This window comes from Segeticoccus sp. (assembly GCF_035708005.1).
The window spans coordinates 1-54280 of the sequence record NZ_DASSTI010000103.1 but is presented as its reverse complement, the minus strand read 5'-3'; the positions used below and the strand labels follow the sequence as shown (position 1 = coordinate 54280).

Sequence of the window (54280 nt, the reverse complement as noted above, 5' to 3'; positions counted from 1 at the left end):
GAGAGCTCGAGCAGGGGCAGCCCGGTCACGGCCGCCAGACCGATGATCGGGGCGCCCAGCGCGCCGAAGGAGACCGGGGCGTTGTTGGCCAGGGCTGCCACGCGGATGGCGGCGAGGTCACCGACCCCGAGCCCGATGAGGATGGGGGCGACAACGGCCCACGGGTAGCCGAAACCGACCAGGCCCTCCATCAGGGCGCCGAACGACCACGCCATGAGGAGGGTCTGCACGCGGATGTCGGCCGTGGCCTGGTGGATCAACCAGCCCTTGAAGTCGTCGAAGGCACCGGTGACGACCAGCGTGTTGTAGATGATCACGCCCCAGAAGACGATCCAGTCGACCGACCACACACCGGTGGCCGCGCCCAGGCCGTAGGCCGTGAGCGCGTGGTCCCAGGGCTCCTTCCAGACGAAGATGCCGAGCAGCACGGTGACGACCGAGCCGATGATCACGGCCCGCCACGCCGACATGCGCAGCCCAGCCAGCAGGATGAGCAGGACGGCGACCGGCACCAGCGCGAGCAGCGTCACGCCGGCGAGGGTGCCGATCGGGTCCAGTGGCTGATGGAACACGTGCGCTCCTACCCGGCCGGGCGGCGGACAGCGGGAACGTCCCGGCCTGCCGGGAAAGGCTGATCACGAATGCCTGTATGTCGGACGCTGCCTTCCGCTGCAAGATTCTGCTCGGGACCCGAACCGTTCGCAACAGATGCACCCCCGCCCCGGTGCAGAGGCCGGTCGTGGTCGACGGCAGGATGGGACGAGTGAGCGCGTCGAGGAATCGGTCCGGCAGGCGCCTCCTCGGGCTGTCGTGGGCGCACCTGCTCAACGACGGCGCCGCCAACTACCTTCCGGGCGTGCTCCCCGCGGTGCTCGTCGCGCTGCACCTGCCGGTCAGCACGGCCGGTGCCCTCATCGCCGCCCTCACGATGGGTCAGGCGCTGCAACCGGTGACCGGGTGGCTCGCCGACCGGCTCGGCGGCCGCAGCCTGGTCGTCGGGGGGCTGCTGCTCAGCTCGCTCGGCGGCGCCCTGCTCGGCTTCGCCGGGTCCACCTGGCTGCTCGTGCTGCTGCTGCTCCTGATCGGTGTGGGCAACGCCTGCTTCCACCCCCAGGCCCTCGCCGGCGTGCGCACGATCGTCGAGGGGCGGCAAGGACTGGTCACCTCCGCGTTCCTCGTCGGCGGCGAGCTCGGTCGTGGCCTGTGGCCCACGGTGGCCAGCCTCGTGGTGAGCGGCCCCGGGTTGCGGTGGCTCTGGCTGGTGGGCCTGCCCGGGCTGCTCACCGTCCCGGTGTTGTGGCGAGTCGCTCCCAACCTGGAGCCGCGGCCACGGACGGGACAGCGGATCCGGTGGGCACGGCATACCCGTCCGATGGTGGTGCTGGTGGGCTACCAGTGCGTGCGGGCGTTCACGATCTACGTACTTGTGACCTTCATCCCGATCCTGTGGCACCTGGGCGGCGGGTCGCTCGTCCAAGGGGCCTCCATCATCTCGACCATGGTGACCGTCGGCGTCGTCGGCAACCTCTGGGGTGGGCACCTGACCGACCGGTTCGGCCGGCTCCCCATGCTCGTCACCTCCGGGGTCGCCAGCGCCGTGCTGATCGTGCCGGTGATCCTGCTGGGCGGCGTGTGGGTCTGGGTGTTCGCCGCGGTGCTGGGGGTCGCGCTGTTCCTCACGGCCTCGACCACCATCCTCATCGGTCAGGACACCTTCCCGGAGAACCGGTCGATGGGCTCGGGCATCGCGCTGGGCCTGGCCAACGGCGTGGGAGCGTTCCTCGTGCTGCTCGTCGGGCTCTGGGTGGGCAACGACAACATCACCGTCGTCTTCTGGGCAGTGGCGGCGCTGACGCTGGCATCCGCTCTGCTGGCGCTCGCCCTCCCGGTGTCCTTGCGCGGCCACACACACCCGTCCGGCCGGGCAGCGGCGACTCAGGCCGACGACTCCGCCGCGGACTGACCGCCCGCGTCGGGCCCTCCCTGCGGTCCGGAGTGCTCCGGGGACCTCTGTCCGGAGTCCGCGGAGTCCCCGGACCCCTCGGGCGCGTCCTGCCCGGGGCCACCGCCGCCGGAGTCCTCCCCGGAGTCCCCGGAGTCCTCGGCGCCCTCCTCGTGGTGGTCACCGTCGGGCTGCAGGAGCTTGGACTGCGACAGCAGGATGGTGCCGGCGCCGATGAGGACCGCACCCGCGACGGCTGCGTAGACGAAGATGCCCTGCCGGGTCTGCTCGTTGAAGACGACGAGGCCGTAGGCGACGGACACCAGGGGGTTGGTCAGTGTGAAGCCCGGTTGCGAGGCCACGAGGTTGCCGGCGGCGAGCGCGTTCTGCAGCAGGAAGAACGACGTGGGGGCGATGATGCCGACCCCGTAGGTCTGCCACGTCAGGAAGATGCTGCCGCCGTGCGAGACCGAGGCGCCGACACCGGCGATGAGGGAGGAGTTCAGGCCGAAGATCCCGCCGGTCGCGACCCCGAGGAAGGCCGCCCGGTGCTCGTCCTTGCCACGGTAGCCGAGCACGACCAGCGTCCCGACCCCGAGCAGCGTGGCGGCGATGGCGATCGCCCAGGTCAACGGGTCCACCTTGTACGCGGACCCGCCGTGCGGGGCCAGGTTGCCCACGAAGGCACCCAGCCCGACGGAGGCCATGGCGATGGCGGTCCAGTCCCGCTTGCTGACCGGGAGGTGGAAGGTGATGGCCGCGAGCACCAAGGTGAACGGCAGCTCGGCGACGAGCAGCGGCTGGACCATCGCGATCTGCGAGATCGAGATGGACACCGCGTGCAGCAGGAAGCCGGTGATCATCGTGAGGATCCCGAACACCCAGACCTTCCGGTGCACCAGGTCCCAGAACATGCGCAGCGAGAACTGCGCGTCGGTCGCCTCCTTCTTGCTCGCCTTCCGCTGCAGGACCGAGGCGGAGGCGTTGCAGAAGGCCGCCAGCAGCATCAGGCCGACGCCGAGCACCGGTTCTCCTTGCCTGTGGGATCCGTCACCGGCTCCTCCTTCGCATGGGTGACACTCGGTCGGCCAAGGACGGACCCCTCCTACCCCGTCGGCGCGGCCGTCACGCGCGACGGCGGGCGCGGGCGTCACGCGCGGCGGCCGTGCCGGGTGCGGTCGGGTGGCCCGGTCTCGGGGATGGCGTGCGGGCGGCGGTGCCGGGTGCGGTCGGGTGGCCCGGTCTCGGGGATGGTGTGCGGGCACACGGAGGCCGCCGGGCACCACGGTGCCCGGCGGCCTCAGCGGGAACGGCGACTCGTCAGCTCGCGAGCCGTCCGACGGAACGGCTCCGCACACGCCGGCCCCTGCTCGCCGTGCTGGTCCGTGGACGGCTGCCGCGCCGCACCACGGTGAGCGTGAGCACGACCGCGGCCACCGCGACGAGGGACAGGAGGGCCAACCCGATGCCGTAGGACCCGGTCCGGCCGTAGAGGAAGCCCATCACCAGTGGGGGCAGGAAGCCGCCGAGCCCACCGGCGGCCCCGACGACGCCGGTCACCGCCCCGACGCTGCCGCGGGGGGTGCGCTGCGCGACGAGGGCGAAGGTGGCTCCGCTGCCGACGCCGAGCGCAGCCGCCATCGCGAGGAAGGCCAGCGTGCCCACCGGCATGAGCGGCGGCGTGAAGGCCTGCGCAGCCGCAGCGACGGCGGTGACCCCGAGGGCGGACGCCAGCACCGGCACGGGGGCCAGACGGTCCGACAGCCAGCCGCCGATCGGCCGCAGCAGCACGGCGAGGAGCACGAAGCCGGCCATGCGGTTGGCGGCGTCCGCGGGAGTGAGGGCGTAGGCGGTCTTGAGGTAGGCCGGCAGGTAGACCGAGAAGGCCACGTAGCCACCGAAGGCGACGGCGTAGAGCGCTGCGGCCTGCCAGGTGATGCTGAGCCGCGCGGTGGCGGCGAGGCGCCGGGACAGCGGCTCGGTGGGCACCACCCGGCTCGGGCTGTCGCGCAGCACGAGCCACGAGACGGCGGCGTAGGCGGCCAGCGCCACGGCGGTCACCAGGAACGGAGTGGTCTGGCCCAGCCCGTCGACGAGCTTGACCGTGGTCAGCGCACTGATCGCGGTGCCGCCCATGCCCGCACCGAAGACGCCGATGGCGAGGCCGCGGCGCTCCGGCGGGAACCACGCATTGACGAACGGCACGCCCACGGCGAAGGCGGTGCCGCCGATGCCGAGGAAGAAGCCGCCGACGAGCAGGCTCGTCAGCGAGCCCTGGCCGGCATACCCGAGGAAGAGGACGGGGACGAGCGTGGCGAGGGAGACCAGCGGGAACATCACCCGGCCGCCGAACCGGTCGGTGAGCGCGCCGACGGGGATGCGGCCGAGCGAGCCGACGACCACCGGGACCGCCACGAGGAGGGCGACCTGGGAGGGGGACAGGGACAGCAGCTGCTGGAAGCGCGGTCCCAGCGGGCTGAGCAGGGCCCACGCCCAGAAGTTGAGGGCAAAGCCGGCGAGCGCGAGCGCAAGCATGAGGCCCGGGTGACCGGTACCGCGCGGTGGCGCGGCCGGGGGCTGCGGGCGGGTGTCGTTCGAGGTGGTCATCGGGTCACTTTCGTGGGCGGTGGACCGGGTTGCGGTCCGGTCAGGTGGGGACAGTTCGAGTGTCCGGGGAGAGGCGGCCCGGCAACAGGGACCTTGGGCCCCCTTCCCCCGAGCAGGGAGCGGGTGTGCGCCGGCGCCACCGACGGGGCGGCGGCGGGTGCCCGTGGGCTAGCTCGTGGCCTCGCCGGTCCGGTGGGCGGCGTCGGCGTGCTCCCGGTTGCGGACGACGGCCACCGGGCAGTGCGCCTGCTGCAGTGCCCGCAGGCTGACCGAGCCGAGCAGCAGCCCGCGGAAGCCGCCGCGCCCGCGGCTGCCCACCACGAGCAGCTCCGCGGCCGCGGACTCGGTGACGAGCGCCTCGACCGGCTGGGCACGCACCACCCGGTGGTGCACCGCCACCTGCGGGTACTTCTCGGCGTAGCCGGCGACCGACTCGGCCACCATGCGCCGCTGCTCCTCGACGTAGGCGGCCTGCTGGTCCTCCAGCGAGTCCAGCCGGTGCGGGTGGCCGGACAGGTCGGCCCACCAGGCGTGCATCGCCACCAGGTCGGTGCCGCGTTCGGCGGCCTGGGCGAACGCGTACTCCACTGCGGCGCTCGAGATGGCCGTGCCGTCGACGGCGACGACGATGCGCCGGTGCTCGCGCTCCGGGCGGTGGTCCTCCCGGACCACGACGACGGGGCAGTGGGCGTGCGCGACGACCTGCATCGACACCGAGCCGAGCAGCACCCCGCGCAGGGTCCCGTGCCCGCGTGCGCCGAGGACGATCGTGTCGGCGCGCTCCGAGAGCGTGATCAGGGTCGGCGCGGCGTTGTCGCTGTTGGACTCGCCGGTCACCTCCAGCTCCGGGGCGAGCGCCTTCGCCCGTGCGACCCGGTCTCGGAGCAGCTCGTCCGGGAGGTCACTGGCCAGCTCGGCGGGGGCGACGGCACCGGCGGCGTACCACCAGTTGTCCAGCCCTCGCGCGTGCACGAGGTGCAGGGGCAGCCGGCGGCGACGGGCGTCCTCGACGGCCCAGTCCAGTGCGGCGTCGCTCGAGGGTGAGCCGTCGACGCCGACGACGATTCCGTGGGCTCCGTGGTTCATGGTGCCTCCTTGGTTCCGCGGGGGTGGTCAACTCCACCATCGGTCCGTACGCTGCTGCGGAACAGGGCCCAAGGTCCCTCTGACGCCGCCTCGCAGGTGCGCGCCGCAGGGCGCGACGCGCCGGGAAGAACCCGAGTGCCGGCATACCGCGGCGCCGATAGCCTGAGAACGTGCCCACCACATCCGTCCCACCAGCACCGACCACGGCAGGTCCTCCCCGACGGGTGCTCACCGTCTCGGCCGACATGGGCGGTGGACACGAGGCCACCGCGGCGGCGCTGGAGGAGGCGGTCTGCACGATCTGGCCCGGCACCGAGACCAAGCGCCTCGACACCCTCGACGTGATGGGTCCGGGCATCGGTCCGTGGTTCCGGCGGATCTATGTCAGCAACGTCGAGGACACCCCGTGGCTGTACGAGCTGTTCTACTCCTCGTTGTGGCGCCACCGCTGGTTCACGCGGGCGTCCAAGCGGTTCACCGGGAGCTGGTGCGGGCGGCGCCTGAAGGACGAGATCGACCGGTTCGCACCGGATCTCATCCTGTCCACCTACCCCCTGGGTAGCTCGGGGCTGGCTTGGCTGCGAAGACACCGCGGGCTGCGCGTCCCGACCGCGGCCTACGTCTCGGACTTCTCCCCGCACCCCTTCTGGGTGTATGCCGACCTCGACAGCAACGTGCTCATGCACGAGGTCGCCGTGCCGGTCGCCCTCGCCGGTGAGCCGGGTGCCCGGGTGCAGGTCTGTGCCCCGCCGGTCGTGGGGCGCTTCCACCCGGGGGAGAAGCAGCAGGCGCGGGCCGAGCTCGGGCTGCCCACCGACCGCTTCACCGTGCTCGTGTCGTGTGGCGCCTACGCCTTCGGCGACACCGACGCCACCGTGCGGGCCCTGCTGCGCGCAGCACCCGAGGTACAGGTCGTCGCGGCCTGCGGACGCAACGAGCAGACCAAGCGGCGGCTGGAGGCGTTGGGGGAACCGGCCGAGCGGCTGCTGGCCATGGGGTGGACCGACCAGATGCCGCGCTACGTGCAGGCGGCCGACCTGGTGTTGTCCAACGCCGGGGGAGCGACCGCGCTCGAAGCCCTGGCGACCGGCCGGCCGCTGCTGATGTCGCAGCCGATCGCCGCCCACGGCAAGGCGAATGCCGATCTCATGGTCGTCGCCGGCCTCGCCGAGCTGTGCACGACCACCGAGGCGCTCGAGAACTACGTGCGGGCGGCCGTGCGGGACGCGACGGTCCTGGACCGGCTGACCGAGCGGGCGCAGGCGCACCGGGACGGGCACGACCTGGCGACCGGTCTGCAGACCCTCACCGCTCGCGACCGTGACGGGGGCCGGTGGCGGGTGCGGCCCCAGGACGCGTTCTTCTCCTACGTCGAACGCGGAGCCGCGCTGCAGGAGATCGGCGCGACGCTGGAGCTCGACGAGGTGGCGCCCGGGCAGGAGCTGAGCCGGGACGCGCTGCGCCGGGCCATCGCCGACAGCGTGATCAGCCTGTCCCCGCTGCGGCAGCGGGTGGTCAGCCGGGGCCGGCTGTGGTGGCGGCCCAGCGACGTCGACCTGGACGAGCACGTGACCGTGGAGGAGGTCGCCGGCGGGGCGGGCGCCGTGCAGGAGGCGGTCGACCGCTTCTGGTCGACCCCGATGCGGCGGGACCGGCCCGCGTGGCAGGCCCACCTCGTGCGCAGCGACGGGTCGACGCGCAGCATGCTGGCGCTGCGGATGCACCACGTCTACGGCGACGGGATCTCCGCCCTCGGGCTGTTCGACCGCGTGCTGACGCCCGAGCCCGGTGACCCACTGCGGGAGCGGGCGCCCTCGGTGGACAGCGCCCCGTCCGGGCCGGTCGAGCACGCCAAGCGGGTCGGGCTTCAGGCGGCGCTCACGGTGCGCGGCCTGGCGAGCCTGGCCACGCGCGGCCGCCCACCCTCCCACGCCCTCAACCGACCGGTCGGCGGTTCCGGCCGGCGGACGGTGATGGTCGGCGTGCCACGCACCGAGCTGCGCGCGCTGGGGCGCGCCCACCGGGCGCACACCCACGAGGTCGTGCTGTCGCTGGTCGCGGACAGCCTCGGGCGGGTGCTGGCGCAGGCCGACCTGCTCACCCCGGGGGAGCCGCTGCGGGTCATGCTCCCGATCGCGATGCGCCCGCCGCGGATGGACCGGATCTTCGGCAACTGGACCGGGTCGGTGGCCATCGACCTGCCCACCGCTCCGATGTCCTTCAGCGAGCGGGTCGGTCAGGTGCGCGCGGAGGTCCGCCGCCGCGTCGTCCGCGGTGAGCCGCAGGGCGCCGAGGCCGTGATGCGGATGGCCGGGCACCTGCCTGCGTCGGTGCACCGCTGGTTTGCCCAGACGGTCTACAACCGGCGCTTCTTCAACAGCATCGTGTCCTACATGCCGGCTGCGCGGGGTCCCCGCTGGTGCGCGGGAGCGCGCTGCCGGGCGCTCTACCCCGTCCTGCCGCTCGCCCACGACGTGCCGCTCACGGTCGGCGTGATCCTGCACGACGAGACCGCCGGGATCGGCATCCTCATGTCCGACGAGGTGCCGCTCACCCACGAGCAGGTCCGGGCGGCCGTGCTCGAGGCCGTGCGCGACGCCCGTGCCGAGGCGGGCGTGGACGACGGCGCCGACTCCGGGGACTCCGCGCCCGGCTCCGACCGCTCCGAGCGCTCCGACCGCGCCCCGAACGGCGGGACATGAGCGCGCTCACGTGGCTGGTCGCCGTGCCGGCCGCCATCGGCGCCGCCGCCTCGTTCGGCGGAGCCGGTTTCCTGCAGCACCAGGCGGCGCGCTCGGCTCCGGAGAGCGGGCCGCTGCAGCCCACCCTGCTGGTGCAGCTCGTGCAAATCCCCAGGTTCCGCTACAGCGTCGTGCTCAGCGCCCTCGGCTTCGTGCTCCAGGTGTTGGCCCTGCGCTTCGCGCCGCTCCCGGTCGTGCAGCCGCTGCTGGTGACGGGCGTGCTGTTCTACCTGTTGTTCGCGCGGCTCACCATGCGCAAGAAGCTCGACCGGCTCATCGTGCTGGCCGCGGTGCTGGCGCTGCTCGGGCTGTCCGCCTTCCTGCTCGTCGCCCGCCCCCGGTCCGGGCACGAGCACATCGGCCCCTGGGACGCGGTCTGGCTCGGGATCGCCCTCGTGGCGGCCGTCGCGGTCTGCCTGTCGATCTCCAAGGGCCTGCCCGACGAGTGGAGCGTCGTGCCGATCGCCATCGCGACGGCGTGCTGCTACGGCGCGACCGCCGGTCTGGTGCGCAGCCTGCTCATCTCGGGTGAGCTGCACGAGTTCTTCCTGCAGTGGCAGCTCTACGCGATCATCGTCGTGGCCCCGGCCGGCTTCCTGCTCAACCAGCATGCGTTCCAGGAGGGGGCCTTCGGCTCGGTCGCGGTCGCGACCATCAATGTCGGCGACCCGATCGTGTCGATCCTCATCGGTCTGCTCTGGCTCGGCGACTCCCTGAGCCCGGGGCTGTGGCGGACCTTCGGCGAGGTGGTCGCCCTCGTGGCCATGGCCGGGGGCGTCAGCATCCTGGCGAACCGCGCCCAGACCGTCGCCGACGAGCTGCGCCGGGAGCCGGGGGCCTCGCTGGAGCAGGCGACGTGACCGCCGCGGCACCGGCCGCCGCCGCGGCACCGGCCGCCGCCGCGGCAGCCGGCCCGCGCGCCGAGGGCGTGGTGCCGTGACGTCGCTGCGCGGTGCGCACGTGCTGGTGACCGGCGCCTCCTCCGGGATCGGGGCCGCGCTGGCCACCTCGCTGCACGCGAGCGGGTCGCGCCTCACGCTGCTCGGCCGGGACGAGGCGCGGCTGGCCAAGGTGTGCGCCGGCACCGGGGGCGAGCCGTTGGTCGTCGACCTCGCCGACGCCGGTCAGCGGGCGGAGCTGGCCGCGCGGTTCCGCTCGCGTCCCCCGGACGTCGTCGTGCACAACGCGGGGATCGGCCTCGCCGGTGAGCTCGGCTGCCAGTCCGCGCAGGACGTCGACCGGGTGCTCGAGCTGAACCTGCGCGTGCCGGTCCAGCTGACGCGGGAGTGGTTGCCCGCCATGGTGGCGCGCGGCTCGGGTCACCTGGTCTTCGTCGCCTCGATCGCCGGTGCCCTCGGCGTCGCGGAGGAGGCCGCGTATGCCGCGAGCAAGGGCGGGCTGCTCACGTTCGCCAAGAGCCTGCGCGACGAGCTGGCGCCGAGCGGGATCCGCGTGACCACGGTGCTACCGGGTGTCGTGGCCACGCCCTTCTTCACCCGCCGCGGCAGCAGCTATGACCGCCGCTTCCCTCGACCCCTGCCGGCCGCCCGGCTCGCGGCCGCCACCGTGGCCGCCGTCGAGCACGACCGGACCGAGGTCGTCCGGCCCCGCTGGCTGCGGCTGCCGATCGCGGTGCGTGCAACGGCTCCCGGGCTCTACGCCGCGCTGGCCGACCGGTTCGGCTGACCCGGTCGGCCAGGCGAGGGGTCAGCTGCGCAGGGCGCGCAGCGACTCCTTGAGCGAGCCCATCGTCGCGAGGGTGGCCGTCGGCTCGTAGCCGCAGTGCGCCATGCAGTTGTCGCACCGTGGGTCGCGTCCGCGGCCGTACTTGTCCCAGTCGGTGGTGTCGAGCAGCTCCTGGTAGGTCTTGGCGTAGCCGTCACCCATCAGGTAGCACGGCTTCTGCCAGCCGAACAGCGAGTAGCTCGGGATGCCCCACGCGGTGCAGGGGAAGTCGACCTTGCCCTCGAGGAAGTCGAGGAACAGCGGGCTGTGGTTGAGCCGCCAGCGCTTGCGGTTGCCGTTCGCGAACGTCTTGCGGAACAGCTCGCGGGTCTCCGTGACGCCCAGGAAGTGGTCCTGGTCGGGCGCCTTCTCGTAGGCGTAGGCCGGGGAGACCATCATCTGGTCCACCTTGACCTCGTCGTTGAGGAAGTCGAGCACGTCGATCACGGTCTGCGGGCTGTCGGTGTTGAACACCGTGGTGTTCGTCGTGACCCGGAAGCCGCGGTCCTTGAGCCACCGGATGGCCTCGACCGCCTCGTCGAAGACGCCCTCCTGGCACACCGAGGCGTCGTGCCGCTCCTTGAGTCCGTCGAGGTGGATCGTGAACGCGAAGTACGGGGACGGCTTGAAGTCGAAGCGGTCCCACCACTTGCGCACCAGCATGGCGTTGGTGCACAGGTAGACGAACTTCTTGCGGGCCACGAGCTCGTTGACCATCTTGTCGATGTCGGGGTGCATCAACGGCTCCCCGCCGGCGATGGAGACCATCGGCGCGCCGCACTCCTCGATCGCCCCGACGGCCTGGTCGACCGGCATCCGGCGCCGCAGCTCGTCGGCCGGGTGCTGGATCTTCCCGCAGCCAGCACAGGCGAGGTTGCACGCGAACAGCGGCTCGAGCTCCACCAGGAGCGGGAACTTCTCCCGCTTCTTCATCTTCTGCTTCGCGAGATAGGCAGCCATTCGAACACCTTGGCGAATGGGCATGTTCATCTCTTCCGCACCTCCTTGGGCAGGGTGAAGTGGACGTTCTCTTCGGTGACGTCGCGGGACACGACGTCGAGCGGGCCGAGGCCGCCGAGAGCGGCGACCACCTCGTCGACCAGTGCGGTCGGTGCGGAGGCGCCGGCGGTCAGTCCGATCGTATGGGCATCGACGAGCCAGTTCAGGTCGATGTCGCCCGCCTCGTCGATGAGGTGGGCGGGGGTGCCGAGCCGCTGCGCGGTCTCGACGAGTCGGCGGGAGTTGGACGAGTTGGCCGAGCCGACGACCAGGACGACGTCGGAGTCGGTGGCCACGGCCTGCAGCGCCTGCTGGCGGTTGGTCGTGGCGTAGCAGATGTCCTCCGACGCCGGACCGCGCAGGCCGGGGAACCGCCGCCGGAGCACGTCGACGATCCCGTCGACCTCGTCGGCGGCCAACGTGGTCTGGACCAGGTAGGACACCCGGCCGGGATCGGGCACCGTCACCGTGGCGGCCTGCTCCCGGTCCTCGACCAGGACGGTATGTCCGGGCCGCTCACCCATCGTGCCCTCGGTCTCCTCGTGACCGGCATGGCCGATGAACAGCACGGTGTCGCCCGCATCGGCGAACCGCCGCACCTCGGCATGAACCTTGCTCACCAGGGGACAGGTGGCGTCGATGACGTCCAGGCCGTGGGAGTTCGCCTCGGAGCGCACGGCGGGAGAGACGCCGTGCGCGGAGAAGATCACCGGGAGACCCTGTGGCACCTGGTCGAGCTCGTCGACGAAGACGGCGCCGCGGGACTCCAGGTCCCGCACCACGTGGGCGTTGTGCACGATCTGCTTGCGCACGTAGACCGGAGCACCGTGCTGCTCGAGGGTGCGCTCGACCACGTCGACGGCCCGGACGACCCCGGCACAGAAGGACCGCGGACCCGCCAGCAGCACCTGCCGCGGTGCCAGGGCGCGGCCCCAGTCCGCCAGCGGACCGCCCACCTCGCGCAGGCGGCGCACGGCGCTGGTGAGCCGGGGGACCGTCGCCGGTCGCAGGAGCGGGGCGGAGGCGTCGTCAGCGATGACGCGGACGACCGCCGCGGCAGTGGGCCGGGCCGAGCTGAGGAGCCACGCCGACTCCATGTCGACGCAGCGCACGCCGTCGGCGGCGAGATCGGCGCGCTCCCGGTCACTGACCACGTGGTCGGTGCTGAGCACCGGTCCGGTGTGCACCCGCAGACCGGACCGGGCGAGCTGGCCGGCCAGCAGCGGGGCGCTCGGGCAGGGGACCGGTGCACCGGCCCCGCGGACCTCGGTCGCGACCACGACGTCGCCGCTGCGGACCTGCGGGTCCACCCCACCGGCGATGCCGACCACCGCCAGCGCACTGGCCCCACGCAGCGTCGGGTCGGCGCCGGCGAGGCCGGCACGCCGGCGGCCCACGCCGATCCGCCTGATGCGGCCGTGCGGCAACCCGCGCGCCACCGACCGGGCCTCCGGACGGGACGGTGCGCAGACGGTGAAGGGGATGGTCATCGGCGGCTCCGCAGGCAGCGCGCGAGGGCGCTGATGGGGAACACCATCCGGTAGAGGTGGTAGTTGATGTAGAAATCGCCGGGGAAGCCGGTCCCGGTGAAGTACGGCTCGTCCCAGCCGCCGTCCGGCTCCTGGTTGCGCACGAGCCAGTCGACCCCACGCCGTGCGGCCGCACCGTCGGCCTGACCGGCCGCTTCGAGCGCGATGAGGGCCCACGCCGTCTGGGAGGGCATCGACTCGCCGCGCCCGGCCCACGACGCGTCCTCATAGGAGCGCAGGTCCTCACCCCACCCCCCGTCGGCGTTCTGGCGGCTCTCCAGCCACTGCACGGCGCGCCGGATGGGGGCACTGTCGGGAGAGTGCCCGGTGAGCACCAGCGCCGGCACCGCGGCGCCGGTGCCGTAGACGTAGTTGGCGCCCCAGCGGCCGTACCAGGATCCGTCGGCCTGCTGGTGGTCCAGGAGCCACTGCACCCCGCGCCGGGCGGCGGTGCCGTCCCCCCGTCCCTCCCGGGCGAGCATCTCCACGACGTGGCCCGTGACATCCGAGCTCGGCGGGTCGATCACCGCCCCGAAGTCGCAGAACGGGATCTGGTAGGCGAGCTCGTCGGTGTTGTCCACGTCGAAGGCCGCCCAGCCGCCGTCGGAGCACTGCATTCCCTCGACCCAGGCGATGCCGCGCTGCGAGGCGGCCGCGGCGCGCGGGGTGTCGGGGGTGCGGTGCAACGCCATGACGATCTCGGCGGTGTCGTCGATGTCGGGATAGTTGTCGTTGTCGAACTCGAACGCCCAGCCGCCGGCCGGCAGCGTGGGCCGCCGGACCGCCCAGTCACCTCGGACGCGGATCTCTTCGTCGCACAACCACTCCCCGGCCTTCGCCAGCGCCGGGTGGTCGCGGTCGACGCCGGCGTCGCCGAGCGCGATGAGCGCCAGCGCGGTGTCCCACACCGGGGACTGACAGGCCTCGATGCGCCGGATGGGCCCCTCGGGTGTGTCCTCCCGGATGGTGAACCGCTCCCAGCCCTGGAGGCCCTGGGCGATCACCGGGTGGTCCAGCGCGTAGCCGAGCTCGTGCAGGGCCATGAGGGAGTAGACCCACGGCGGCTGGATGCCGCCCCAGCCACCGTCGGCCTCCTGGCGAGCGATGATCCACTCGGCGCAACGACCGATCGCCTGCTGGCGCAATGGCTTCCGCGGCAGCTTTTCGTAGCGCTGCAGCACCCGGTCGAGGGCGTGGAACGCCTTCCCGGCCCGGGTGAGCGTGCGGCCCTGCGGGCGAACCGGGGTGCGCGGGTCGGCATACAGCTCACCGAGGCGCACGGGGATCGGGCGACGGGAGCGCAGCGCGGACAGGATCGTGAGCGGCACGATCGTCTGGCGCGCCCAGCAGGAGAAGTTGTAGACGTTCAGCGGAGCCGACTTGGGCAGGAAGATCATCTCCGGCGGGAGGGCCGGCACCTCTGCCCAGTCCCACAACCCGAACAGCGACAACCAGATCCGCGTGAACACGCGGGTCTGCTCGAGCCCGCCGAGGTCGAGGACGACCTCACGGGCCGCCTTGAGGTGTGGTTCGTCGGCACCGTCCCCGGCGAGCTTGAGCGCGAGGTAGGCCTCGACGGTGGTGGACAGGTCCGGCGGTCCGCCGTAGAAGGTGGCCCAGGAGCCGTCACTGCGCTGCTGGCTGCGGATCCACCGCGCGGACTGCTCGGTCTGCTCGGCGGTCCGCACGCCGAGGAACTCCCGCATCAACAGGTCCTCGGCGTCCATGGTGACGTTGGTGGCGAGTTCGGCGTGCCACCAGCCGCCCTCGTGCTGCATGGACAGTAGTCGCTCGACACCCCGCTGCAGGGCCTCCTGCCCTGCGGCGTGGTCGGTGTCGAGAGGCGACCCCCCGTGCGTCATGGTCATCCTGGAACGTCCTCCGTCGGTCTCAGTCGTGCCGCGATGTGCGGCGGTGGTCTCGTGCGTGGTCGTCAGTGGTCCCGCGTGGCGAGCTGGTCGGTGAGGTCCCGAAGGCGGTCGTGCACCTCTTCGGGCAGGGCGAGACCGTCCAGCGCCGCCAGCGCGGCGGCCCGCTCGTCGTCGGCGGTGCGCTCGGCGAAGTCCCGTCCACCGGCGTGCTCCACGAGCGTCGCCGCCTCGCGCAGGAGTGGTTCGTCCAGTGGCTCGCGCCGGAAGTACAGCTCGCCCAACCGGCGCCCCGCGTCCGTCTCGGAGGCGAGGGCCGCCACGACGGGCAGCGACTTCTTGCGGGCGCGCAGGTCGGACAGCACCGGCTTGCCCGTGCGCTCCGGCCTTCCCCAGATGCCGAGCAGGTCGTCCACGGCTTGGAAGGCGGCACCGAGGTGGTCGCCGAATTCGGCCAGCCCCACCGCCATCGACGCGGGAGCGTCGACCAGCACGGCGCCCAGCGAGGCGGAGCAGGCCAGCAGCGCGCCGGTCTTGTCGCGCTCCATCGCGAGGCACTCCTTGGGAGTGACGTCGCGGCGCTCCTCGAACGCCAGGTCGGCTGTCTGCCCGGCAATCAGGCGCCGTGTCGCGGCGGACAGGCAGCGAACGGCCCACGCCGCGGTCCGGCTGGGTGACTCGGCCAGCACCTCGCAGGCCAGGGACAGCATCGCGTCACCGGCGAGGATCGCTGACGCGCTGCCATAGACCGACCAGGCCGTCGGCTGGTGCCGCCGCTCGGTGTCGCCGTCCATGATGTCGTCGTGCAGCAGCGAGAAGTTGTGCACGAGCTCGCAGGCGACCGCGGCGGGGATGCCGTCCCGTGCCGGCGCGCCGGCTGCCTGGGCGGACAGGAGCGCGAGCATTGCACGGATCTGCTTGCCCCCGGCGGAATCCGGGGTGCTCGTGTCGATGCCGGCGGCATCCCAGAACCCGAGGTGGTAGCCGCACACCTTGCGGTCGTCGGCGTCCAGCCGGTCCAGTGCGCGCCGGACGCCCTCACGGGCCAGGCCGCGCGCCTCATCGAGGCTGTCGGTCATCGGCGCTCTCATCTGGGGTCCTCGCAGAGTTGTTCGGGGGAGCGGAGCGGAGGAGGAGAACTCTGTGGGGTTCTCATGCCGTCACCTCCTGAAGGGGTGGCTGGGAGCGTGGGGAGTCAGCCGTGCGCGGTCGGGACGGACGACCGGGTATGCCGTGTGGTCCCGTCGCGCTCGTCTGCGTCGCCGACCGCGAAACTCTAGTGCCCAGCAGGACATCCGTCGCGGCGAGCCCGCTGCGGACCGCGCCCTCCATCGTGTCGGGGTAGCCGGTAGCGGTCCAGGCGCCGGCGAGGACGAGCCCGTCCAGAGCGGTTCGGGCCGGCGGCCGCAGCCGGGCCGTGCCCGCCACCTGGTGGAAGGTCGCTGCCGGCTCGCGGGTGACGAAGGCGTCGAGGACCCGGGCCGCGCGCAGCGCGGGCAGCAGCTCCGCGAGCGCCGAGACCTGTTGCGCCTGAATCCGTTCGCTCGGCCACGAGGCAACCTCACCAGCAGACGACACGGAGGTGATGAGGTACTGCCCGTCGGTGACGCCCGCTTGCAGCGAACGGTCGAAGACCCACTGCACGGGGGAGTCCGGCGCGGCGGCGAACGATCCGAACAGGTGCTCGCCGGCGGCGACGTCGAGGACGCGGCGGTCGACCCGCAGGTGCAGGTTGAGGATCGGCGAGGCGCCCAGACCCGTCCACGACCCGCTGTCACAGCCCGCGGCGTCCGGCACGATCCGGGCCGCCTGCGGGTGCGGGACGGCGAGGACGACGCCGTCGACGGGCACCTGCTCGGGTCGGCGGTCTGCTCCGGAGCGCACGGCCACGGTGAACCCCTCAGGGGTCGGCGCGACGGCAGAAACTTTGCTGCGCAAGTGGATCGAGACACCGAGTCGTTCCATCGTGCGCTGTGCCGCGTCATCGTGCAGCCGTGACAGCGGGGCCACCGGGATGCCGATGTCGCCGGCGTCGACGGCCGAGAGCAGCCCCTGCTGGAAGACGGTTGCGGCCAGCGCGAGGGAGGCCTCGTCGGGGCCGGTGTTCAGGGCGGCCACCGTCACCAGCCCCCACAGCCGCCGGAGCGTCTGCTCGTCCTGTCCGTGTCGACGCAGCCAGTGGCCGAAGGTCTGCTCGTCGGTCGCAGGGTCGCTCGGGTCCAGCCGCCCGAGGGCCGCGGCGGCGACCGAGGCGCGTAGCCGCTGCCGGGGTGAGAGTCCGGCATACCCGGTCAGGGCGGGCAGCAGGTGCAGGGGAGCGGGGCCGAGCCGGCCGCGCCGCAGCCGAGTTCGCACTCCGCCAGGCAAGAGGACCGGGATGTCCATGCGCGGCTGGAGGGGAGCCAGGTCGGCCACCCCGAGCCGTGCCAGCAGCCCGCGGTAGGCGGTGTAGCAGCGGAGCAGGACGTGCTGACCGGTGTCGGCGTGCAGGCCGTCCCGGTGGAACGAGGAGGCGACGCCACCGAGCCGCGGCCGCCCCTCGAAGAGGGTCACCCGGCAGCCGGCGTCGGCCAGGCGGATCGCTGCGCTGATGCCGGCGAGGCCGCCGCCGACCACGGCGACGTGCCGGGCAGGGGCGCCTCGATCAGGTGACCTCCCGGGTGTCGGTGCGTGGGTACGGCCGCTCATGCAGCCCTCCGCAGCAGCGCCTTCGCCGCCACGGCTGCCTTCGCCCGCGGCGACAGCGACAGCCGGGCGGAGCGGATCGGTTCGGGGTCCTCAGCGATCTGGGCGAGCAGCCGCCGGTAGATGCCGGCCATGGCCGCGGTGCAGGCCGCGCTGCGTCGGTCCAGCAGGGGCAGCAGCTGCAGCCCCTCGGCGTACCAGCGCTCGGCGCGGTCGGCCTCGAACCGGACGAGCGCCGTGAAGCGCTCGGGTGGGTCCTGCAGGACCGCGTCGGGCCCGACGTCCAGCGTGCAGCCGAACCGGTCGAGGTCCTCCTGCGGCAGGTAGACCCGACCGACGAGCCGGTCCTCGCGCAGGTCGCGCAAGATGTTCGTCAGCTGCAGGGCGAGGCCCAGCGTGTTGGCCAGCGGCTGGGCCTGCACGCGCCGCGGCGGGTTGTAGACGCCCAAGGAGATCCGGCCGATCGAGCCCGCGACGCACCGGCAGTAGAACACCGTCTCCTCGAAGGTCTGGTAGTGCCGGCCCTCGACGTCGGCCTCGCAGCCGTCGATGAGCTCGCCGAACGCAGGCAACGGGATCGGCAGCCGCTGGGCGGCGTCGCACAGCGCCACGAGCACCGGGTCGGAGGTCGCGGTGTCGAGGTGGTCCAGGTCGTGCCGGGTCTGCTCGAGCAGGCGGCGCTTGGCGCCCCGGTCGAGGTCACCGTCACCGATGTCGTCGATGCGCCGGGCCAAGGCGTAGACCGCTGACAGGGCACGCCGTTTCACCGGTGGCAGGAGGCGTATGCCGTAGGAGAAGTTGCGGGCCTCGGCGCGGGTGATCTGCTCGCACCGGGCGTAGGCCTGCTCCAGGCTCAGCGAGCTCATCCGGGCCACCTCACCGTCGCGGTGAGCCACGCCCTGGCGATGTGGCTCTTGCGCGGCTTGGGCACCCGGGTCAGGGGGTCGTAGCCGCAGCGTCGCAGCTCCGCGGCGGCCGCTCGGCCCCCGGCGACGTAGCCCGACACCGCGAGGCGCCCCCAGCCCCGCAGGGTGGAGACCAGCGGGGCGCCGGAGTCGAGCCAGGCGAGGGCACGGTCGGTCTCGAACGCGAGCAGCGCCCTCAGTTGCGGTGAGGCCGCCGCCGCGGCGAGCTCGTGCTCGGTGACGCCGAAGCGGCGCAGGTCCTCCTGAGGCAGGTAGACGCGTCCCTTGGCCGGGTCCGCGAAGTCCTCGGCGACGTCCTGCCAGTGCTCGAGCAGCTGCAGGCCGGTGCAGATCCGGTCGGACAGCTCCAGCCGCTCCGGCGTGGCCCGGTCGACGACGTGCAGCACGATGCGCCCGACCGGGTTGGCGGAGAGCATGCAGTAGTCGAGGAGGTCCTCGAAGGTCTCGTAGCGGGTGACCTTCTGGTCCACGACGTTGGCCTCGACCAGCGCGAGGAGGGGGTCGGCCGGCAGGGCGCACTCGACCACGGTGCGGCGCAGCCCGCGCACGACGGGCAGCGTCGGTGCGTGCCCGGCATACAACCGGTGGATGTCCGCACTGACCTCGTCGAGCAGGTCCGTGCGCGAGTCCGCGGCCGCCTCGTCGCCGAGGTCGTCCACGAACCGGGCGTAGCGGTAGACCGCCACGAGGTGCTCGCGCAGCCGACGGGGCAGGACGCCCGGCGCCACGGGGAAGTTCTCCCCGGACATGCTGGCGGCCGGATCCGTGAAGGGTCGGCCGGACGGCTCCGGCAGCGCGTCCCCGATCCGGTAGGCGCCGACGCTCACGAAACCCCCCGGTGTCCGGCGAGGTGCAGGTGCGGCTGGCCGTCGAGCGGCGCGGCGTCGAGCTCGCCGTCCTCGAGACCGATCATGACCGCCTGGGCGATCCCGTCGGCGTCGAGGCCGTAGCGCGAGAGAAGGTTGGCCCGGCTTCCGTGGGGCAGGTAGTCGACAGGTAGCCCGACGGTGCGCACCGGCACGTCACAGCCGAGGTCGGTGAACGCCTGCGCGACGTGGGTGCCGACACCGCCCTCGCGGATGCCGTCCTCGACGGTGACCACGAGCCGGTGCCCGGCGGCGAGGTCGGCGAGTGAGTGGTTGACCGGGTGCACCCAGCGTGGGTCGACGACGGTGCACCGGATCCCGCGCTCGGCGAGCTGGTGGGCGGCGGCCAGCGCCGGCTGCGCCATGGGGCCGACGGCCACCAGGAGCACGTGGGGACGGGCCGGACGGTGCAGCAGGTCCAGGCCGCGCCAACAGGCCACGGCTGGGGTGTCCTCGGAGGCGCTGGCCTTGGGGAAGCGCAGCGCGGTGGGCCCGCCGGTGTGGGCGACCGCCTCGGTCAGCTCCTCGGTGAGCCGGGTGGCGTCGCGCGGTGCGGCGATGTGCATGCCGGGCACGATCGACAGCATCGCGAGGTCCCAGATGCCGTGGTGGCTGGGCCCGTCGGGACCGGTGATGCCCGCCCGGTCCAGGACGAACGTGACCGGCAGCCGGTGCAGACCCACGTCGAGCAGCGCCTGGTCGAACGCACGGCCCAGGAAGGTGGCGTAGACCGCGACGACCGGGTGCGCACCGGCCATGGCCAGACCGGCGGCCGAGGTGACGGTGTGCTGCTCGGCGATGCCGGTGTCGAAGCAGCGCTCGGGGTAGCGCTGGGCGAAGGGCGCCAGCCCGGTGGGCTCCACCATCGCGGCGCTGAGCGCGACCACGTCGGTGTGCCGGTCGCCGAGGTCGACCAACGCGTCCGAGAAGACCTGGGTCCAGCTGCGGGCGCCGGCACTGGCCGGCTTGCCGGTGGCGACGTCGAGCTTCCCCACGGAGTGCATCCGGTCGTGCTCGTCGGTCTCGGCGGGCCGGTAGCCCAGTCCCTTGCGGGTGAGGCAGTGCACCACCGTGGGACGTCCGTGCTCGCGGGCCTGCTGCAGCGCGTCCTCGAGCGCGAGCACGTCGTGCCCGTCGACCGGGCCGAGGTAGTGCAGGCCGAGGGCGCCGAACAGGCTGTGCGGGTCCGCCACCTCCCGGTCGTCCGTGGGCGTGCCGCCCAGCCGGGCAACCACGTCGGCGTAGCCCTGGTGCTCGACGAGCCGCCGCAGGTGCCGCGGCAGGCCCCCGACGGTGGGCGCGTAGGAGCGCCCGTTGTCATTGAGCACGATGACGACCGGGCGGCCGGAGGCACCGAGGTTGTTGAGTGCCTCCCACGCGAGCCCGCCGGTCATCGCGCCGTCCCCGACGACCGCGACTACGGTGCGGTGCTCGCCACGAAGGGCGAAGCCCTTGCTCAGCCCGTCGGCATACGACAGGGCAGTGGAGGCGTGGGAGTTCTCGACCATGTCGTGGCGGGACTCGGTGCGGTTCGGGTAGCCCGACAGTCCGTCCTGCTGGCGCAGCGTGCCGAACCCGGCTCGACGTCCGGTGAGCACCTTGTGCACGTAGGCCTGGTGCCCGGTGTCGAAGACAATGGGCTCCTGCGGGGAGTCGAACACCCGGTGCAGCGCGATGGTGAGCTCGACCACGCCGAGGTTGGGGCCGAGGTGTCCGCCGGTGCGGCAGACGGTGTCGATGAGCAGCTCACGCAACTCCTGGGCGAGTTCGGCGAGCTCGGGAGGCCGCAGCGAACGGACGTCCCCGGGTCGAGTGAGGGTCCCGAGCGATGCCATCGTCGCGCCTCCGTCCGATTGCCTCTGCGTTCGAGGCCCGGCGGGCGACTGGCGGATATATCGGGCCCCGAACTGTTCTTCCCCTCATTGGAGCATCTTCGAGGCGGGTCCGCTACTTCAAAGCATCGTGTCCCGACGTCTTTTCGATGAACTCGGTCGACAGGTGCTCGAGAAACTCGGCGGAGATCTGCAACCGGCCGGCGATGCGCTCGAGCTCCTGCAGGTGGGCGGCGGCGAGCTCCTCGAGCAGGGCCCGGCCGGAGTCGGTGAGCGCGACCCGGACGATGCGCTGGTCGTTGTGGTCGGGGCACCGGGCCACCAGGCCCATGGCCTCGACGCGGCCGATGAGCTCGACGGCGCTGTTGGGACGGACCATGAGGTAGTCGGCGACCTGACCGGTGCTGGGCGCCATGTCACCGGGGTGGGCCCGGATGGCGAGCAGCAACTGGTGCTGCTGCGGGCTCAGGCCGCGCAGGCTCGCCTGTTGCTCGCTCCACCGCATGTACTGCCGGATGGCGTGGCGGACGGTGAAGAGCAGCGCGTACTGGTCCTCGCTGAGCCCTTCCATGGCCGCCATGATAGGTCGCGCGGCTGCGTTCGCCCGGTTAGCGTCGGGAGCCGTGGATGGTGGCGCACCCTCGAAGGGCAACGGGCTGCACCGACCGCCCGAGGGCAAGGTGCTGAGCCGGGCCGCCGTGCCGGCCGGCCTGGCGATCGCGGCCGCCTGGTGTTGGCGCCTGCTCATCGTGTCCGTCACCTTCCTCGCCCTGGTACTCGTCTTCAACACGCTCTACCTGGTCGTCCTGCCGGTGCTGTTCGCCCTGCTGCTGTCCGCCCTGCTGCACCCGCTCGTCCTCCTGCTGCGACGGCTGCACTTCCCACGGGCGCTGGCGACGTGGGGGACGGTGATCATCGCCTTCCTGGTGCTGGGCGGGATCGGCTGGTTCGTCGTGCAGCAGACGGCGGCGAACTACACGCAGCTCGTGCACGAGGTCAACGGCCTGGTCAGCCGGCTGCGGACCTACCTCGACCGACTCCCCGGGACGAACAGCGTTCAGCTGCAACAGCTCCAGCAACGCCTCGTCAAGGGCCTGCAGCAGCACAGCCAGAGCATCGCCAGTGGCGCCCTCACCGTGGGAACGGTGGCGGGCGAGCTGGTGACCGGCCTGATCGTGATGTTCTTCGTCACCTTCTTCTTCCTCGACGAAGGGGATCGGATGTGGAGCTGGACGGTCCGGCTCTTTCCCCGGAACGTCCAGCAGAGCGTCCGCGGCGCGGGTTACCGCGCGTGGCGTGTCCTGTCCGGCTGGGTCGTCGGCACCGCGATCATCGCCTGCTTCCACGGAGTGGTGATCGGCTTCGTGCTGTTCCTGCTCTCGGTGCCGCTGGCCGTGCCGCTCGCGGTGCTGGTGTTCCTCGGGAGCTTCATCCCGATCGTGGGGGCCTTCCTGTTCGGCGGGCTGGCGGTGCTGGTCACGCTCATCACCCAGGGAGTGGTGCCGGCGCTCATCCTGCTGATCGTCCTGGTCATCGAGAACCAGATCGAGGCGCACCTGTTGCAGCCGTTCATCGTCGGCCGGGCCGTCCGGCTCCACCCCGTGGCGATCGTGCTCGCCCTGACCGGCGGTGGCCTGATCGCCGGCATCTTCGGCGCCATCCTCGCCATCCCGGTCGTGGCCGCCGTCCACGCCGCGGTCAAGTACCTCACCGGCGTCGAGGACCTGCACGGCAACTCGCGGCGGGTCGACAGTGACCGCATGGCTCCCGAACCTCCGCCGGAGTACGCGCCGCTGCCCATCTATGTCTCGCCGTTGGTCGTGCCCGATGAGGAGGACGAGGACGGCCAGGAAGGGAGCGGCGCAGCGGGACCCGGTGCCGACGTGAGCGGGGACGGCGGCCGACCGCCCGGCCTGGGTGAGCACACGCCGCCACCCGGCCCGCGCAAGGAGGGCTGATCCCTCAGCGGGGGTCGCCGTCACCACGCGGTCTGCGCCGCACCGGTCGCCGGGTGAGCGGGCCGGCGGTGCGGGGCAGCTCGGCGACCTGCCGGGAGGACGCCCGCAGCCGCGCGGCTGCCTGCTGCGCGCGGCTGAGCCCGCTGACGGCCTCCTGCCACTGCTGGCGCCGGCGCGCCCGCTGCTCCACGTCGAGGTCGCGCAGCACCCGCTCGACCGACGCCAGCAACGGGTCCCGCAACAGCCACGCGGCGGGGCTGTCCGGCGCGTCCACGGTCAACAGGTCGGTGAGCCGCGCCCGCGTCTCGCGCAACGACTCCAGGGTCGTGGTCAGCGCCTCCTCGGCCTCCCCCGCCGCGGGGCCGGCGTCCACGACGACGAGCCGGCCGTAGGCACGGAAGGTCGAGGCCAGGTCCTGGACCAGGACGGCGAAGACCTGCCGGAGGGTCTCGGCATACGCTTCCTGTCCGTCCTCCTGCTCGTCGGGGGCGCTGTCGGCGAGGGCACGGAAGAGGGCCCGCAGGGACGCGACGGCGCGCTCCAGGGAGTCCAGACCGCTGCGCAGGATCGGCTCCGGGTCATGGGTGCCGGCGGCGCGGACGTTGAGCCGACGGCTCTCGGCCGCCTCGACCAACGCCCGGTCGGCCGTCTCCACGTTCCGCCCCAGGTGGCGTGACTCGTCCAGCCACTCCAGTGCGACCTGGTGGGTGAGCCGGTGTGGTGCCTCCCCGGCCACCCGGTCGAGGAAGTCCCCGACGGAGTCCGCCACGGCCTGCACGCTGCTGGCGGCGTCACGGACCCGCCACGGTGGAGGGACGACGACGTTGAGGAGCATCCCGACGCCCGCGCCCACGAGGGTCTCCACCACGCGCGTCGTCGCGAGCGACTCGGGGCTGGCGAGGCCGAGCACGAGCATCGCGCTGATCGGCGTCTCGAGCAGGAACTCCTGCAGCCGCAGCAGGTACCCGACGAGGATGGCGGCGGCGATGATCGTGCCGAGGCTCCACCAGGTGAGCCCGACGAAGGAGGAGAAGAGCACCGCGAGGACCACCCCGGTGACCACCGCGCCGACCCGCCTCACCCCGATGGTGAGCGTGGAGTACAGCGTCGCCTGGACCACGAGGATCGCGGTCAGGGGACTGGTCAGGGGACGGGAGTCGGGGTAGATGGCATGGGCGATGAGGTACGACACCATGGCGGCCGCCGTCAGTCGCAGCGTCCGGAAGAGCGCCTGACGCCCACCCTGGCGCGCACGGAGCTCGACCGTGCGGAGGAGCCGGCGGATGCGCTCGCTCACGGAGGCCTGCACCTGCACAGGGTAGGGCCGGGCGCGGGCCCGGCCGCCATCCGCTCAGTGGGAGGGCACCGACTCCAGGTGAACGGCCTTGAGCGCCACCATCTCTCGCAGCAGGTCCGGCCCGAAGCCGCAGCCGTCACCGCTGGCGCCGCGCGGGTCGGCCGAGCCCCCCGGCGCGCCTCCGAAGACCGCGTTGACCTTGACGGTTCCGACCTGCAGCTCGTCCGCCGCCTCCAACGCATGACGGGTGTCCGGAGTGAGTACCGTTGCTGCCAGCCCATATTCGCTGGATCGTGCGAGGCGCAGGCCGGTCTCCCAGCTGTCCACCTCCTGCACCGGCGCCACGGGCCCGAAGGTCTCCTCGGTCATGACGAGCATGTCGTCAGTGCACCCGGTCAGCACGGTCGGCGCGTACCAGCTGCCGTCCCGGTCCAGGCGCGCCCCGCCGGTGAGGCACAACGCCCCTCGGGACCGGGCCTGGTCCACGTGCTCGGCGACGACCGCCAGCTGCCGCTCGTCCACGAGCCGACACAGCGTGGTGTCGGGGTCGCGGGGGTCGCCGGGCCGCAGCGACTCGGCGATCCGCACCAGCTCGCGGACCGTGGCACTGGCGATGGAGGTGTGCAGGTAGACCCGTTCCACCGAGGTGCAGAGCTGGCCGGCGTTGGTGAAGGCGCCGAGCGCGATCTGCTCCGCCGCCCAGACCGGGTCGACTCCGGCGTCGACGAGGATCGGGTCCTTGCCGCCGTTCTCCACGATGGCGCTCGCGCCTCGGGCGCCCACCACCCGCCGGATCTCCCGCCCGGCGCGGGTGCTGCCGATGTGGGCGACCAACTGGACCCGCTCGTCCTGGACGAGCTGGGCGCCGACACCCCCGTCACCGGTCACGACGGTGAGCACGCCCTCGGGCAGGCACTGGCGAAGGCAGTCGGCCAGGGCGAGGCCTGCCGCCGTGCAGCGCTCAGACGGCTTGTGCACCACCGTGTTGCCCGTCACGAGGGCGGCCGCCAGGAGTCCGGCGGCTGCGGGATAGGGATCGTTCCACGGGGTCAGGACCGCCACGACCCCGCGGGGTTCGGCGCGCACCACGTCCATCGCGCCGGCCGAACCCGCGAGGCTGCGCCCCGTGCCGGCGAGCCCTCGGACGGCCGCCTCCTCGAGCAGGTCGGCGGCGACCTCGACCGAGGCGCGTGCCTCGCGGTGCAGGCGTCCGGTCGCGTCGCACAGGAGGTCGGCGAGTTCCGGCACGCGCTCACGGACGCGGTCCGCAGCCTGTCGCAGGGCCGCGGCCCGCTCGCCCGGGTCGGTGTGCCGCCACGCCTCGCGGGCGCCGTCGGCCCCGGCCAGGGCCGCCTCCACGGCCGAGGCGGTGGCGTTGCCGACGGAGTCGGCAGAGGTGTTCGAGACAGCCGTCGCAGGGGTCGTCATGCCACCCTGCTTGCCCGAAGTGCCGGTTCCCCAAACGGGCGGCCGGCCGAGCGCCGGTCGCAGCAGCAGCCACGCGAGGACGCCGTAGACGGTCATTGCGGCCGTGCCGAGCAGGATGGCCCAGACCAATGAGGTGTGGAACCGCGCACCGGTTCCCGAGGGTGGCGTAGACCCGCAGCGGCGGGTCGAGCCGGCCCAGCGCAGCCGGCGCTCCCTGCTGGATGGCGGGTGGAGGCGTTGCTTCAGCCGGATCGACGACACGTCGGGCGGCGGCTGCCGGCTGTCGTAGGTGGTGACGATGTCCCCGCAGGCCTGCTCCGCGTGGGTGACCATCGTGTCGGCATACGCGGTGGTCGAGCGGCCCTGCAGCCAGGTGTCGGCGGCCAAACGCGCGGTGTGGAGCACGCTGGTCATGCCCTGGGCCGTCGCGTTCGTCGTGGTGCGGTAGTCCGCGTCGCCCAGCGCGTGCACCGGCGAGAAGCACTTCTCCCGACCGCACCGATTAGAAGCGGTTCTCTTCGGGTAGCGACGCCGGCATGCGAGTCCTCGGGGTGAACGCCCTCTTCCACGACCCGTCTGCGGCCCTCGTCGTCGACGGGCAGGTGCTCGCGGCTGCCGAGGAGGAGCGCTTCAGCCGGCGCAAGCACGGCAAGCGTCCAGTCCCGTTCTCCGCGTGGGAGCTGCCCGAGCAGTCGATGCACTGGTGTCTCGAGAGCGCCGGGCTGCGGCCGCAGGACCTCGACGCCGTCGCCTACTCCTTCGACCCCGCGCTGGCCAAGCCGGCCGAGGACATGGGGTTGGACGACCCGTGGGACCACCTCCGTGTGATGTACGCCCAGAAGGCCCCCGGCTTCCTGGCCGCGGCACTGCCGGGGCTGTCTCCAGAGCAGGTGCGCTTCGTGCCGCACCACGTCGCCCACGCCGCCTCCGCCGCGCTCGCGGCGCCGCCGGACACCGGCGGGCCACGCAGCGTGCTGGTGCTCGACGGGCGCGGGGAGCAGGCCTCCCACCTGGCGGGGCGCTACGACGGCGGCCGGCTGGAGGTGCTGGCCGGGCAGGCGCTGCCGCACTCGCTCGGGCTGCTCTACGAGTCGCTGACCGAGCACCTCGGATTCCTGCGCTCCAGCGACGAGTTCAAGGTCATGGCCCTGGCCTCCCACGGCAGGCCGCGCCACCTCGAGGAGCTGCGCGAGACGATCCGCGCCACCGGCGACGGCGGTTTCCTCGCGCCGATCCCCGACTGGTCCCGTTGGGCACCTCGCCGGGGAGGGGGTGAGGAGGACTGGCCGCAGGAGTATGCCGACCTGGCCGCCTCGGTGCAGACCCGGCTGGAGGAGGTGCTGGTCGAGCTGGCCTCGTGGCTGCACGAGCACACCGGCGACCGACTCCTCACCATGGCAGGAGGGACCGCACTGAACTGCGTTGCCAACACCCGCATTTGGCGGGAGACACCGTTCGAGGAGGTCTGGGTGCAGCCCGCCGCCGGAGACGCCGGCACCTCCCTCGGTGCTGCCCTGGCGGTGGCGGCCGACGACGGCGAGCTGACGGCGCCGTTCACCACGGCTGCGCTCGGACGCTCCTGGGACGACGACGAACTCGCCGATCGGCTCCGGCGCGCGCGCCTGCCGTTCAGCACGCCCACCGACCTCGGCGCGGAGGTCGCCGACATCCTGGCCGGCAACGGCGTCGTCGCGTGGTTCGACGGGCGCAGCGAGTTCGGCCCCCGGGCGCTCGGGCAGCGTTCCCTGCTGGCACACCCCGGGCACGCCGAGAACCTGCACCGCCTCAACGAGGTCAAGGGCCGCGAGCAGTTCCGTCCGGTGGCACCCATGGTCCTGGCCGAGCGGGCGGGGGAGGTCTTCGAGCGCGGGCCACTGCCGAGCCCGTACATGCTCTTCGTCCACGACGTCCGGCATGCTTGGCGCGACCGCGTCCCGGCAGTGGTGCACGTCGACGGCACCGCCCGGGTCCAGACCGTGGACGCCGAGCAGCAGCCCCGCGTCGCCGCCGTGCTGCGCGCCTTCGCCGCGCGCACAGGGTTGCCGCTCGTGGTCAACACCAGCCTCAACACGGCCGGGCGACCCATGGTGGACGACCCGCGCGACGCCATGGAGCTGTTCGGCTCCGCGCCGGTGGACGCCCTGGTGCTCGGTCCACACCTGGTGCGCCGCGCTCACCTGTCCCCGGACCCCGCGGGGGACGTATGACGGCCGCCTCCCCGGTCCTCGACGTCACGGTGGTGATCCCCACCGTGGGACGCCCTTCCCTGCACGAACTGCTCCGCGACCTGACCGCCCAACCCGTGCCGGCGCCGGCTCAGGTGTTGGTCGTCGACGACCGGAAGCAGGGCGCCGAGCCGCTCGACGTCACCGAACACGTCGGCCGCGGACTGCCGGTCCGGGTCCTGAGCGGGTTCGGCCACGGTCCCGCGGCGGCCCGCAACCTCGGCTGGCAGGTGGCGGACAGCAGCTGGGTCGCCTTCCTCGACGACGACGTGCGGCTGCGACCGGACTGGACGACCTCGCTCGCCGCCGACCTGCAGGCCTGTGGTCCGCGGGACGCCGCCAGCCAGGGACGCCTCGAGGTGCCGCTACCCCGGGACCGGCGGCCCACGGACTGGGAACGCAACACCCACGGGCTGCAGGACGCGTGGTGGCCGACCGCGGACATGGCCTACCGACGGGCCGCGCTGGTGTCGGTGCACGGCTTCGATGAGCGCTTCCCCCGCGCCTACCGGGAGGACGCCGACCTGGCCCTGCGGGTGCGGAGCGCCGGCTGGGAGCTGCGCCGAGGGGACCGGACGACGCTGCACCCTGTGCGGGCGGCCGACGGCGCCGTCAGCGTGCGGGTGCAGCGGGGAAACGCCGACGATGCCCTGATGCGGCGGCTGCACGGGCCGACGTGGCGCGAGTCCGCGCGGGTCGGCCGGGGCAGGTTGCCGTGGCACGTCGCCACCGTCCTGTCCGGCGGCCTCGCCCTCGGGGGCCTCGCCGTCCGGCTCCTTCGCACGACCGTTGCTGGCGGTCGGCGAGCCCCGAGTCGCCTACCACCAGCAACAGTCGTCGGGGGACTCGCCTGGCTCGGGCTGACCGCCGACTTCACGGCCCGTCGGGTGCTGCCCGGCCCGCGGGACCGCGCCGAGGTGCGGCGCATGCTCTGGACCAGCGCGGTCATCCCGGTGGCCGCCGTGCGGCACCGCCTGGCGGGGGAGTGGCGGCACCGCGGCGGGGCACCGTCCTGGCCGCCCCGGGTCGCCGCCGTGCTGTTCGACCGGGACGGGACCCTCGTGCACGACGTGCCGTACAACGCCGACCCGACGCTGGTGAAGCCCGTGGACGGCGCGCGCGAGGCGCTGGACACGCTGCGCCGGCACGGAGTTCGGGTCGGGGTCGTCACCAACCAGTCGGGGATCGGCCGGGGGCTGCTCGAGTTCGCGCAGGTGGACGCCGTCAATGCCGCGGTCGAGGAGCAGCTCGGCCCCTTCGACACGTGGCAGGTCTGCCCCCACACCGCGCAGGACGGGTGCGCGTGCCGCAAGCCGGCACCCGGCCTGGTGCGGCAGGCCGCGGTCGCTCTCGGGGTGCCGATGGGGCAGTGCGTCGTCATCGGGGACATCGGCAGCGACGTGCACGCGGCGCGGGCCGCCGGTGCCCGCTCGGTGCTCGTGCCGACCGCCGAGACGCGCTCGGAGGAGGTGCGCGACGCGCCCTGTGTCGCCGCGACGATCGAGGACGCGGTCGAGCTGGTCCTGGCAGGTGGGTCCGATGGGTGACCTTCGGGTGCTCGCCGTGCGCCTGGACAGTGACGGCGATGTGCTGCTGACCGGCCCCGCCCTGCGCGCGCTCGCCGCCGCCGGCGCCACGGTCGACCTGCTGGTCTCCCCGGCGGGGGAGGCGGCCGGTCGGCTGCTGCCCGCGGTCCGGGACGTCCTGGTGTTCGACCCACCGTGGTCGGGCTACCAGCCGGCACCGTTCGACGCCGACGCCTGGCGGCAGCTGGTCGAGCGCTTGCGAGCGCGCCGCTACGAGGAGTGCGTCGTCTTCACCTCCTTCCACCAGAGCCCGCTGCCGATGGCGCTGGCGGCGCGGCTGGCCGGCATACCGCGGGTGTGCGGGACGAGCGAGGACTACCCGGGCTCGCTGCTGGACGTGCGTGCGCGCCGGATGCCCGGCGGCAGCGTGGACGACGGGGGACCGGGCGGGGGGCATGAGGTCGAGGCGGCCCTGCGCCTGGCGGCCGCCGCCGGGCACCACCTGCCGCCCGGGGACGACGGCGCGCTGCGGGTCCGGCTGGACGAGCCGCGGGGGGTCAGGGCACGCGTCGCGCGGCCCCGGTTCGGTGCCGAGCGGTATGTCGTGGTGCACCCGGCCGGTTCGGTGCCCGCGCGCTCGCTGACCGGCGCCCACGCCCACGCGATCGTCACCGCCCTCGAGACGGCCGGGTGGCGCGTCGTGCTCACCGGAACGTATGCCGACCGGCAGCTCACCGCCGCCGCGGCCACCTCGCACACGGTGGACCTCACCGGCCGGACGAGCTTCGCCGAACTCGCCCACGTGCTCGCCGGTGCCGCCTGCACGGTGGTCGGCAACACCGGTCCGGCGCACCTGTCGGCTGCGGTCGGCACGCCGGTGGTCTCCCTCTTCTCGCCGGTGGTGCCCGCGGAACGGTGGGCGCCGTGGCAGGTGCCGCACGTGCTGCTCGGTGACCAGGCGGCGCCCTGCCGCGGCACCCGGGCCCGCGAGTGTCCCGTCACCGGGCACCCCTGCCTGAGCACCGTCCCGCCCTCCGCCGTGGCCGAGGCCGTCGCCTCACTCACGGCCGGCGACGAACCGCAGGACACCGTCTGGGCGGGAGGCGGCTCATGAGGATCCTGCTCTGGCACGTGCACGGCTCGTGGACCACCTCGTTCGTAGCGGGCAGTCACGACTACGTGCTGCCGCTCACCCCGGCCCGGGATGCGGACGGCCGGGGCCGAGCCGACACCTGGGACTGGCCCCGGTCGGCCCGAGAGGTGCCGGTCGACCGGTTGCGGGACGAGTCGCTGGACCTGGTCGTCCTGCAACGGCCGCACGAGGCTGCGCTCGTCGAACAGTGGACCGGTCGCCGGCCGGGCCGCGACCTTCCCGCTGTCTACGTGGAGCACAACACGCCCACCGAGCACGCCGTGCGCAGCACCCACCCGGTCGTCCGCGACCAGGCGCTGCACGGCATACCGGTGGTGCACGTGACCCACTTCAATGCCATGGCCTGGGACACCGAGGGGGCCCGCACGTTCGTGGTCGAGCACGGGGTGCCCGACCCGGGGTACCGCTACACGGGAACGGCCGCCAGCTGCGGCGTCGTCGTCAACGAGCCGGTCCGCCGTTGGCGCGTCGCGGGCACCGACCTGCTTCTTCGCGTCGCCGAACAGGTGCCGGTGGAGGTCTACGGCATGAAGACCGACCTGCTGGAGCAGTGGGCCCGCGAGCACGGCACAGCGGCCCTGGACGGGCGCACCCACGACCTGCCGCAGGACGAGCTGCACGACCGGCTCGGTGCGCACCGGGCCTACTTCCACCCGTATCGGTGGACGAGCCTGGGCCTGGCCCTGATCGAGGCCATGACGCTCGGGCTCCCGGTGCTCGCCCTGTCCACCACCGAGGCGCCCGAGGCGGTCCCCGCGGCGGCCGGTCTCGTGACCAACGACCTCGACCGGCTGACCGCCACCGCGAGGCGGTGGCTCCACGACCCCGACGAGGCCCGCGAGCGCGGCGCCGCAGCCCGTCAACACGCGCTCGCCCACTACGGGCTCAAGCGCTTCCTCGACGACTGGGACCACGTCCTGCAGGAGGTACTGCCATGAGGATCGCCATGATCTCCGAGCACGCCAGCCCCCTTGCTGCTCTTGGAGGAGTCGACGCAGGCGGCCAGAACGTCCACGTCGAGGCCCTCGCCCGGCACCTGGGCCGCCGCGGCCACGAGGTCGAGGTCTACACCCGGCGCGACGACCGGGACCAGCCCACGCGGGTCGCCATGGCACCGGGTGTGACGGTCGTGCACGTCCCGGTCGGGCCGGCCCGTTCGATCCCGAAGGACGACCTGCTGCCACTCATGGACGACTTCGCCGACTGGATGATCCAGGACTGGGCGAGCCGGTCGCGGCGGCCCGAGCTGCTGCACGCACACTTCTGGATGTCCGGGCTCGCGGCCCGCCGGGTCGGCCGGGCCTGGGGAGTCCCCGTCGCCCAGACCTTCCACGCCCTCGGGACCGTGAAGAAGCGCTTCCAGGGCTCGGCGGACACCAGCCCGCCGGAGCGGATCCGGCTCGAGACCGGGCTGGCCGGGGACGTCGACCTGATCATCGCGACCTGCTCGGACGAGGTCCGGGAGCTGGAGCGCATGGGCGTCGACGTCGACCACGTCCGGGTCGTGCCCTGCGGCGTGGACGTCGAGGAGTTCACCGCCGACGGACCGCGGGCGCAGACCCACGGGCCGCGGCTGCTGGTGGCGGGTCGGATGGTGCCCCGCAAGGGACTCGACACCGCGATCGAGGCCCTCGCGCTGCTGCCCGGGGTGGAGCTCGTGATTGCCGGCGGGCCATCTCCGGACGAGCTGGACCGGGACCCCGAGGCCCGGCGCCTGCGGGAGGTCGCCGCCCGGTTCGGCGTGCTCGATCGCGTCGAGTTCGTCGGACCCGTCGACCACCACGACATCCCCACGCTGTACCGCTCGGCCGACGTCGTCCTGGCCACGCCGTGGTACGAGCCGTTCGGGATCACCCCCCTCGAGGCGGCTGCCTGCGGGCGACCCCTCGTCGGGTCCGCGGTCGGCGGGTTGCTCGACAGCGTCGCCGACGGGGAGACCGGCCGGTTGGTGCCGCCCCGGGACGCCGCCGCGGTGGCCGACGCCGTCCGGGAGCTGCTCGAGGACCCGCAGAAGGCCCGTGCCTGGGGGCGGCAGGCGCGCCGCCGGGCGGTCGACCGGTTCAGCTGGGAGACCGTCGCCGAGGCCACCGAACGGGCGCTCGCCGAGCTCGTGGTGCCGCCCTGTGGCAGCACGACGTGGGTCCGTCGCCACCGCGAGGAGCTCGGCGCCGGCATGTCGGGTCTGCTGGCCCAGGCCGACCGGGTCGAGACGTGGGGGGCCCAGCTCGCCGGCGCGCTCACCTCCGGCGCCCGGCTGCTCGCTGCCGGCAACGGAGGCAGCGCCGCGGAGGCACAGCACCTGACCGCAGAGCTCGTCGGCCGGTTCCTCGACGAGCGGCGACCCCTGTCGGCGATCTGCCTGAGCGCCGAGACCTCCAGCCTCACGGCGATCCTCAACGACTACGGCCCCGAGGAGGTCTTCGCCCGCCAGGTGGAGGCCCACGGCCGACCCGGGGACGTGCTGGTGCTGCTCTCGACGAGCGGGACGAGCACCAACGTGCTGCACGCCGCCAAACGGGCGCGCGAGCTCGGGGTGACCGTCTGGGCGCTCACCGGACCGGCGCCGAACCCGCTGGCCAGCCTGGCCGACGACGCGCTCGCGGTCCCCGCGCCGAGCACCGCCGCCGTGCAGGAGGTCCACCTCGTCGCCGTCCACGCACTCTGCGCGGCCGTGGACGCGGCGCTGGAGTCCGAGCGCACGCGAACCGCCGTCCAGCGGGTCGGCGCGTGACGCCGCACGTGCCGCACGTCGTGGTCGTCGGTGACGTCCTGCTCGACCGGGACGTCACGGGCCGCAGCGAGCGACTGTGCCCCGACACGCCGGCTCCGGTGGTCGACGTCGGCGGCGTGCTCAGCGGCCCCGGGGGAGCCGGGCTGACCGCGTCGCTGTGTGCCCAGCCCGGTGTGCGGGTCACCCTGATCGCGCCGGTGGCCGAGGACGTGCACGGTGCGGAGATCCGCACGGCCCTCGCCCGCCTCGGGGTGGAGCTGGTCGCGCTGGGGCACCGGGGGGCCACCCGGTGCAAGACACGGGTGATCGTCGCCGGCCACACCGTCGTCCGCCTCGACGAGGGCGGGCCCGGCACGCCGATGGGTCCGTTGCCACCCGATGCCGTCACCGCGATCGAGCAGGCGGACGTGGTCCTCGTCTCCGACTACGGCGCGGGCACCACGGCTGACGCCGGCCTGCGCCGGGCGCTGGAGGACCGGACGCAGAGGCACGCCGGGCAGCGCTTGCGACGCTGCACCGTGTGGGACCCGCACCCGAGGAGCGGCGCCCCGGTGCCCGGCTGCACCGTCGTCACGCCCAACCTGGGGGAGGCGCTCGCCGCCGCGGGAGCAACCGCGGACCAGCCGGCGGACGTCGTGGCCACCGCCCTGCACAGCCGGTGGGCCGCCCACGTCACCTGCGTGACCACGGGTGGTGAGGGCGCGTGGCTCGTGGACGGCTCCGGCAGCACGAGCTGGATCCCCACCGAGCAGGTGGAACACGGCGACGCCTGCGGTGCCGGCGACCGTTTCAGCGCGACCGTCGCCGTCTCGCTCGCGCGCGGGCTGCTCGTCTCCGAAGCCGTCGGTATGGCGGTCCAGGCCGCCGCTGCCTGGGTCCGGGACGGTGGGAGCACCGCCTACCGTCGCCGCCTCGCGGCGCACCAGGGCGCCTCGGCGGGCGCGGCCAGCGCCGCGCCCAGCCGCGACACCCCCCGGGACACCCCCCAGGACATCGTCCGCGACGTCCGCGAGCGGGGCGGGGTGCTGGTGGCCACTGGGGGCTGCTTCGACGTGCTGCACGCCGGCCACGTCGCCAGCCTGCAGGCGGCCCGACGCCTCGGCGACGGCCTCGCCGTGCTGCTCAACTCCGATGCATCGGTGCGCCGGCTCAAGGGCCCCGGCCGCCCGGTGCAGAACCAACAAGACCGCGCCCGGGTGCTGCTCGGCCTCTCCTGCGTCGACCAGGTGATCGTCTTCGACGAGGACGACCCTCGCGCCGCGCTCGACCGGCTGCGCCCGGACGTCTGGGCCAAGGGCGGCGACTACAGCGACGCCGACCTGCGCGAGTCCGGGCTCGTGCGGTCCTGGGGCGGGCGGGTGGTCCTGCTGCCCTACCTCGCCGGCCGTTCGACGACCGCCATCCTCCACGATTCCCGCGACTCCCACGTCGCCGCTCAACGCTCCCGCGCCACCGACGTCGTTGTTGACGAAAGGACACGATGAACACCCCACGACAGATCGGCACCGTCTACGTCACCGGAGGAGCGAGCGGCTTGGGCGCCGCCGTCGCCACCGCAGTGCAGCAGGCCGGCGGAGTGGCCGGCATCATCGACCACCAGGTGCCGGAGGTGGACGCCCCCTTCGCGAAGGCCGACCTCGCCGACTCCGCCGCCGCAGCCGCCGCCGTCGAGGACCTGGTGGCGCAGATCGGCCCACCCGACGCGGTGGTGACCGCGGCCGGAACCGACCGCTGCGGCGCCCTCACCGACGTGCCCGTCGAGGAGTGGGAACGCGTGGTCCGCGTGAACCTCTTCGGCACGGTCGCCGTGGTGCGCGCCTGCCTGCCGCACCTGACCGAGCGCCGCGGCACCGTCGTCACCGTGGGCTCCACCCTCGGGCTGCGCCCGGCCGGGGACGCCACCGCCTACTGCGCCTCCAAGTTCGGTATCACCGGCTTCACCCGGGCCCTGGCGATGGAGCTCGCCGGCACCGTCGGGGTCACCCTGCTCGTCCCCGGCGGGATGCGGACGCACTTCTTCGACGGCCGCGACGCGCAGTACCAGCCCGGGCCGGACGCCCAGCTCAACGACCCCGCCGACGTGGCCCACGCCGTGCTCACGGCCCTGCGCCAACCCGTGGGATGCGAGATCCGCGAACTCGTGGTCGCCCAGTCCACGGAACCCTCGTGGCCCTGACCGCCCAGGGGCGGCCCCGACTGCTGGCGCTGCGGGCGCTCGGTCTCGGTGACGCCGTGACCGGCATCGCGGCGCTGCGCGGGGTTCGCCGCCGGTGGCCGGACCACCACCTCGTCCTGGCGGCGCCCAGCGTCGTCGGTGACTGGCTGCGCCAAGAGGGTCTTGTCGACGAGGTGCTCGACACCCGTGGGCTGGAACGTCGCGACTGGCAAGGAGATCCGCCCGACGTGGCAGTCAACCTGCACGGGCGAGGCCCCCAGAGCCACGCGTTGCTGCAGCGGTTGCACCCGAGCCGGTTGGTCGCCTTCGCCAACGCCGAGGCCGGCTTCAGCGACGGGCCGCCGTGGCGCGCCAACGAGCACGAGGTGGACCGCTGGTGCCGCCTCCTCGCCAGCGCCGGTGCCACCTGCGGCCCGGACGACCTGCGGCTCGGGGAACCGCCCGGCGGCCGCGGTCGCGACGCACGTCTTGTCCTCATCCACCCCGGAGCGGCCTTCCCGTCGCGACGCTGGCCGGCCGATCGCTGGGCCGCGGTGGCGCGTGACCTCGCCGAGCAGGGCCGGCAGGTACTGGTCACCGGAGTGCCCGAGGAGGCCCAGGCCTGCGCCGCAGTCGCGGCGGCGCACCCCGCCGTGGAGGACACCTGTGGGCGGTATGCCGTGCCGCAGCTGTCCGCGCTGGTGCGCCGGGCCGGCCTCCTCCTGTGCGGCGACACCGGGATCGCCCACCTGGCAACGGCACACGGCACTCCTTCGGTGCTGCTCTTCGGGCCCGTCGCCCCGACGGAGTGGGGACCGCGCCTCGACCCCGAGCTGCACCGCGTGCTGTGGGAGCCGCGACCCGGGGACCCGCCTGGTGACCCGCACGCCCGGGACGTCGATGTGCGCCTGGCGCGGATCGAGGTCGCGCAGGTGCTCGCTGCAGCCGACGAGATCACCCCCGCAGCGGCCACCAGCGGCTCCGCGACGGCCGGCTGACGGGTGGGCTGGACCGAGGTCTATGCCGTGTCGCGCGCCCGGTCGGCGAACCAGTCGACCGTGCTGTGCAGCCCGTCCCGCCACGACACGACGGGCTCCCACCCCAGCAGCTCCTGGGCCAGGGTCGTGTCCGGCCGCCGCACCTGCGGGTCGTCGACGGGTCGCTCCACGTGCTCGATCCGGGAGCCGGAAGCCGTTGCCGCAATGACGTCTTCGGCGATCTTGAGGACCGTCATCTCCTCCGGGTTGCCGATGTTCACCGGGCCCGGGTGACCGCCACGGGCGAACGCCAGGATGCCGGTGACGAGGTCGTCGACGTAGCACACCGAGCGGGTCTGCTGCCCGTCACCGGCCACCGTCAACGGTTCGCCGGCGAGGGCCTGACGGATGAAGGTGGGGATGGCCCGACCGTCGTGTGGACGCATCCGTGGACCAAACGTGTTGAAGATGCGCACGATTCCGGTGTCAACGCCCTCGCTGGTGCGATACGCCGTCGTGAGCGCCTCGCCGTAGCGCTTGCCCTCGTCGTACACCCCGCGCGGCCCGATCGGGTTCACGTGCCCCCAGTAGTCCTCGGGTTGAGGATGCACCTGGGGGTCGCCGTACACCTCCGAGGTGGAGGCCAGCACGAACCGGGCGCCCTTGTCCTTGGCGAGCCCGAGCGCGTGCCAGGTGCCGATCGCCCCCACCTTGAGCGTGTGGATGGGCAGCTTCAGGTAGTCGATCGGCGAGGCCGGGGAGGCGAAGTGCAGCACCAGGTCGACCGGTCCGGGGACGTGCACGAAATCCGTGAGGTCACAACGAACCAGGCGCATTGCCGGATTGTCGGTCAGGTGGGCGACGTTGGCCGGCGTCCCGGTCAGGAAGTTGTCCAGGCAGACCACTTCCACGCCGTCGGCCAGCAGTGCCTCGCACAGGTGGCTGCCGAGGAAGCCTGCTCCGCCGGTCACCACGGCACGTTGAACCGTGCGCGGGCGCTCGAGCGTGGACACCACCATGACCAACCTCCTGACACCGGGCAGCGGCAGACGGCGCCGCGGGAATCACTTGGCAAGCGGGCTACCCTCACCGCTGCCGCTTCAAACCGCGGGCACGGGAGAAGCCCCGTCAACCGTGGTACAGCAGCAGGGCCACGTCCACGGCCGCAATCAACAGGGCGCACCGGAACGGCCAGCTGCTGCGGTGCCGGCGCAGGGCGGTCAGTGTGGCCTGCCCGCCGAGCAGGGCGGCGACGCCGACCCCGCCCCATGCCACGGGCCCGGGCGGACCGGGTGGCCCGAACGCGACGACGACGGTGGCGGCCAGCAACAGCAACGGCGCGACGACCGAGGCGGCGCGGCGGCCCAGCCGCTGCGGCAGCCCGCGGACCCCGGTGAGCCGGTCCTGCTCGAGGTCGGGCAGCACGTTGAGCACGTGGGCGCCCAGCCCCAGCAGGGCGCCCGTGGCGACCATCCACCACGGCGGCCACGGACGACCGGGCAGCGCCGTCGTGGCGACGGCGGGCAGCAAACCGAAGCACACGGCATACGGGACGAAGGAGGCGACGGTCGCCTTCACACCGGCGTTGTACGCCCATCCCATGGCGACGCAGAGCGCGTGCACCACCGCAGGGAGCCAGCCCAGGGCGAGCGAGATGGGGACCATCAACGCGAGCGCGCACAGGGCCGCCCACCGCACGGTGCGCTCACTGACCCGGCCGGAGGCAACCGGCTTGTCGGTCCGTGCCACGGCCCGGTCCCGCGCCGCGTCGAGCCAGTCGTTGCTCCACCCGATGGACAGCTGCCCCGCCAGGACGGTGAGCGCCAACAGGACCAGTGCGGCGCCGCGCAGTCCCACGCTGAACCCCAGGACGGTGACCAAGGTCGTGACCGCGACGGTGGGCGCCGGGTGGCACGCCGCGAGGAGGGCCTTGGCCATGGAGCCAGCGTAGAAGCGTTCGACGGGCCGGGACGGGCGTGCGTTCCTAAGGTGGGGCCTATGACCAGGATCACGGCGGTGCACACGACGCTGCCGCCGCACCGCTACGCGCAGGCCGAGATCACCGAGGCCTTCGCGCGGCTGTGCCTGGGTCCGCAGGACCGGCACGAGCTGCTGGCACGGTTCCACACCAACGCCAAGGTGGGGAGCCGGCACCTGGCCCTGCCGCTGGACGAGTATGCCGCGCTCGACGGCTTCGGTGCCGCCAACGACCGCTTCATCGAGGTGGCCGTCGACCTCGGGGCACAGGCGCTCATCGGGGCGCTGGAAGGGGCCGGCCTGGCACCGGAGGACGTGGACCTGGTCGTCTCCACCACCGTGACCGGTCTTGCCGTGCCGTCGATCGAGGCACGCATGGCCTCGCGCATCGGGCTGCGCCAGGACGTCAAGCGGGTGCCGCTGATGGGGCTCGGCTGCCTCGCCGGCGCGGCCGGGGTGGCGCGAGTGCACGACTACCTGGTCGGGCACCCGAGCGAGGTCGCCGTCCTCCTCGCCGTCGAGCTCTGTTCGCTCACGGTGCAGCGCAACGACGCCTCCGCGGGCAACATGGTCGCCAGCGGCCTGTTCGGCGACGGCGCCTCTGCCGTCGTGGCCGTGGGCCAGGACCACCCCACGGCGCGAGCGGCCGGCCGCGGTCTCCCGCAGGTGCTGGCCACCCGCTCGCGCCTCTACCCGGACACCGAACGTGTGATGGGCTGGGACGTGGTCGACGGGGGCCTCAAGATCGTTCTCTCCCCTGACGTTCCCGCCATCGTCGAGAAGTATGTCGGCGACGACGTCCGTGACTTCCTCACCGACGAAGGCGTGCGACTGCAGGATGTCTCCACCTGGGTGGCGCACCCCGGCGGGCCGCGCGTCCTGGAGGCGATGCAGGAGGTGCTCGACCTCGACCAGGATGCCTTCGCGATGACGTGGGACTCGCTGGCGGACATCGGCAACCTGTCGTCCGCCTCGGTCCTCCACGTCCTGGAACAGACCATGCGGCGCCGGCCGGAGCCGGGGACGCCGGGCCTCATGCTGGCGCTCGGCCCCGGATTCGCCTCGGAGCTGGTCCTCTTGCGGTGGTGACCGGGTGGCTTGGTACGTCGCCCTCATCGGTCTCGTCGCGCTGGAGCGGGTCGGCGAGCTCGTCGTCTCGCGGCGCAACCTCGCCTGGTCCCGGCGCCGCGGTGGCGAGGAGTTCGGCCGGGGGCACTACCCGTGGATGGTCGCCCTGCACGTCGGTCTGCTCGGGGCCTGCCTGCTGGAGCCGTGGCTCGCCCGGCGCCCGTTCCAGCCCACCCTCGGCTGGACCATGCTCGCGCTCGTCGTCGGCGCCCAAGCTTTGCGGTGGTGGTGCATCACGACGCTGGGCCACCGCTGGAACACCCGGGTCGTCGTCGTGCCGGGCCTGCCGCTCGTGCACGCCGGACCGTACCGGCTCCTCGCCCACCCCAACTACGTCGCCGTCGTCGTCGAGGGTTGCGCGCTGCCCCTCGTCCACACCGCGTGGCTGACCGCGGTGTGCTTCACGGCGCTCAACCTTCCCCTGCTCGCGGTTCGCATCCGGGTGGAGCGCGCCGCCCTGCGCCTCGCGGACGCACCGGCCCAGCGACCGGTCTCGCGGTGAAGGACCTGGTCGTCGTCGGTGCCGGTCCCGCGGGCCTCGCCACCGCCTTGTATGCCGCGCGCTCCGGCCTGGACGTCGTCGTCCTCGAACGTCGCCAGGGAGAGCAGGACAAGGCGTGTGGGGAGGGGCTGATGCCGGGCGCGTTGGCCGCGCTGCACTCCCTGGGGGTGGACGCCGTCGGGCACCGGATCACCGGCATCCGCTACCTCGACGGGCGACGACAGGTGGAGGCGGCGTTCCGACGCGGGCCAGGCCGGGGCATCCGGCGACCGACGCTGCACCGGGCGCTGCTCGACGCCGCCGGGCGTGCCGGCATACCGATCCGGCAGGCGTTGGTGAGCGACGTCGTCCAGGGGGAGGGGCACGTGCGTGCCGGTGGGGTCAGCGCCCGCTACCTCGTGGCTGCCGACGGGCTGCACTCCTCGGTGCGTCGCGCGCTACGGCTCGAGGCGGCCCCGCGCGGCGGTCGGCGCTTCGGGCTCCGGCAGCACTTCGCGTGCGCTCCGTGGACCGACCTGGTGGAGGTGCACTGGGGCCCGTCGGCGGAGGCGTACGTCACCCCGGTGGGGAACCACCTCGTCGGGGTGGCGCTCCTGACCGGGGCCCGGGGGCCGTTCCGGGAGCAGCTGCGCCAGTTCCCGGTGCTGAGCGAACGGCTGCGCGGCGCGGCGCCCGCGACCGACCAGCGCGGCGCCGGTCCGCTGAACCAGCCGGCGCGGAGGCGCGTCGCGGGGCGCGTCCTGCTGGTCGGGGACGCCGCTGGCTATGTGGACGCCCTGACCGGCGAGGGGCTGGGCGTGGCCGTCCGGTGCGCGCGGGAGCTCGTGGACTGTGTGGTGCGCGACCGGCCGCAGGACTACGAGGTGGCATGGTCCCGCGTGACGCGCGAGACGCGGTTGCTCACCCGCGCGCTGGTGGCCGTGGCCGCCAGCCCGGGCCTGCGCCGGGTCGTGGTCCCCACTGCCGAGCGGCTGCCGGGCGTCTTCGCGGGGGCCGTGGACCGACTCGCCCGCTGACCATCAGGCGCCGACACGACCTCACGCTGGCAGGATGCACGGCATGAGTGACGACACCGAGCTCGTGGTCCTGCTCGACGAGCAGGGTGCCCCGTGTGGCACCGCCGACAAGCGCACCGTCCACCACACCGCGACGCCCCTGCACCTGGCCTTCTCCTGCTGGCTGTTCGACGACGCCGGGCGCACGCTGCTCACCCGGCGCGCGAGCACCAAGCGGACCTGGCCGGGCATCTGGACGAACAGCTTCTGCGGGCACCCCGGGCCGGACGAGCCGATGGCGGAGGCGATCCGGCGGCGCGCGCGAGACGAGCTCGGACTGGAGATCACCGACCTGGAGACGGTGCTCCCGGACTTCCGCTACCGCGCGGTCATGGCGGACGGCACCGTGGAGAACGAGATCTGCCCGGTCCACTGGGCCCGGCCGGTGGGCGAGCCCGTGCCGAACCCCGACGAGGTGGACGAGCTGCGCTGGGTGGACGTCACCGAGCTCACCACGCTGCTCGAGGCCGACCCGGACCGGTACAGCCCGTGGATGCACGACGAGCTCGCGCAGCTCGCCCCGCGTCTGGCATCTGCGAGAGTAGGAGAGTGAGCAGCGTGGGCAAGGGCGAGTTGAGTGGCGAGATCCGGGTCTGGGTCGACGGTGAGCGGGTGGACGAGAAGCCGGCCCTGGCCGCGCTCGACCACGGCATCTCGGTGGGGGACGGGGTGTTCGAGACCTGCAAGGTGGTGAACGGCCGGCCGTTCGCCCTCGACCGGCACCACGAGCGGTTGGATCGGTCGCTGGCCGGCATCGGCCTGCCGCCGGCCGACCGGGAGCGGATCGGCCAGGGGATCGAGGCGGTGCTCGAGGGCAACCCGATCGAGTTCGGCCGGCTGCGCTACGTCGTGACGGCCGGACCGGGCCCGTTGGGCTCAGACCGGTTCGGGACCAGTGCGCAGGACTTCACCTACATCGTCAGCACCGCCCCACAGCCGCTGCCGCCGGCCTCGGGCAAGGTGGTCGTGGTGCCGTGGACCCGCAACGAACGCAGCGCCGTGGCCGGGTTGAAGACCACGTCGTATGCCGAGAACGTCGTCGCGCTCGCCTACGCCCAGGAGCGCGGGGGGATCGAGGCGATCTTCGCCAACACCCGCGGTGAGCTGTGCGAGTGCACCGGCTCCAACGTCTTCGTCGTCCAGCACGGCCAGGTCCTCACCCCGCCGCTCGAAGCGGGTCCGCTGGCGGGAATCACCCGCGGCCTGGTCATCGAGTGGTGCCGCGAGGAGGGCCTCACCGTGCGGGAGCAGACCCTGCCGGTGGAGGTGCTGCAGGAGGCAGACGAGGTCTTCATCACGTCCTCGACGAAGGACGTCATGCCGGTGCACGCCGTCGACGACCGCGACCTGCCGACTCCCGGGCCGGTGACCCAGCGGGCCGCGGAGGTCTTCGCCCGGTTGTCCCAGGAGCGCCCGAACCCCTGAGGACGACCCGACGCGACCTACCGGAGACCCCCGGATTCGTCGTCGGGCCCGGGCATTGGCTATCCTCATCGCGCACCGCCCACCACGGGCGAGGACGTGTAGCTCAGTTGGTTAGAGCGTTCGCTTCACACGCGAGAGGTCAGGGGTTCGAGTCCCTTCACGTCCACCACGGCCAAACGGCCTATGACCTGCGGGGATGCGCGAAGGGGGATCGGTGCCTCCGGTTTCCGTGTCGGATATGTGTCGAATGCGTTCGCATTTCCGCCTGCACAGAGGCCGTCGGCCGAACTGTGGCGACCACGCGATGCTCCCCTCTCGAGCCTGGGTCTCCTCATTCGGGGCTGTCTTCAGCACGGTCTTGATCAAGGTGCCTTAGCAGCCCGTCGGCCGGTCAGGTCTTTCCCACGAGGGCGGGCGGCCTGACCTGGTCCTCGACCGCGGCCGCTCGGCGCCGTCGGCGGCACGGCGACCTTCATCGAGCGCGCGACTCCGCCTCTGTCGTTCATCCCGACTCTTGTCGCCGAACTCGGTCAGCGTGTCTTGCCCGGTTACGCCGCACGTCGCGACTCACGACGCGAACCCAGGAACCGTCGGTGGAGCTCGGAGCCGAACCAAGATTTCTCCCGGCAAACCATTGTCGCCTCCGGTCCGGTGGTCTAACCTCCACATATGGACCTGTCTGACCAACCTAAGCTCGCGCCGATCGCAGCCTCCCGGCGCTACCTCGCAGTAGCTCAGCAGGTGATGGCGGCCATCGCCCGGGGTGAGTTCTCGGTGGGGGAGCGACTGCCTGCTGAACGAGAGCTGGCTTTGCAGGCAGGAGTCAGCCGACCCACTGCGCGAGAGGCGCTCTTGGTGCTTGAGCTGGCGGGCGCGATTGAGAGCCGTCCGGGGGATGGGGCGTACGTCAGCAGACCTGGCCTTCGCCGAGTGTCCGATGGCCAGTCCTCGATTGACGCGCCGCCTCGAGAACTCTTGGAGGCGAGGAGCCTGATCGAACCACAAGTTGCGGCCCACATTGCCCGTCACCCTATCGACGCAGAGCAAATGCGTGGACTCCGCGCGAACGTGGCCGACAATGCGGCCATCGTGGCCGACCCCGCTTGCGTGACTGAATTCGTCGAGCGTGGCTTGGAGTTCCACCTCCTGCTCGCCAAGGCCACGCGCAACAGCATCTTGTCTGAGGTCACGTTCCAACTCGTTGACAACGAGCGGCACCCACTTTGGAGGCTCGTCAACGAGCAGATCATGCGGGACATCAATCTGAGGAAAGCTCACATTGAAGAGCACGCACAGATACTGGACGCGATAGAAGAGGGACGCTCCGAGTCTGCGGAGAAGTGCATGCAGCAGCACCTATTTGATTTGCAGGGACAGATCTTTTCCTAAGTAGAGAGGGGTACTTTTCCGTGGAGATGGGCACGCCGCATACCGCTATCACCGGCGGCATTGTCGTCAATGACACCTGGTCGGGGCCAGCGACTGTGTTGATAGCCGGGAGGCAAATCGTTGCGCTGGTCGACCCTTCGGCCAAGCTGCCCCCAAGCGTCCAGCAGGTGATCGCTGCGGGCGGAAGGCTGGTGCTTCCTGGCGGAGTGGATCCGCACTGCCACGTGAAGACAGAAATGGGAAGCTACACAACGCTAGATGACTACGGTGAAGCGACCTCCGCGGCGATCTGGGGTGGCACAACCACCATCGTCGACTTTGCCATACCTACTCCGGGGCAGACGCCGTGGGACGCGGTGACGGAACGCTTGAAACTTGCGAGCCTCGCGAAGTGCGACACGGCGCTGCACGGCTGCGTGACGGAGTGGGAAGAAGACACAGCTGATCAGCTCGCAGAGATGGCGAAGATCGGCGTCCGGACGGTCAAGCTCTTCACCACCTACCGGGACTCGGTGATGGCGACCTCCGACACGGTACTGAAGGTGATGCAGTGCTTATCCGAGTTGGGCGGGATCGCCTACATCCATGCGGAGTCAAACCACTTGGTTGAGGCCGCGCATGAGCACGCATTGGCTCGGGAAGAGATGTCGGCTGCCTACCACAGCAAGACGCGACCTGAGCACACTGAGGAAGCCGCGGTCTCAGAGATCCTGAACATCGCTGAAGCCTTGGGCTCGCATGCCTACTTTGTGCATCAGTCAACACCACGAGCCGTGGAGCTGGTTCGCGAGGCGAGGGCGCGAGGTGTGCTCGCTTACAGCGAGACCTGTCCCCATTACCTCCTCATGAACAATGAGCGGTACGCAGAGGACCAGCCTGAGCGTTACGTGTGCTGCCCGCCCCTGCGGAGCCCGGAGACAATGAGAGGACTCCGGGAGTCGGTCATACGTCAAGAAGTGCAGACAATCGGAAGCGATCACAACTGTTTCGATCTGAAGCAGAAGCTCGCGTGCCGCGATGATGTTCGGCACATGCCGAACGGAATGCCTGGGGTCGAGCTCCGTCTTCCGCTCATTTTCAGTGAGCTTGCTGTCCGCGGGTCTATGCACCCTCAGGCGCTGGTCGCTATGCTGTGCGCTAATCCGGCGCGATTGAACGGGATATACCCACGCAAGGGCGTCATTGCCCCTGGAGCAGATGCAGATGTCGTCATCTTGAACACGGATACCTGCGCTCCGGTGGCAGTGAACAACCTGCACATGGCGACGGATTACTCCCCGTTTGAGGGGGTTGAACTTCGGGCCTCGGTAGAGACGGTCCTCGTTGGAGGCCAAGTCGTCCTCCGGGACGGTGCCATGGTCGATAACGAAGTCCGTGGCCGGCAACTCGAGTCCGCGCCATCAAGCGCCACTTTGCTCTGTTAAACACCTGACCTCGATGCCTGTGGCACGGTCGTTGGAGAGGAATACGCAATGAATGACACCCGATTTGACATCAGCCGCAGGGGCCTTCTGAAGGCAGGACTCGCCACGGGAACGGTGCTCCTGCTTCCCGGGATCGCGGCGTGCAGCTCATCCAGTTCTCAAGGGTCCGCCTCGACGGGCGGTTCCGGGTCAGTGCTCGTGGTCGCCGCCCTGACTACGCCGGCAAGCGTTGACCAAGACTTCGATACGTCAGCTCAATCCCACGAAGTCAGAATGAACACGATGGAGCGCCTCATGGCCTATGGCCTGCAGGCGAGTCCAGAACAAGGGGTGCGCCAGGAGGACTTCAACAAGCTCGAGCCACGACTGGCCGCATCGTGGGAGCTGAACAAGGACAGCACGGAGATCACCTTCCATCTGCGCAAGGGCGTCAAGAGCCCGTGGGGAAACCCGTTCACGGCTGAGGATGTCAAGTGGACCTGGGATCGGGCCTGGGCGCTGAAGACCGTCGGCAGTTTCTACCTGCGGTCGGTCCTGCGCATGACCAAGCCGGGCTGGCAGGTCCTCGATGACCACACGATCAGGCTGCGCGTCCCGGAGCCCAGCCCGCTGCTGGAGTCACTCTGGATCAACATGGACCTGGGCATACTCGACTCCAAGGCTGCTAAGAAGAATGCGACGGCCGATGATCCGTGGGCGCGTCAATGGGTGTCGAAGAACTCACCTTCCTTCGCGCCGTACCAGATCACGCAGTGGCAGCCGGGTCACCAAGTCGTGCTCTCTGCCTTCAATGGCTACTACAGAGGGCGCCCGTCGATCTCACGCGTGGTCTTCCAAGAGGTTCCTGAGTCCTCCAGCCGTCTTGCCCTGCTGCTCAACGGTGGAGCGCAAATCGCCGAGGACCTGGCGCCACGAGACTTCGTGCAGGGGCAGAAGTCCAGCAGCGCCAAAGCCGTCTCACTCGTTGCGAACTCCGTCTACCGAGTCGAGTTCAACAACAAGCAGGCACCCTTCGACCAACCGCTTGTCCGCCAGGCGCTGAACTACGCCATTGACCGAAAGGCGATCATCGAAGGGCCATGGGATGGCCTAGCGAAGGTCTGCAAGAGCCCCTTGCCTCCGTCTTACCCCACCTACGATGCTGGCTTCTTCGACTACACCTATGACCCGGAGAAGGCGAAGAGCCTTCTGAGGAAGGCTGGCCATCCGTCGCTGTCGAGTTCTCTCAGTTACCGGGCTGGCGACGCGGTCGAGGCGCAGATGGCTCAGCTGATTCAGACGGATCTCGCAAAGATCGGGGTCCAGATCCAACTGTCTGAGCAGCCCGCGTCCACGTATCTGCAGAACATTCTCACGCACAAGTACCCCATGTACTTGTACGTCGATTCCTCACAGTTGCCCACCCCCTCCTATGCCTTGAATCTGTGGTTGAACAGCAATTCCGCCATCAACTACTCCCAGTATCAGGATCGGGACGTGGACGAAGTGATTCACAAGATGCTGTCGACCGTCGACGACCAGGAGACGCTGAGGCTCTCGCGCGAAGTGCAGAAGCGGGTCATGGAGGACCCGCCGTGGATCTACTTGGTGTACCCCGGCTACCACGTCCTGCTCGGAGACAAGGTTTCAGGGTTTGCGTGGCGAACGCCGGTCAACCCCATCGAGTACTGGAACTTGAAGGTGTCATGACTATCGAGGGACAGCGTCATCAGCTTGCCGTGGACGCGGCCGCTATGCCTGCGGAGGAAGGGGGCGGCACTCCGGAGCCGACCCGACCGCCCGACAGGCGCGGCCGGCGTCAACTCGTGCCAAGGAGCGGCCGTGCCAGGTACTACCTCTATCGGGTCGGGCTCCTCGTTCCGCAAACGCTGGCAGTCAGTGTCGTCGCGTTCCTACTCCTGCACCTGATACCGGGCGATCCCGCCAAGTCGCTGTTGGGGCCGCTGGCCACCCCCAGCAGCGTGAAGGCGTTGCGGGACCAGCTAGGGCTGAACAAACCGCTCCCGGAGCAGTACCTGCTGTACCTGCAGAACGCGGTACACGGTAACTTGGGGACGTCAACCGCAACCTCCAACCAGGTATCGCACGACTTGGCAACGCGGGCGGCCCCGACACTGGAGCTCCTGCTGATCTCCATGGTCCTGCTGCTCGTTCTGGCGCTGGCCATCGGGCTCCTCGGCATCTTTAAGCCGAAGAACTGGCTGACCAGGTTCGCACGCTTCTACTCAGCGACCGCGGGGTCCTTTCCCGACTTCTGGATAGGCCTGCTGCTCCTGTTCCTGTTCTACCACCAATTGGGGATTGCGCCCTCACCCAGCGGACAGCTGGATCCGACGATTCTTCCTCCGCCTCAAGTCACCGGGTCAACACTCCTGGACGGACTTCTGGCCGGACAATGGGCAGTAGTGAGCAACTCCATTGGGCATCTAGTCCTACCGGTCGCCACTTTGGTCATCGTCAACCTGGGGCCGGTACTGCGGATGGCAAGCGGTAGCTTCGAAGTACTCGCCAGCAGCAGAAGCATCTACTTCTCCCGCGCACTGGGACTGTCCTACGCGGTGATAGCAAAGCGAACCCTCAAACAGGCCCTTCCGCCCATCCTCACGCTTTCCGGAACGCTCTTCGTGTTCCTCCTGTCCGGTGTGGTCGTCACGGAGCAGGTCTTCGCGTGGGGCGGCCTGGGTCAATATGTGGTGGGAGCCGTGCAGCAGAGTGACTATTTTGCAGTCCTCGGATTCCTCATCATCGCCTCCATCTTCACCCTCGTTGTGTACCTGCTGATCGATATTGTCCATGCCCTTACAGACCCCCGGCTCAAGCTCGGGGTGAAGGAGAGCGATAAGTGATGTCCCCTCGGCATGTTGAATCACTGACCGGACGAGTCGGCGAGCCAGCATCTGGACTACCCAAAGATGTGCCGCCCGCGGAGTCGGCGTCGTCACGCAAGAAGGTGATTCGCCCGAAGAACGTCGGCCTGATCGTGGCGTCGGTGGTGCTGGCCTTCGAGGTCGTCGCCATGATCGCCCCCGGGCTGCTGACCACCCACTCTCCCGTCTCGGCGAACGCCTCACAGGTGCTGCTTCCCCCTTCGAGTACGCACTGGCTCGGCACGGAAGCCAACGGGGTCGACATGTTCTCAAGAATCGTGTACGCCACGAGGACCGACCTGCTCATCGCCCTCATCTGCGTCGCCGTGGCCATGGTTGCGGGAGGCCTGCTGGGCGTCTTTGCAGGCTACGTCCGAAACTTCCTCAGCGAGGGACTGATGCGGCTGCTGGACTTCCTCCAGTCCTTCCCCATCTTCATCCTGGCCCTCGCCTTCGTGGCCATCCGCGGCCAGTCCCGACTCAACGTCATGATCGTCCTGTCGCTTCTGTTCATACCCGTCATCGCCAGGCTCGTCCGCGCCGAAGCCCTCGCGACAAGCGAGAAGGCATACGTGCGGATCTCACGGCATCTCGGGGTGGGTGCGCGCAAAGTGATGCTGGGACACGTCCTGCCGAACAGCCTCGGGTCATCTGTGATCCAGATGTCCGTGAACGCGGGTCTAGCAGTACTGCTCACGGCCGACCTGGGCTTCATCGGCGCCGGAGTCAGGCCGCCTACCCCAGAATGGGGGGCAGACGCCGCGTCCGGAGCACAGCAGCTGCTCATCGGAAAATGGTGGGCCTCGGTATTTCCCGGTGTGGCCATCATCCTGACCGTGTGGGCACTGTCTTACCTCAGCATCTGGTTCGGCAACAGGTTCATCGCCCACCGGAGCCGACCCCGAACAAGGATTGGTGCGGCATCGTGACCATCACATTGAAAGATTTCCGAGTGAGCGCCGGGAACCGCCTGCTGGTTGAAGTCCCGGAGATGGCCCTCGAACCTGGCGCTCTCACCGGACTCACCGGTCCCTCTCGAAGCGGCAAGAGCGTACTGTGCCAGACGCTCGTGGGGCTAGCTGACCCGAACTGGACCGTCAGCGGCGCGTGCACACGCGACGGCGAGGAGCTGCTGAAGGCCGGACGCGTGCACATGAAGCCGGGCAAAGACGCCTGCTGGATCGGTGCAGACCCACGCAGTCTGCTCGATCCCCTGCAGCGGTGCGGGCGCCAGCTGATCGACGCTTACCGTGCCTCCCACAAAGGTGCCTCCGCATCGACTGCCGAGGCGGCGTCGCAGGCCATGCTGGTCGAACTGGGCATCGATGATCCCGTCCGCCGCATGCGGAACTATCCACACGAGATCAGCGGCGGCATGGCGCAGCGAGTCGTTATCGCAGCTGCCCTGCTGACCGACGCGCGACTCGTCGTGCTTGACGACGCACTCGTGGGGCTTGACGCGACACTGGAAATGCAAATTGCCAGCTTGGTGAGGAGCACCGCACTCGAGGCAGACAGAGTCGTCGTTTTCGCAAGCCACGATCCGCTGCTGGTGGAGCACGTCTCGGATGTGGTGTACATGTTCGCGGAGGGCTGCGCACGCTCCTCGGGCGAAGTGCCTGATCTATGGCGAGAGTACGTGGCGCTCGTGTCTCTTGAAGACCTTCCTGAAGGGATCGACTGTGAACAGTCAGCGTGACTACCCATCATTGGAGGTAACTGGGCTGCGGCGCGAATTTTCAGTGGCGGGAAGTACTCGACCGCTGGTCGCCGTGAACGACGTCTCCCTGACCGTGACAGAAGGCTCTGTCGTCGGCATCGTGGGAGAGAGCGGTTCCGGGAAGAGCACCCTCGGATACTGCCTGTCCGGATACCTGCGGCCGACCAGTGGCTCCGTGACGGTGCTGGGCGAGCCGCTGACCTGGAGCAGGCGGACGAGATCCGTCCCGAAGGTACAGATGGCCTTCCAGGACGCTTTCGAGTCCTTGGATCCGCGATGGACGATCGGCGAATCCCTGCGAGAAGCCGCAGCCGCTTCCGGGGCCAGCGAACAAGACATCGCTGACGCCGTTGAGTCGATGGGCATGCGCACCGACATCTTGGACCAACATCCAAGCGACCTCTCGCCCGGCTATCAAAAGGTCATCAACCTGGTCAGGGCAGTAGTGGCCGGGGCGCGGGTCATCGTAGCCGACGAGCCCACATCGGGACTGGACCTGCGTTCGCGCCGCCTCATGGCCGGCGCACTTCGCACGTTGGCGCGCAACTCGGGGATCTCGCTTCTTCTCATCTCCCACGACTTGCCCTTCATCCAACACCTCGCCGACACCATCTACGTGATGTACCTGGGTGACGTGGTCGAGCAGGGAGACAAGTCACGAGTGTTCTCACACCCAATGCACCCGTATGCCCGAGCATTGGTCGCAGCATCGCTGCGCGAAGAGTCCGTGAAGCTCGCCGGCGAGATACCGTCCCCGACAGATCGGCCCAAGGGCTGCCCGCTGGCCGGCAGATGCCCCTTCGCTGAGGCCCGATGCTGGGCGGAGGAGCAGCGCCTACTGGGCGGTTCCGATCACCAGTGGGCGTGCTGGAAGGCAGAAGACATCGACAAAGAAATCCGTTCGAGAGAGGAAGAAGGGGTGAAGTCGGCGTGAACACAGCCAGGCTTGAAGGGAAGGTGGCCATGGTCACCGGCGGCTGCGGTGTCTTGGGCGCGGCCATCGCTGACACGCTGTCGTCAAACGGCGCCAAGGTCGTACTCGCCGACTTGGACGCCACCTCGCGAACCGGGACAAGCGAACACTTCCCGGTCGACATGAACGTCGGCAGCGAAGAGTCGGTCGCTCAGGGCTTTGCGTCCGTTGACAAGCAGTACGGCCGCTTGGACGTCCTGGTCAACGCCGCTGGGTATGAGCAGTCCGAGCCGGTCGAGGCCATGACGAGCTCGAACTGGAACAACATGCTGAACGTGCACCTAACCGGAACATTCTATTGCTGCAAGGAAGGGTTCCTGCGGATGCAGCGTCAGAGATCCGGCAAGATCATCAACATCTCATCACAACTAGCCTACAAGGGCGCTGCGAACCTGGCACACTACTGCGCGGCCAAGGCCGGCACCCTTGGCTTCACCCGAGCCTTCGCCCGAGAGGCAATCGCCGCGAACGTCTTCGTCAATACCGTCGCGCCAGGCCCCGTGGACAGCCCGGTCCTTCGCGCGTGCGGCGAGGAATTCATTGAGCGCAAATTGATGGAGATGCCCATAGGACGCCTGGGCACGCCCCCCGAGATCGCGGGCACAGTGCTCATGCTGGCCAGCGTCGATGGCGAGTTCTACGTCGGGCAGACACTGTGCCCATCCGGTGGGGACGTGATGCTCTGAATGCCCAAGCTCAGCTGCCAAGCACACAGACGTTAGGGGTCTTCCATTGAAGGCACTGATCACCGGATCGACAGGGTTCATTGGAGGCCATCTGACAGCTCAGCTCGGCGAGCTCGGCTGGGACGTGCAGCCTCTTGCCCTACGGGGCCACGAGGTAGATGTCCGGGATGCCGAAGCCGTGCACGAATGCATGCGAAACGTGCGCCCGGACGTCGTGTTCCACCTCGCCGGCATCTCCGGGCCCATGGTGGCCCCGTCCGACCCAGGCTTGGTCGCCGCAGTCAACTGCGGGGGGACGGTCAACGTCTTCGAGGCTGCCAGAGAGTCCGGCGCCAGCCGCGTGGTGTATGCCTCAAGCGTCAGCGGCTTCGATGGCGGTTCACCCAACTGCCCGGAGCCGTTGACCGTATACGGCGCCTCCAAGCGCTTCGGCGAAGCGGCGTTGCGCGCACAGATGGGGGTAGATATTCTGCACACGTCGGCGCGCATCGGATCCGTCTACGGCCGCGGCAGACAGACACTGGACACCCTGGACAACATGATCCTTCAGGCGCGCCGGGACGGCCTTGTCAGTTACGCTCCCCACGGCAAGGTGCCGCTGATCCACATCGCCGATCTGGCCGCGGCACTAGCCGCGCTCGGCTCAGTGCAAGTACCGCCGGAGACCTGCGACCTGGTGGTGGAGTTCGTCGGCCAAGAGGTGCTCGCCACTTTGGTCGCCAAGGCAACCGGGGCGGTCGCGAAGCCGTCGGACAGCAACGAACGCGACCTCGCAACCTACCCCGGAGGGTTCACCAGTGAGGACGTCGCTCGTTTGGTGCCCGACAGGCATCTCACAACGGTCGCAGAGGCGCTACCTGACATGTTGGTGGCCAGCTAGCCGAACGGAACGGAAATGAAGTTGCCAGCGCTTGTGAGAGACGCCGCATGACGCCACCACGGTTTCTTGTGACCACCGCCATACCCGATTCCGGCATGGACTTGCTCGCCCAGGCCGGCGAGGTGCACGTCCTGCCGGATGGCTACAGTCCCCAGCAGCTGAAAGAAGGGTGCGCTTCGGGCAAGTATGACGTCGTCGTTGCCCAGTTGCGTGACCAGTTCGATGAGGACCTACTGTCGGTGGCCTCCATCCGCGGGATCTCCAACTACTCCGTAGGCTTCGACAACGTGGACGTCGACGCTGCAACTCGCCACGGAATCATCGTCTGCAACACACCGGGTGTCCTGACCACAGCCACCGCCGATCTGACCATGCTGCTCCTCCTCGCAGTCGCCCGCCGATGCGTCGAGGGTGACGACTTCCTGAGATCCGGGCGATACCGCGGCTGGAAGCCGGACCTCCTGTTGGGATCGGACGTCACGGGAGCCACACTCGGACTGGTGGGCTTCGGACGAATCGCCCAGGCAGTCGCCCGTCGCGCCCTCGCCTTCGACATGAAGGTGCTCTGCACGACCCGGACGCCTCCCTCGGCAGGGGGGCCACACGACGGGTCCCGACTGGTGTCCTTCGTGCCATGGGAGGAGCTGCTGGGGCACAGTGACTACCTGTCCTTGCACGTACCGCACACGCATGAAACTCATCACCTGGTGGACGAGCAGGCACTCAAGCTGATGAAGCCTTCCGCCTACCTCATCAACACGGCGCGGGGCGCCGTTGTTGACGAACAGGCGCTGGTTGACGCTCTAAAGGCAGGCAGCATTGCTGGCGCAGCCCTCGACGTCTACGAAGACGAACCGGCCGTCGCTGAGGGCCTGACGGATCTCACCAACACCGTGCTCCTGCCGCACCTGGGCAGTGCAACGCGCACAACTCGCAGCAAGATGGCCCAAGTCTGCGCCAACAATGCCATTGCTGTTGCCAACGGCGGCGTGCCCAACCACGTCGTAAATGGCGGGTGACGCTGTCCCGGCGCATCCCTCAAGACAGCCACGCAACTGCCCCACCCGTGGGCGGCTCGTTGGACCCATCGTTCCGGCTGCACACGCGGCACGAGCTCAACGGCCCAAGCCCAGCCACCAGGAGGACTCCGTGACCGTTGTGGTCGCCCCGGACAAGTTCAAGGGCTCGCTGACTGCGGAGCAGGTCGCCGCCGCGGTGGGCAGCGGGCTGCGCCGGGTGGTGGCCGCGGACGTCGTCGCCGTGCCGGTCGCCGATGGTGGGGACGGCACGGTGGCGGCCGCGCTGGCCGCGGGCTACGAGCCCGTCTCGGTCCGGGCGGCCGGTCCGACGGGGGAGCCGGTGCGGACGACCTATGCCCGGGCCGGCGACCTGGCGGTCATCGAGATGGCGGACGTCTCGGGGCTGGTGCGGCTGCCCGGGGGACGCCAGGAGCCGCTCACGGCCACGAGCCGCGGGCTCGGGGAGGTCATGGCGGCTGCCATCGACGCGGGGTGCAGGCGGCTGGTCCTCGGTATCGGTGGCAGCGCGAGCACCGACGGAGGGGCGGGCATGCTGACGGCGCTCGGCGCCCGGTTGCTCGATGCCGCCGGGGCGCCCTTGGCCGACGGCGGCGGGTCGCTCGGTGGCCTGGCCGGGCTCGACCTGGCACCCCTTCGTGCGCGCATGGGGGAGGTGACGGTCACCGTCGCCTGTGACGTGGACAACCCGCTCACCGGCCCCCGCGGTGCCGCCGCGGTCTACGGGCCGCAGAAGGGCGCCAGTGCTGCCGACGTGGCGGCACTGGACGCCCACCTGGCGCATTTGGCCGACGTGGTGACCGCCACGACCGGTGCTGACGTGCGGGAGGAGCCGGGCGCCGGTGCCGCCGGTGGCGTCGGCTATGCCGCCCTGGCCGTCCTGGGGGCCCGGTTGCGCCCGGGCATCGACCTGGTCCTGGACCTCGTCGGCTTCCGGGAGAAGCTCGTCGGTGCCGACCTG

The 54280-nt window shown here is 71.1% G+C and carries 46 protein-coding genes and 1 tRNA gene; 30 read left to right on the top strand and 17 right to left on the bottom strand.

What is annotated here, in order from left to right; genetic code table 11:
* Positions 1 to 572, bottom strand: a 572-nt coding sequence (locus VFL99_RS10700; protein ID WP_325106340.1) for an L-lactate permease, incomplete at its 3' end; no start/stop codon positions are given.
* Between the two features lie 191 nt (positions 573 to 763).
* On the opposite strand from VFL99_RS10700, the gene VFL99_RS10695 reads away from it, so the two are divergent.
* Entirely contained in the window at positions 764 to 1963 is a 1200-nt protein-coding gene (locus VFL99_RS10695; RefSeq protein ID WP_325106339.1) for an MFS transporter, read from the top strand.
* On the opposite strand, the gene VFL99_RS10690 is transcribed toward VFL99_RS10695, so the two are convergent.
* From VFL99_RS10690 to VFL99_RS10680, 3 genes are all read right to left on the bottom strand, one after another.
* Positions 1936 to 2967 (bottom strand): DMT family transporter, encoded by a 1032-nt coding sequence (locus VFL99_RS10690; protein ID WP_325106338.1) that lies wholly within the window; start codon positions 2965 to 2967, stop codon positions 1936 to 1938. The genes VFL99_RS10695 and VFL99_RS10690 overlap by 28 nt on opposite strands.
* Positions 2968 to 3262: 295 nt before the next feature.
* Complete coding sequence (locus VFL99_RS10685; protein WP_325106337.1) at positions 3263 to 4549, bottom strand: MFS transporter; 1287 nt, start codon at positions 4547 to 4549, stop codon at positions 3263 to 3265.
* Positions 4550 to 4717: 168 nt separating this feature from the next.
* Positions 4718 to 5635 (bottom strand): universal stress protein, encoded by a 918-nt coding sequence (locus tag VFL99_RS10680; protein ID WP_325106336.1) that lies wholly within the window; start codon positions 5633 to 5635, stop codon positions 4718 to 4720.
* A 170-nt stretch (positions 5636 to 5805) separates the two neighbouring features.
* Between VFL99_RS10680 and VFL99_RS10675 the strand changes: the two genes are divergently transcribed.
* The 3 genes from VFL99_RS10675 (at position 5806) to VFL99_RS10665 (ending at position 10062) form a co-directional block, all read left to right on the top strand.
* Positions 5806 to 8337 (top strand): wax ester/triacylglycerol synthase domain-containing protein, encoded by a 2532-nt coding sequence (locus VFL99_RS10675; RefSeq protein ID WP_325106335.1) that lies wholly within the window; start codon positions 5806 to 5808, stop codon positions 8335 to 8337.
* The gene (locus tag VFL99_RS10670) at positions 8334 to 9236 is read left to right on the top strand and encodes a DMT family transporter (RefSeq protein ID WP_325106334.1); all 903 of its coding nucleotides are present in this window, start codon (positions 8334 to 8336) and stop codon (positions 9234 to 9236) included. Before VFL99_RS10675 ends, VFL99_RS10670 begins: the two co-directional genes overlap by 4 nt.
* Positions 9237 to 9312: 76 nt before the next feature.
* The gene (locus VFL99_RS10665; protein WP_325106333.1) at positions 9313 to 10062 is read left to right on the top strand and encodes an SDR family NAD(P)-dependent oxidoreductase; all 750 of its coding nucleotides are present in this window, start codon (positions 9313 to 9315) and stop codon (positions 10060 to 10062) included.
* A 21-nt stretch (positions 10063 to 10083) separates the two neighbouring features.
* Here the strand turns inward: VFL99_RS10665 and hpnH are convergent, their stop codons facing one another.
* From hpnH to VFL99_RS10620, 9 genes are all read right to left on the bottom strand, one after another.
* Positions 10084 to 11061, bottom strand: coding sequence for an adenosyl-hopene transferase HpnH (gene hpnH / locus VFL99_RS10660; RefSeq protein ID WP_325106332.1), 978 nt, complete (start codon positions 11059 to 11061; stop codon positions 10084 to 10086).
* 26 nt (positions 11062 to 11087) lie between these two features.
* Complete coding sequence (gene ispH, locus VFL99_RS10655) at positions 11088 to 12590, bottom strand: 4-hydroxy-3-methylbut-2-enyl diphosphate reductase (protein WP_325106331.1); 1503 nt, start codon at positions 12588 to 12590, stop codon at positions 11088 to 11090.
* A complete protein-coding gene (gene shc / locus VFL99_RS10650; RefSeq protein WP_325106330.1) occupies positions 12587 to 14497 on the bottom strand; it encodes a squalene--hopene cyclase in 1911 nt (636 codons plus the stop codon). The genes ispH and shc overlap by 4 nt, the downstream gene beginning before the upstream one ends.
* A 65-nt stretch (positions 14498 to 14562) precedes the next feature.
* Positions 14563 to 15576, bottom strand: a complete 1014-nt coding sequence (locus VFL99_RS10645; RefSeq protein WP_325106329.1) for a polyprenyl synthetase family protein — start codon at positions 15574 to 15576, stop codon at positions 14563 to 14565.
* 73 nt (positions 15577 to 15649) lie between these two features.
* Positions 15650 to 17185, bottom strand: a complete 1536-nt coding sequence (gene hpnE / locus VFL99_RS10640; protein WP_325106328.1) for a hydroxysqualene dehydroxylase HpnE — start codon at positions 17183 to 17185, stop codon at positions 15650 to 15652.
* Complete coding sequence (locus tag VFL99_RS10635; RefSeq protein WP_325106327.1) at positions 17182 to 18048, bottom strand: squalene/phytoene synthase family protein; 867 nt, start codon at positions 18046 to 18048, stop codon at positions 17182 to 17184. Before VFL99_RS10635 ends, hpnE begins: the two co-directional genes overlap by 4 nt.
* Positions 18045 to 18935, bottom strand: coding sequence for a squalene synthase HpnC (gene hpnC, locus VFL99_RS10630; protein WP_325106326.1), 891 nt, complete (start codon positions 18933 to 18935; stop codon positions 18045 to 18047). Before hpnC ends, VFL99_RS10635 begins: the two co-directional genes overlap by 4 nt.
* Entirely contained in the window at positions 18932 to 20809 is a 1878-nt protein-coding gene (gene dxs, locus VFL99_RS10625) for a 1-deoxy-D-xylulose-5-phosphate synthase (protein WP_325106325.1), read from the bottom strand. Before dxs ends, hpnC begins: the two co-directional genes overlap by 4 nt.
* A 112-nt stretch (positions 20810 to 20921) precedes the next feature.
* Positions 20922 to 21377 carry a MarR family winged helix-turn-helix transcriptional regulator gene (locus VFL99_RS10620; RefSeq protein WP_325106324.1) on the bottom strand — a complete coding sequence of 152 codons (456 nt, stop codon included), beginning with the start codon at positions 21375 to 21377 and terminating at the stop codon, positions 20922 to 20924.
* A 52-nt stretch (positions 21378 to 21429) separates the two neighbouring features.
* Here VFL99_RS10620 and VFL99_RS10615 point away from each other — a divergent pair, with 52 nt between their 5' ends.
* Positions 21430 to 22764: an AI-2E family transporter gene (locus VFL99_RS10615; protein WP_325106323.1), complete on the top strand. Its 1335-nt coding sequence runs from the start codon at positions 21430 to 21432 to the stop codon at positions 22762 to 22764.
* A gap of 4 nt (positions 22765 to 22768) precedes the next feature.
* Here the strand turns inward: VFL99_RS10615 and VFL99_RS10610 are convergent, their stop codons facing one another.
* Together VFL99_RS10610 and VFL99_RS10605 are read right to left on the bottom strand one after the other, a co-directional pair.
* Complete coding sequence (locus VFL99_RS10610) at positions 22769 to 24073, bottom strand: FUSC family protein (protein WP_325106322.1); 1305 nt, start codon at positions 24071 to 24073, stop codon at positions 22769 to 22771.
* Between the two features lie 42 nt (positions 24074 to 24115).
* Positions 24116 to 25960: an aldehyde dehydrogenase family protein gene (locus tag VFL99_RS10605; RefSeq protein WP_325106321.1), complete on the bottom strand. Its 1845-nt coding sequence runs from the start codon at positions 25958 to 25960 to the stop codon at positions 24116 to 24118.
* A 65-nt stretch (positions 25961 to 26025) separates the two neighbouring features.
* On the opposite strand from VFL99_RS10605, the gene VFL99_RS10600 reads away from it, so the two are divergent.
* From VFL99_RS10600 to VFL99_RS10565, 8 genes are read left to right on the top strand one after another with little or no spacing between them, the layout of a single operon-like run.
* Positions 26026 to 27696, top strand: coding sequence for a carbamoyltransferase family protein (locus tag VFL99_RS10600; protein WP_325106320.1), 1671 nt, complete (start codon positions 26026 to 26028; stop codon positions 27694 to 27696).
* A complete protein-coding gene (locus VFL99_RS10595; protein ID WP_325106319.1) occupies positions 27693 to 29261 on the top strand; it encodes an HAD-IIIA family hydrolase in 1569 nt (522 codons plus the stop codon). Before VFL99_RS10600 ends, VFL99_RS10595 begins: the two co-directional genes overlap by 4 nt.
* Entirely contained in the window at positions 29254 to 30354 is a 1101-nt protein-coding gene (locus VFL99_RS10590; RefSeq protein ID WP_325106318.1) for a glycosyltransferase family 9 protein, read from the top strand. Before VFL99_RS10595 ends, VFL99_RS10590 begins: the two co-directional genes overlap by 8 nt.
* Positions 30351 to 31331, top strand: a complete 981-nt coding sequence (locus VFL99_RS10585) for a glycosyltransferase (RefSeq protein ID WP_325106317.1) — start codon at positions 30351 to 30353, stop codon at positions 31329 to 31331. The genes VFL99_RS10590 and VFL99_RS10585 overlap by 4 nt, the downstream gene beginning before the upstream one ends.
* Positions 31328 to 33124: a glycosyltransferase gene (locus tag VFL99_RS10580; RefSeq protein WP_325106316.1), complete on the top strand. Its 1797-nt coding sequence runs from the start codon at positions 31328 to 31330 to the stop codon at positions 33122 to 33124. The genes VFL99_RS10585 and VFL99_RS10580 overlap by 4 nt, the downstream gene beginning before the upstream one ends.
* Positions 33121 to 34608, top strand: a complete 1488-nt coding sequence (locus VFL99_RS10575) for a PfkB family carbohydrate kinase (protein ID WP_325106315.1) — start codon at positions 33121 to 33123, stop codon at positions 34606 to 34608. The genes VFL99_RS10580 and VFL99_RS10575 overlap by 4 nt, the downstream gene beginning before the upstream one ends.
* Entirely contained in the window at positions 34605 to 35300 is a 696-nt protein-coding gene (locus tag VFL99_RS10570; RefSeq protein ID WP_325106314.1) for an SDR family oxidoreductase, read from the top strand. The genes VFL99_RS10575 and VFL99_RS10570 overlap by 4 nt, the downstream gene beginning before the upstream one ends.
* The gene (locus VFL99_RS10565) at positions 35291 to 36277 is read left to right on the top strand and encodes a glycosyltransferase family 9 protein (protein ID WP_325106313.1); all 987 of its coding nucleotides are present in this window, start codon (positions 35291 to 35293) and stop codon (positions 36275 to 36277) included. Before VFL99_RS10570 ends, VFL99_RS10565 begins: the two co-directional genes overlap by 10 nt.
* A 20-nt stretch (positions 36278 to 36297) precedes the next feature.
* On the opposite strand, the gene VFL99_RS10560 is transcribed toward VFL99_RS10565, so the two are convergent.
* Together VFL99_RS10560 and VFL99_RS10555 are read right to left on the bottom strand one after the other, a co-directional pair.
* A complete protein-coding gene (locus VFL99_RS10560; RefSeq protein WP_325106312.1) occupies positions 36298 to 37275 on the bottom strand; it encodes a UDP-glucuronic acid decarboxylase family protein in 978 nt (325 codons plus the stop codon).
* Between the two features lie 109 nt (positions 37276 to 37384).
* Positions 37385 to 38194: a UbiA family prenyltransferase gene (locus VFL99_RS10555; protein ID WP_325106311.1), complete on the bottom strand. Its 810-nt coding sequence runs from the start codon at positions 38192 to 38194 to the stop codon at positions 37385 to 37387.
* Positions 38195 to 38254: 60 nt separating this feature from the next.
* Between VFL99_RS10555 and VFL99_RS10550 the strand changes: the two genes are divergently transcribed.
* The 17 genes from VFL99_RS10550 to VFL99_RS10470 all read left to right on the top strand — a co-directional run.
* Positions 38255 to 39322: a type III polyketide synthase gene (locus VFL99_RS10550; protein WP_325106310.1), complete on the top strand. Its 1068-nt coding sequence runs from the start codon at positions 38255 to 38257 to the stop codon at positions 39320 to 39322.
* Positions 39323 to 39326: 4 nt separating this feature from the next.
* Positions 39327 to 39863 carry an isoprenylcysteine carboxyl methyltransferase family protein gene (locus VFL99_RS10545; RefSeq protein WP_325106309.1) on the top strand — a complete coding sequence of 179 codons (537 nt, stop codon included), beginning with the start codon at positions 39327 to 39329 and terminating at the stop codon, positions 39861 to 39863.
* Positions 39860 to 40879: an NAD(P)/FAD-dependent oxidoreductase gene (locus VFL99_RS10540; protein WP_325106308.1), complete on the top strand. Its 1020-nt coding sequence runs from the start codon at positions 39860 to 39862 to the stop codon at positions 40877 to 40879. The genes VFL99_RS10545 and VFL99_RS10540 overlap by 4 nt, the downstream gene beginning before the upstream one ends.
* 43 nt (positions 40880 to 40922) lie before the next feature.
* Complete coding sequence (gene idi / locus VFL99_RS10535; RefSeq protein WP_325106307.1) at positions 40923 to 41471, top strand: isopentenyl-diphosphate Delta-isomerase; 549 nt, start codon at positions 40923 to 40925, stop codon at positions 41469 to 41471.
* Entirely contained in the window at positions 41468 to 42343 is an 876-nt protein-coding gene (locus tag VFL99_RS10530; RefSeq protein WP_325106306.1) for an aminotransferase class IV, read from the top strand. Before idi ends, VFL99_RS10530 begins: the two co-directional genes overlap by 4 nt.
* Positions 42344 to 42435: 92 nt before the next feature.
* Positions 42436 to 42512, top strand: a tRNA-Val gene (locus VFL99_RS10525).
* 500 nt (positions 42513 to 43012) lie between these two features.
* Entirely contained in the window at positions 43013 to 43732 is a 720-nt protein-coding gene (locus VFL99_RS10520; protein ID WP_325106305.1) for a FadR/GntR family transcriptional regulator, read from the top strand.
* Between the two features lie 26 nt (positions 43733 to 43758).
* Positions 43759 to 45156: an amidohydrolase family protein gene (locus VFL99_RS10515; protein WP_325106341.1), complete on the top strand. Its 1398-nt coding sequence runs from the start codon at positions 43759 to 43761 to the stop codon at positions 45154 to 45156.
* Between the two features lie 273 nt (positions 45157 to 45429).
* Positions 45430 to 46845, top strand: coding sequence for an ABC transporter substrate-binding protein (locus VFL99_RS10510; RefSeq protein ID WP_325106304.1), 1416 nt, complete (start codon positions 45430 to 45432; stop codon positions 46843 to 46845).
* Complete coding sequence (locus VFL99_RS10505) at positions 46842 to 48002, top strand: ABC transporter permease (RefSeq protein ID WP_325106303.1); 1161 nt, start codon at positions 46842 to 46844, stop codon at positions 48000 to 48002. Before VFL99_RS10510 ends, VFL99_RS10505 begins: the two co-directional genes overlap by 4 nt.
* A gap of 104 nt (positions 48003 to 48106) precedes the next feature.
* On the top strand, positions 48107 to 48952 hold the full coding sequence (locus VFL99_RS10500) for an ABC transporter permease (protein WP_325106302.1): 846 nt from the start codon (positions 48107 to 48109) through the stop codon (positions 48950 to 48952).
* Entirely contained in the window at positions 48949 to 49722 is a 774-nt protein-coding gene (locus VFL99_RS10495) for an ATP-binding cassette domain-containing protein (protein WP_325106301.1), read from the top strand. The genes VFL99_RS10500 and VFL99_RS10495 overlap by 4 nt, the downstream gene beginning before the upstream one ends.
* Positions 49723 to 49795: 73 nt before the next feature.
* Positions 49796 to 50677: an oligopeptide/dipeptide ABC transporter ATP-binding protein gene (locus VFL99_RS10490; protein ID WP_325106300.1), complete on the top strand. Its 882-nt coding sequence runs from the start codon at positions 49796 to 49798 to the stop codon at positions 50675 to 50677.
* Positions 50674 to 51402: an SDR family NAD(P)-dependent oxidoreductase gene (locus VFL99_RS10485; RefSeq protein ID WP_325106299.1), complete on the top strand. Its 729-nt coding sequence runs from the start codon at positions 50674 to 50676 to the stop codon at positions 51400 to 51402. The genes VFL99_RS10490 and VFL99_RS10485 overlap by 4 nt, the downstream gene beginning before the upstream one ends.
* A 46-nt stretch (positions 51403 to 51448) precedes the next feature.
* Positions 51449 to 52282 carry an NAD-dependent epimerase/dehydratase family protein gene (locus VFL99_RS10480; protein WP_325106298.1) on the top strand — a complete coding sequence of 278 codons (834 nt, stop codon included), beginning with the start codon at positions 51449 to 51451 and terminating at the stop codon, positions 52280 to 52282.
* A 47-nt stretch (positions 52283 to 52329) separates the two neighbouring features.
* Positions 52330 to 53301, top strand: coding sequence for a 2-hydroxyacid dehydrogenase (locus VFL99_RS10475; protein ID WP_325106297.1), 972 nt, complete (start codon positions 52330 to 52332; stop codon positions 53299 to 53301).
* A 130-nt stretch (positions 53302 to 53431) separates the two neighbouring features.
* A partial coding sequence (locus tag VFL99_RS10470; RefSeq protein WP_325106296.1) for a glycerate kinase occupies positions 53432 to 54280 on the top strand: 849 nt, incomplete at its 3' end.

Coding starts and splice junctions, on each gene's coding strand:
- VFL99_RS10685 (WP_325106337.1), bottom strand. CDS start 4,549: ATGACCACCTCGAACGACACCCGCCCGCAGCCCCCGGCCGCGCCACCG.
- VFL99_RS10680 (WP_325106336.1), bottom strand. CDS start 5,635: ATGAACCACGGAGCCCACGGAATCGTCGTCGGCGTCGACGGCTCACCC.
- VFL99_RS10670 (WP_325106334.1), top strand. CDS start 8,334: ATGAGCGCGCTCACGTGGCTGGTCGCCGTGCCGGCCGCCATCGGCGCC.
- hpnH (WP_325106332.1), bottom strand. CDS start 11,061: ATGGCTGCCTATCTCGCGAAGCAGAAGATGAAGAAGCGGGAGAAGTTC.
- ispH (WP_325106331.1), bottom strand. CDS start 12,590: ATGACCATCCCCTTCACCGTCTGCGCACCGTCCCGTCCGGAGGCCCGG.
- shc (WP_325106330.1), bottom strand. CDS start 14,497: ATGACCATGACGCACGGGGGGTCGCCTCTCGACACCGACCACGCCGCA.
- VFL99_RS10645 (WP_325106329.1), bottom strand. CDS start 15,576: ATGACCGACAGCCTCGATGAGGCGCGCGGCCTGGCCCGTGAGGGCGTC.
- hpnE (WP_325106328.1), bottom strand. CDS start 17,185: ATGAGCGGCCGTACCCACGCACCGACACCCGGGAGGTCACCTGATCGA.
- VFL99_RS10635 (WP_325106327.1), bottom strand. CDS start 18,048: ATGAGCTCGCTGAGCCTGGAGCAGGCCTACGCCCGGTGCGAGCAGATC.
- dxs (WP_325106325.1), bottom strand. CDS start 20,809: ATGGCATCGCTCGGGACCCTCACTCGACCCGGGGACGTCCGTTCGCTG.
- VFL99_RS10620 (WP_325106324.1), bottom strand. CDS start 21,377: ATGGAAGGGCTCAGCGAGGACCAGTACGCGCTGCTCTTCACCGTCCGC.
- VFL99_RS10600 (WP_325106320.1), top strand. CDS start 26,026: ATGCGAGTCCTCGGGGTGAACGCCCTCTTCCACGACCCGTCTGCGGCC.
- VFL99_RS10595 (WP_325106319.1), top strand. CDS start 27,693: ATGACGGCCGCCTCCCCGGTCCTCGACGTCACGGTGGTGATCCCCACC.
- VFL99_RS10590 (WP_325106318.1), top strand. CDS start 29,254: ATGGGTGACCTTCGGGTGCTCGCCGTGCGCCTGGACAGTGACGGCGAT.
- VFL99_RS10585 (WP_325106317.1), top strand. CDS start 30,351: ATGAGGATCCTGCTCTGGCACGTGCACGGCTCGTGGACCACCTCGTTC.
- VFL99_RS10580 (WP_325106316.1), top strand. CDS start 31,328: ATGAGGATCGCCATGATCTCCGAGCACGCCAGCCCCCTTGCTGCTCTT.
- VFL99_RS10570 (WP_325106314.1), top strand. CDS start 34,605: ATGAACACCCCACGACAGATCGGCACCGTCTACGTCACCGGAGGAGCG.
- VFL99_RS10560 (WP_325106312.1), bottom strand. CDS start 37,275: ATGGTGGTGTCCACGCTCGAGCGCCCGCGCACGGTTCAACGTGCCGTG.
- VFL99_RS10555 (WP_325106311.1), bottom strand. CDS start 38,194: ATGGCCAAGGCCCTCCTCGCGGCGTGCCACCCGGCGCCCACCGTCGCG.
- VFL99_RS10550 (WP_325106310.1), top strand. CDS start 38,255: ATGACCAGGATCACGGCGGTGCACACGACGCTGCCGCCGCACCGCTAC.
- idi (WP_325106307.1), top strand. CDS start 40,923: ATGAGTGACGACACCGAGCTCGTGGTCCTGCTCGACGAGCAGGGTGCC.
- VFL99_RS10520 (WP_325106305.1), top strand. CDS start 43,013: ATGGACCTGTCTGACCAACCTAAGCTCGCGCCGATCGCAGCCTCCCGG.
- VFL99_RS10515 (WP_325106341.1), top strand. CDS start 43,759: ATGGGCACGCCGCATACCGCTATCACCGGCGGCATTGTCGTCAATGAC.
- VFL99_RS10510 (WP_325106304.1), top strand. CDS start 45,430: ATGAACACGATGGAGCGCCTCATGGCCTATGGCCTGCAGGCGAGTCCA.
- VFL99_RS10505 (WP_325106303.1), top strand. CDS start 46,842: ATGACTATCGAGGGACAGCGTCATCAGCTTGCCGTGGACGCGGCCGCT.
- VFL99_RS10475 (WP_325106297.1), top strand. CDS start 52,330: ATGACGCCACCACGGTTTCTTGTGACCACCGCCATACCCGATTCCGGC.